Origin of the sequence: Enterobacter sp. 04-C-12-SI-ECC (assembly GCF_047530715.1) — a bacterium.
GTDB lineage: Bacteria > Pseudomonadota > Gammaproteobacteria > Enterobacterales > Enterobacteriaceae > Enterobacter > Enterobacter bugandensis.
This window is the reverse complement of sequence record NZ_JBLKDI010000003.1, coordinates 335697-392559: the sequence shown is the minus strand read 5'-3', so window position 1 is coordinate 392559 and position 56863 is coordinate 335697. Positions and strand designations below refer to the sequence as shown.

Annotated in this window: 54 protein-coding genes (2 of these 54 only partly in view); 33 read left to right on the top strand and 21 right to left on the bottom strand. The window is 56.6% G+C overall.

Features of this window, described 5'->3' with window-relative positions; genetic code table 11:
* A protein-coding gene (gene dmsD / locus ACMWL8_RS07885; protein WP_045261443.1) for a Tat proofreading chaperone DmsD crosses the window boundary here: on the top strand, positions 1-307 show its 3' end. Its footprint begins 308 nt before the window's first position; the window shows 307 of its 615 coding nt (coding positions 309-615); the start codon falls outside the window, past its left edge; its stop codon occupies positions 305-307.
* 35 nt (positions 308-342) lie between these two features.
* Here the strand turns inward: dmsD and ACMWL8_RS07880 are convergent, their stop codons facing one another.
* Positions 343-2073 (bottom strand): SulP family inorganic anion transporter, encoded by a 1731-nt coding sequence (locus ACMWL8_RS07880; RefSeq protein WP_045261444.1) that lies wholly within the window; start codon positions 2071-2073, stop codon positions 343-345.
* A 233-nt stretch (positions 2074-2306) separates the two neighbouring features.
* Positions 2307-3143, bottom strand: a complete 837-nt coding sequence (locus ACMWL8_RS07875; protein ID WP_045261445.1) for a MipA/OmpV family protein — start codon at positions 3141-3143, stop codon at positions 2307-2309.
* Positions 3144-3346: 203 nt separating this feature from the next.
* Here ACMWL8_RS07875 and ACMWL8_RS07870 point away from each other — a divergent pair, with 203 nt between their 5' ends.
* The 3 genes from ACMWL8_RS07870 (at position 3347) to ACMWL8_RS07860 (ending at position 6026) form a co-directional block, all read left to right on the top strand.
* The gene (locus tag ACMWL8_RS07870) at positions 3347-4024 is read left to right on the top strand and encodes a response regulator (protein ID WP_028012995.1); all 678 of its coding nucleotides are present in this window, start codon (positions 3347-3349) and stop codon (positions 4022-4024) included.
* Positions 4024-5412, top strand: coding sequence for a sensor histidine kinase (locus tag ACMWL8_RS07865; protein WP_045261446.1), 1389 nt, complete (start codon positions 4024-4026; stop codon positions 5410-5412). The genes ACMWL8_RS07870 and ACMWL8_RS07865 overlap by 1 nt, the downstream gene beginning before the upstream one ends.
* Positions 5413-5549: 137 nt before the next feature.
* The gene (locus tag ACMWL8_RS07860; RefSeq protein ID WP_045261447.1) at positions 5550-6026 is read left to right on the top strand and encodes an RrF2 family transcriptional regulator; all 477 of its coding nucleotides are present in this window, start codon (positions 5550-5552) and stop codon (positions 6024-6026) included.
* Positions 6027-6088: 62 nt separating this feature from the next.
* Here ACMWL8_RS07860 and oqxB read toward each other — a convergent pair whose 3' ends face one another.
* Positions 6089-9241 carry a multidrug efflux RND transporter permease subunit OqxB gene (gene oqxB, locus ACMWL8_RS07855; protein WP_045261448.1) on the bottom strand — a complete coding sequence of 1051 codons (3153 nt, stop codon included), beginning with the start codon at positions 9239-9241 and terminating at the stop codon, positions 6089-6091.
* Between the two features lie 24 nt (positions 9242-9265).
* Positions 9266-10441, bottom strand: a complete 1176-nt coding sequence (locus ACMWL8_RS07850) for an efflux RND transporter periplasmic adaptor subunit (protein ID WP_045261449.1) — start codon at positions 10439-10441, stop codon at positions 9266-9268.
* A 333-nt stretch (positions 10442-10774) separates the two neighbouring features.
* On the opposite strand from ACMWL8_RS07850, the gene ACMWL8_RS07845 reads away from it, so the two are divergent.
* On the top strand, positions 10775-11128 hold the full coding sequence (locus ACMWL8_RS07845; RefSeq protein WP_028012990.1) for a helix-turn-helix domain-containing protein: 354 nt from the start codon (positions 10775-10777) through the stop codon (positions 11126-11128).
* A gap of 69 nt (positions 11129-11197) precedes the next feature.
* On the top strand, positions 11198-11476 hold the full coding sequence (locus tag ACMWL8_RS07840; RefSeq protein WP_288764392.1) for a YebG family protein: 279 nt from the start codon (positions 11198-11200) through the stop codon (positions 11474-11476).
* A 74-nt stretch (positions 11477-11550) separates the two neighbouring features.
* On the opposite strand, the gene catA is transcribed toward ACMWL8_RS07840, so the two are convergent.
* Complete coding sequence (gene catA, locus ACMWL8_RS07835) at positions 11551-12216, bottom strand: type A chloramphenicol O-acetyltransferase (RefSeq protein WP_028012988.1); 666 nt, start codon at positions 12214-12216, stop codon at positions 11551-11553.
* A gap of 251 nt (positions 12217-12467) precedes the next feature.
* On the opposite strand from catA, the gene ACMWL8_RS07830 reads away from it, so the two are divergent.
* The 7 genes from ACMWL8_RS07830 to clcB all read left to right on the top strand — a co-directional run bounded on the left by ACMWL8_RS07830 (position 12468) and on the right by clcB (position 19107).
* Positions 12468-13091, top strand: a complete 624-nt coding sequence (locus ACMWL8_RS07830) for a glutathione S-transferase family protein (protein ID WP_045261450.1) — start codon at positions 12468-12470, stop codon at positions 13089-13091.
* Positions 13092-13246: 155 nt separating this feature from the next.
* A complete protein-coding gene (locus ACMWL8_RS07825) occupies positions 13247-13984 on the top strand; it encodes a YoaK family protein (protein ID WP_028012986.1) in 738 nt (245 codons plus the stop codon).
* A gap of 277 nt (positions 13985-14261) precedes the next feature.
* Positions 14262-14972, top strand: coding sequence for an osmoprotectant ABC transporter permease OsmY (gene osmY, locus ACMWL8_RS07820; protein WP_045261451.1), 711 nt, complete (start codon positions 14262-14264; stop codon positions 14970-14972).
* Positions 14973-14990: 18 nt separating this feature from the next.
* Positions 14991-15890 (top strand): osmoprotectant ABC transporter substrate-binding protein OsmX, encoded by a 900-nt coding sequence (gene osmX / locus ACMWL8_RS07815; protein ID WP_045261452.1) that lies wholly within the window; start codon positions 14991-14993, stop codon positions 15888-15890.
* Positions 15891-15898: 8 nt separating this feature from the next.
* Positions 15899-16546 carry an osmoprotectant ABC transporter permease OsmW gene (gene osmW / locus ACMWL8_RS07810; RefSeq protein WP_028012983.1) on the top strand — a complete coding sequence of 216 codons (648 nt, stop codon included), beginning with the start codon at positions 15899-15901 and terminating at the stop codon, positions 16544-16546.
* A complete protein-coding gene (gene osmV / locus ACMWL8_RS07805) occupies positions 16546-17694 on the top strand; it encodes an osmoprotectant ABC transporter ATP-binding protein OsmV (RefSeq protein WP_028012982.1) in 1149 nt (382 codons plus the stop codon). The genes osmW and osmV overlap by 1 nt, the downstream gene beginning before the upstream one ends.
* Positions 17695-17796: 102 nt before the next feature.
* Positions 17797-19107: a voltage-gated ClC-type chloride channel ClcB gene (clcB, locus tag ACMWL8_RS07800; RefSeq protein ID WP_045261453.1), complete on the top strand. Its 1311-nt coding sequence runs from the start codon at positions 17797-17799 to the stop codon at positions 19105-19107.
* Here clcB and bioD read toward each other — a convergent pair.
* The 3 genes from bioD to ACMWL8_RS07785 all read right to left on the bottom strand — a co-directional run bounded on the left by bioD (position 19042) and on the right by ACMWL8_RS07785 (position 22114).
* Complete coding sequence (bioD, locus tag ACMWL8_RS07795) at positions 19042-19737, bottom strand: dethiobiotin synthase (RefSeq protein ID WP_028012980.1); 696 nt, start codon at positions 19735-19737, stop codon at positions 19042-19044. The two genes, clcB and bioD, sit on opposite strands and share 66 nt — an antisense overlap.
* Before the next feature lie 130 nt (positions 19738-19867).
* Positions 19868-21088, bottom strand: a complete 1221-nt coding sequence (gene mlc, locus ACMWL8_RS07790; RefSeq protein ID WP_041910244.1) for a sugar metabolism global transcriptional regulator Mlc — start codon at positions 21086-21088, stop codon at positions 19868-19870.
* Between the two features lie 129 nt (positions 21089-21217).
* Positions 21218-22114: a LysR family transcriptional regulator gene (locus ACMWL8_RS07785; RefSeq protein ID WP_028012978.1), complete on the bottom strand. Its 897-nt coding sequence runs from the start codon at positions 22112-22114 to the stop codon at positions 21218-21220.
* Between the two features lie 121 nt (positions 22115-22235).
* Here ACMWL8_RS07785 and ACMWL8_RS07780 point away from each other — a divergent pair, with 121 nt between their 5' ends.
* On the top strand, positions 22236-23489 hold the full coding sequence (locus ACMWL8_RS07780) for an MFS transporter (protein ID WP_045261454.1): 1254 nt from the start codon (positions 22236-22238) through the stop codon (positions 23487-23489).
* A 63-nt stretch (positions 23490-23552) separates the two neighbouring features.
* Here the strand turns inward: ACMWL8_RS07780 and ACMWL8_RS07775 are convergent, their stop codons facing one another.
* Positions 23553-24944: an APC family permease gene (locus ACMWL8_RS07775; RefSeq protein ID WP_045261455.1), complete on the bottom strand. Its 1392-nt coding sequence runs from the start codon at positions 24942-24944 to the stop codon at positions 23553-23555.
* Between the two features lie 356 nt (positions 24945-25300).
* Entirely contained in the window at positions 25301-26719 is a 1419-nt protein-coding gene (locus tag ACMWL8_RS07770; protein WP_024909135.1) for a glutamine synthetase family protein, read from the bottom strand.
* 214 nt (positions 26720-26933) lie between these two features.
* Here ACMWL8_RS07770 and puuD point away from each other — a divergent pair, with 214 nt between their 5' ends.
* From puuD to ACMWL8_RS07725, 9 genes are all read left to right on the top strand, one after another.
* Entirely contained in the window at positions 26934-27698 is a 765-nt protein-coding gene (gene puuD / locus ACMWL8_RS07765; RefSeq protein ID WP_028012974.1) for a gamma-glutamyl-gamma-aminobutyrate hydrolase, read from the top strand.
* Positions 27699-27723: 25 nt separating this feature from the next.
* Positions 27724-28281: an HTH-type transcriptional regulator PuuR gene (gene puuR, locus ACMWL8_RS07760; RefSeq protein ID WP_013096835.1), complete on the top strand. Its 558-nt coding sequence runs from the start codon at positions 27724-27726 to the stop codon at positions 28279-28281.
* 157 nt (positions 28282-28438) lie between these two features.
* A complete protein-coding gene (puuC, locus tag ACMWL8_RS07755) occupies positions 28439-29932 on the top strand; it encodes an aldehyde dehydrogenase PuuC (protein WP_045261456.1) in 1494 nt (497 codons plus the stop codon).
* Complete coding sequence (locus tag ACMWL8_RS07750) at positions 29929-31209, top strand: NAD(P)/FAD-dependent oxidoreductase (protein WP_045261457.1); 1281 nt, start codon at positions 29929-29931, stop codon at positions 31207-31209. The genes puuC and ACMWL8_RS07750 overlap by 4 nt, the downstream gene beginning before the upstream one ends.
* Before the next feature lie 25 nt (positions 31210-31234).
* Positions 31235-32506, top strand: a complete 1272-nt coding sequence (puuE, locus tag ACMWL8_RS07745) for a 4-aminobutyrate transaminase (protein WP_045261458.1) — start codon at positions 31235-31237, stop codon at positions 32504-32506.
* Positions 32507-32656: 150 nt separating this feature from the next.
* On the top strand, positions 32657-34144 hold the full coding sequence (locus ACMWL8_RS07740; RefSeq protein WP_045261459.1) for a carboxypeptidase M32: 1488 nt from the start codon (positions 32657-32659) through the stop codon (positions 34142-34144).
* A 148-nt stretch (positions 34145-34292) separates the two neighbouring features.
* Positions 34293-34667 carry an acid resistance repetitive basic protein Asr gene (gene asr / locus ACMWL8_RS07735; RefSeq protein WP_032642591.1) on the top strand — a complete coding sequence of 125 codons (375 nt, stop codon included), beginning with the start codon at positions 34293-34295 and terminating at the stop codon, positions 34665-34667.
* 93 nt (positions 34668-34760) lie between these two features.
* Positions 34761-34844, top strand: a complete 84-nt coding sequence (locus tag ACMWL8_RS07730; RefSeq protein WP_023617729.1) for a hypothetical protein — start codon at positions 34761-34763, stop codon at positions 34842-34844.
* Between the two features lie 102 nt (positions 34845-34946).
* Positions 34947-35768: a trypsin-like serine peptidase gene (locus tag ACMWL8_RS07725; RefSeq protein WP_028012967.1), complete on the top strand. Its 822-nt coding sequence runs from the start codon at positions 34947-34949 to the stop codon at positions 35766-35768.
* Positions 35769-35806: 38 nt separating this feature from the next.
* On the opposite strand, the gene mdtI is transcribed toward ACMWL8_RS07725, so the two are convergent.
* Both mdtI and mdtJ read right to left on the bottom strand, forming a co-directional pair.
* The gene (gene mdtI, locus ACMWL8_RS07720; RefSeq protein WP_028012966.1) at positions 35807-36136 is read right to left on the bottom strand and encodes a multidrug/spermidine efflux SMR transporter subunit MdtI; all 330 of its coding nucleotides are present in this window, start codon (positions 36134-36136) and stop codon (positions 35807-35809) included.
* A complete protein-coding gene (mdtJ, locus tag ACMWL8_RS07715) occupies positions 36123-36485 on the bottom strand; it encodes a multidrug/spermidine efflux SMR transporter subunit MdtJ (RefSeq protein ID WP_028012965.1) in 363 nt (120 codons plus the stop codon). The genes mdtI and mdtJ overlap by 14 nt, the downstream gene beginning before the upstream one ends.
* A 422-nt stretch (positions 36486-36907) precedes the next feature.
* Between mdtJ and ACMWL8_RS07710 the strand changes: the two genes are divergently transcribed.
* Positions 36908-37942 carry an AI-2E family transporter gene (locus tag ACMWL8_RS07710; protein ID WP_041910260.1) on the top strand — a complete coding sequence of 345 codons (1035 nt, stop codon included), beginning with the start codon at positions 36908-36910 and terminating at the stop codon, positions 37940-37942.
* A 3-nt stretch (positions 37943-37945) separates the two neighbouring features.
* Here the strand turns inward: ACMWL8_RS07710 and ACMWL8_RS07705 are convergent, their stop codons facing one another.
* Positions 37946-38893, bottom strand: a complete 948-nt coding sequence (locus ACMWL8_RS07705) for a zinc-dependent alcohol dehydrogenase family protein (protein ID WP_045261811.1) — start codon at positions 38891-38893, stop codon at positions 37946-37948.
* A 28-nt stretch (positions 38894-38921) separates the two neighbouring features.
* A complete protein-coding gene (locus ACMWL8_RS07700) occupies positions 38922-39947 on the bottom strand; it encodes an LLM class flavin-dependent oxidoreductase (RefSeq protein WP_028012962.1) in 1026 nt (341 codons plus the stop codon).
* Between the two features lie 177 nt (positions 39948-40124).
* On the opposite strand from ACMWL8_RS07700, the gene yajD reads away from it, so the two are divergent.
* Positions 40125-40472, top strand: a complete 348-nt coding sequence (gene yajD / locus ACMWL8_RS07695; RefSeq protein ID WP_003857471.1) for an HNH nuclease YajD — start codon at positions 40125-40127, stop codon at positions 40470-40472.
* A 28-nt stretch (positions 40473-40500) separates the two neighbouring features.
* Here yajD and ACMWL8_RS07690 read toward each other — a convergent pair whose 3' ends face one another.
* Entirely contained in the window at positions 40501-41286 is a 786-nt protein-coding gene (locus tag ACMWL8_RS07690) for a MipA/OmpV family protein (RefSeq protein WP_028012961.1), read from the bottom strand.
* A gap of 124 nt (positions 41287-41410) precedes the next feature.
* Here ACMWL8_RS07690 and ACMWL8_RS07685 point away from each other — a divergent pair, with 124 nt between their 5' ends.
* The 4 genes from ACMWL8_RS07685 to ACMWL8_RS07670 all read left to right on the top strand — a co-directional run bounded on the left by ACMWL8_RS07685 (position 41411) and on the right by ACMWL8_RS07670 (position 47594).
* Entirely contained in the window at positions 41411-42106 is a 696-nt protein-coding gene (locus ACMWL8_RS07685; protein WP_045261460.1) for a response regulator, read from the top strand.
* On the top strand, positions 42103-43299 hold the full coding sequence (locus ACMWL8_RS07680; protein WP_045261461.1) for a sensor histidine kinase: 1197 nt from the start codon (positions 42103-42105) through the stop codon (positions 43297-43299). Before ACMWL8_RS07685 ends, ACMWL8_RS07680 begins: the two co-directional genes overlap by 4 nt.
* A 78-nt stretch (positions 43300-43377) precedes the next feature.
* Positions 43378-44526 (top strand): efflux RND transporter periplasmic adaptor subunit, encoded by a 1149-nt coding sequence (locus ACMWL8_RS07675; RefSeq protein ID WP_045261462.1) that lies wholly within the window; start codon positions 43378-43380, stop codon positions 44524-44526.
* Complete coding sequence (locus ACMWL8_RS07670; protein WP_045261463.1) at positions 44523-47594, top strand: efflux RND transporter permease subunit; 3072 nt, start codon at positions 44523-44525, stop codon at positions 47592-47594. The genes ACMWL8_RS07675 and ACMWL8_RS07670 overlap by 4 nt, the downstream gene beginning before the upstream one ends.
* A 195-nt stretch (positions 47595-47789) precedes the next feature.
* Here the strand turns inward: ACMWL8_RS07670 and ACMWL8_RS07665 are convergent, their stop codons facing one another.
* Positions 47790-48674 (bottom strand): LysR family transcriptional regulator, encoded by an 885-nt coding sequence (locus tag ACMWL8_RS07665; protein WP_045261464.1) that lies wholly within the window; start codon positions 48672-48674, stop codon positions 47790-47792.
* A 136-nt stretch (positions 48675-48810) separates the two neighbouring features.
* On the opposite strand from ACMWL8_RS07665, the gene ACMWL8_RS07660 reads away from it, so the two are divergent.
* Positions 48811-49791, top strand: coding sequence for an NAD(P)H-dependent flavin oxidoreductase (locus ACMWL8_RS07660; RefSeq protein WP_045261465.1), 981 nt, complete (start codon positions 48811-48813; stop codon positions 49789-49791).
* 83 nt (positions 49792-49874) lie between these two features.
* Here the strand turns inward: ACMWL8_RS07660 and umuC are convergent, their stop codons facing one another.
* On the bottom strand, positions 49875-51137 hold the full coding sequence (umuC, locus tag ACMWL8_RS07655) for a translesion error-prone DNA polymerase V subunit UmuC (RefSeq protein WP_045261466.1): 1263 nt from the start codon (positions 51135-51137) through the stop codon (positions 49875-49877).
* A complete protein-coding gene (gene umuD / locus ACMWL8_RS07650) occupies positions 51121-51555 on the bottom strand; it encodes a translesion error-prone DNA polymerase V autoproteolytic subunit (RefSeq protein WP_028012955.1) in 435 nt (144 codons plus the stop codon). Before umuD ends, umuC begins: the two co-directional genes overlap by 17 nt.
* A 309-nt stretch (positions 51556-51864) precedes the next feature.
* On the opposite strand from umuD, the gene ACMWL8_RS07645 reads away from it, so the two are divergent.
* Positions 51865-52065: a hypothetical protein gene (locus ACMWL8_RS07645; protein ID WP_045261467.1), complete on the top strand. Its 201-nt coding sequence runs from the start codon at positions 51865-51867 to the stop codon at positions 52063-52065.
* A 46-nt stretch (positions 52066-52111) separates the two neighbouring features.
* Here the strand turns inward: ACMWL8_RS07645 and ACMWL8_RS07640 are convergent, their stop codons facing one another.
* Positions 52112-52978: an aldo/keto reductase family oxidoreductase gene (locus tag ACMWL8_RS07640; protein ID WP_028012953.1), complete on the bottom strand. Its 867-nt coding sequence runs from the start codon at positions 52976-52978 to the stop codon at positions 52112-52114.
* A 143-nt stretch (positions 52979-53121) separates the two neighbouring features.
* Between ACMWL8_RS07640 and tcp the strand changes: the two genes are divergently transcribed.
* A complete protein-coding gene (gene tcp / locus ACMWL8_RS07635) occupies positions 53122-54783 on the top strand; it encodes a methyl-accepting chemotaxis citrate transducer (protein WP_028012952.1) in 1662 nt (553 codons plus the stop codon).
* Positions 54784-54810: 27 nt separating this feature from the next.
* On the opposite strand, the gene smrA is transcribed toward tcp, so the two are convergent.
* Both smrA and ACMWL8_RS07625 read right to left on the bottom strand, forming a co-directional pair.
* On the bottom strand, positions 54811-55374 hold the full coding sequence (gene smrA, locus ACMWL8_RS07630) for a DNA endonuclease SmrA (protein WP_045261469.1): 564 nt from the start codon (positions 55372-55374) through the stop codon (positions 54811-54813).
* A gap of 355 nt (positions 55375-55729) precedes the next feature.
* Positions 55730-56641 (bottom strand): LysR family transcriptional regulator, encoded by a 912-nt coding sequence (locus ACMWL8_RS07625; RefSeq protein ID WP_045261470.1) that lies wholly within the window; start codon positions 56639-56641, stop codon positions 55730-55732.
* A gap of 175 nt (positions 56642-56816) precedes the next feature.
* On the opposite strand from ACMWL8_RS07625, the gene ACMWL8_RS07620 reads away from it, so the two are divergent.
* Positions 56817-56863, top strand: partial view of a M20 family metallo-hydrolase gene (locus tag ACMWL8_RS07620; protein WP_045261471.1) — the start only. It continues 1264 nt past the right edge of the window; 47 of the gene's 1311 nt are visible here — the first part of the coding sequence; it begins with the start codon at positions 56817-56819; its stop codon lies off the right edge, out of view.

The window sequence follows — 56863 nt, the reverse complement described above, 5'->3', positions numbered from 1 at the left end:
CCTCGCGCTGCGCCAGTGGATGCGGGAAAACAATATCGCGTTTCAGATGCAGCAAAATGAACCGGAAGATCATTTCGGCACCCTGCTGCTGCTGGCGGCATGGCTGGCCGAGAATGGCCGCAAATCGGAGTGCGATCGGCTTCTGGCGTGGCATCTGCTGCCGTGGAGCACCCGCTTTCTGTCGGTGTTTGTCGACAACGCCGGGCATCCGTTCTATATCGCGCTCGGCAGGCTTGCGCAGCTGACACTGGCGGACTGGCGATCGGCGTTGGTTGTTCCGGTTGCGGAAAAGACGCTGTACCGCTAAGGGATATGGCTTGCTCGCGGGTGGCGAGCAAGCCTTTAACCAGGGTTTGGTTGTGCATTACCACCTGATTCACTCACACTCTCTTTGCTTTGAATGAACCGGAGTGCCAAATAGAGGTCTGGCGCCAGAATCATGTCATCATCATTCATTGTTGGCCGACTTTCTTTAAACCAACGTGTTAATTCCGTTTTCCTGCCCGCAAGGATTAACATAATCTGTCGGGCTTTCAGGTCACGCTTTAACTCATTAATGGTTGCCAGGACACTGATATCTGAATAGGTGAAGCAAGCCACGGCATCAATAACCACCCATTTAGGTTGTACTGCTGCACCATCAACCAGGTTCAATACCCGACGTTTAAAATAAGCCACATTAAAATAGGTCAACGGTGAGTTAAATCGATACATCAGCACGCCCGGGACCATTTTAATATCGGTTGTATTCCCTAATGAGTGGATCATTCCATTTTCGTCAGTCCCGAGTAAGTGCTCAGAGGGACGAAATACCGTACGCAGGAACTGTAACAGGCCAAGCAACACCGCAAGGCCGATCCCCTGGATTACACCGATGATTAAAACACAGCCAAACGTAAAGAAGGCCAGGCGAAATGCCTGTTTATTTCTTCGCCTCAGGTTCCATAACCCACGTAAATCAATTAATGACCACGATGCATACATTAGAACAATACCTAATGCAGATACCGGAATAAATTGTAATGGCTGCGTGAAAAATACCACCACTAAACCTATCAGTAAGGCTGCGACTATGGAAACCAGCTGACTTTTCCCCCCAACGGAATCATTAACCGCGGTCCGGGAATCGGCTCCACTGATGGCAAATCCCTGAGATAGCCCAGACATAATGTTCGCAATACCCAGTGCCCGGAACTCTGCATCAGCATTAATTTCATAGCCATTTTTCGCGGCGAAACTGCGGGCGGTCAGCATCAGACTGACAAAACTCACTAAAGCCAGGTTCAGCGCCGGGATCACTAATTCTCGCATCGGACCGGGCTGGAACGCACCCCAGTTAACGACGGGTAAACCAGGCTGGAAGCCATCCCCCCCAATCGTGGCAATACCATACTGTTGCGCAGATGTTCCCCATACCAGTATCGTTGTTATCACAATGGCAATCAGAGGTGCTGGCCAGTTGCTGCGATACGTTTTGATAACCATTAAAATAATTAACGTTAAAAGTGATATCCCTATTGTTAATACATGGCTGTCTAAAAGTCGGCCTGGCAAGGCCAGTATTTTCTCAATAACCTGCGCTTCATCGAGCTTGATCCCCAAAACCTTGCCTAATTGCCCGACAATAATCGTCACGGCTACGCCATTAAGCAACCCTGTAAGAATGGGATGAGAAAGGAGATCGGCAAGTGCACCCAGATGGAATTTACTGGCAAGCAGGCACCACCCGCCCATCATCAATGTCATGACGATCGTCAGTTGCCAGTGCAGTTCAGGATTGCCTGCAGAAAGAGGAAACACGACGGCTGCAATCACGGCGCAGGTCGTTGCATCAGGGCCAACAATAAGCTGACGTGAAGAACCAAACAGTGCATAAGCTATCATCGGTAAAACGCAGGAATAGAGCCCCACTATTGCCCCAACACCCGCCAATTCAGCATAAGCAATAGCAACGGGTAGCGCTACAGCCGCAACGGATAATCCAGCTTTAACATCATGTTTTAGCCAGCTTTTATCGTAGGCTAACAAATTTTGTAACCCTGGCATGTACTTTAACAATAATTTTCCGAGCACTTTATTCTCCGGACAGGGATTATAGCCACGTAATATTGGCACACTTCTCAGTGAGGTTATGGTTTCCAAATGCTCCGGAGTCAGGTCGATGCCTCTCAGTTTTTGATAAAGCGTCAGTCAACTCATTATTCTGACTGCTGTTAAACATCATTTAAAAACTACCGCCCCATCATCTTTCCGGGGCGGTTCAAATTCGTCGCTATTGTGCGCTCATATTTATAAGCAACCTGCAATCAGAAACTGTACGTCACCTTCAGGCTTCCCGTTGGCGACGTTTTACGTTGCACGATCGGGCTATCACCCGCATCCCCCGTCAGCTGCGTTACGCCCGCGGAGGTGAGAACGCTCCAGCGCGAGGTGAGCCTGTAGGTCCAGTCAAGGTTCATCGACCAGGCGTAAATTCCCGCTCCGGCGTCATGTCGGGCAAATCCCGAAGCGCCGGACTGGGCAGCATTAACCCCATAGTACGTTTGCATGTACTTGCCGGAACCCCAGCTGCCCGTCAGCCCCAGCGTCACCGCATTTTTCGACGATGTGTAGAGCGGGCTGGAAATGCCGAAATGCACCGCCTCACCGTTGTCTCTCTCAGAAACCGGGATCTCAGCCTGCAGCTGCAGATTGAGCCAGTCGGTCACCTTATACCCCAGCCCCGGCACCACGATAGCGGAACCTTTGATATCGCCCATCCCCCGCAGATAGTCGCTGCCGGAGCTGATCGAATCACTGCTCACGTCTTTATCTTTACGGCCTGTTCGGTAGCTCACTGCGGCGTTGTAATCCAGGTTGCCAATGTTGTTTCCGTAACCGATACCCCGCGTGGTGCTGATAAAGAAACCATTTGCCATGGAATAATCTACTACCTGAGCTGCCGAGACCCGGCTTTTATCCGAACCCGAGTAGCGTGGCGCGACGTCCACGCCTCCCCCCAGGGTTAAGACATTGCCCTGTTTCTGCTCTGCCGCCAGTACCGGGGTAGCCAGTAACGCCAGAATAACGCCCGGCACGATGTTTTTAAGTCTGCGGCTCGGAAGTAAATAGGGGAAAGAATGACGCAGTTCGATGTTACTCATTGAAGAAGTCCTTTGGATTCAAATGATTGCAATGCAAGCGGTTTACACGCCAGAGCACTCATTCTGAATACTCACCCTGAGGTTCTTATGAGCCGAAAATGAAGAAAGGCTGAAGCGCGTGCGGGCGCTGTCAACCGGACGGATTTCCTGCTACCGTTTTTTTCTTAAGTTGTTCTTCATTCACTGTTGATACAGTTACCAATGTGAAAATCTTACTAATCGAAGACGACCTGGATCTCGGCAATGGCGTACGTATCGCCCTTTCAGATCAAGGATTTGATGTCATATGGGTTCGCCGTAAAGAGGATGCGCTGCATCAGCTTGAGGTCGGCGTGCCGGAACTTATTCTGCTCGACCTGGGGCTGCCCGACGGCGACGGCATGAGCCTGATGACGCGTTTGCGCCAGCAGCTTAAGGGGATCCCCGTCATTATCCTGACGGCGCGAGGCACCCTGCAGGATCGCCTGTGCGGGCTGGATGCTGGCGCAGACGACTATCTTGTCAAACCCTTCGTTCTCGCCGAACTGCTGGCGCGAGTCAGAGCCCTTGCGCGACGCAGCTACGGTTTTGAAAATGAAGCGATAGAAATCAGGAGCTTATCGCTTCATATCCCGACGCGTCGCGTAACGGTGAACGCGCGTCACGTTGAGTTGACGGCCAGTGAATATGCGCTGCTTGAAACGTTGATGCTGCGCGCTGACCGGGTGATCACGCGGCGGTTCCTGGAAGAGAGGATATTTGGCGCGAAGGAAAATCTCAGCAATGCCCTCGACGTGCATATGGGGAATTTGCGGCGAAAAATTGGTGACGGCTATGTACGAACGGTGCGAGGCGTCGGGTATGTCATTGATACCGTCGCAATCCAGAAGGTGACAGATTAATGCGAAATGTCTGGCACCAACTGAGGCGCCCAACGCTGGTACGGCGAATTATCATCGCCCAGATGCTGCTGCTTACCCTGCTGTGGTGTCTTTTTTTAACCTTTATTTTATTGGAAGACCTGCGTAGCCCTCCGATACTCACGGGAAGTAAGACTTACGAAACCATTTTTACTCTGGTTGATCTCAGTGACGAGCGCCCGCAGGATCGTAATGATGTCCTGGAAGCATTCAGCAAAGCGTTGCGGGAAGGCTATGGCGGCGGTGAAGATCCGGAGCTGTCGATTAACCTGCTCGTTCGCGAAAACAACGAGGTTATTTTTTCTTCTGATGGTGCACCTACGGGGGTAAAAAACACCAGACTGGGCGAAATGCAGCGCGTTCAGAGTGAAGGTCACGCCTGGACGAGCCGCACGCTTAAATCCCCCCACTCCGACGTGGAGGTTACCCTTTTCACCCCTGCCGGAAGCTGGAACTTCTTTATCTACCTGAACTCGCGGGGCTACTACATTATGCCGCTGCTGGTATGCATTCCTTTTCTTCTGTTTCCTGCGTGGCTGTCAATCCGCATTGCGATGCGCCCCTGGAGCAAGGTGGTTAATGAGATCTCATTACGTTCGCCTGACGATCTCTCCCCTTTAAAGGCTGTTCCCGGGCATAAGGAACTCCGCCAGATGGTGGACGCGATAAATGATTTTCTTGCCAGAGTGCGGGAAAGCGCTGAACGCGAACGGGTTTTCATTGCGGACGCCGCGCACGAGCTGCGTACGCCGCTGGCCGCGATGCGCATCAACGTGGAGGCGCTGCAGTCCTGGGTGAGCAGCGAGAGCCAGCGGCAGCTGCTTGCAGGGATTGTGCGCAGCAATAGCCGGGCGGCCCGTCTTGTCAACCAGCTGCTGCTGATGATGCATAGTGAAGCGCGCATTGACACCGCGATGGAGCCCGTGCCGCTAACCTCGCTCATACAAGAGCGGATGGCTGCGCTGGAGCCGCTAGCGTCCGGGCGCAAGATTGATCTGGAATTCTTCGCTGAGGATGAGATTTGGATCGCTGGCGTCAGGGAGCGTCTGATGTCGCTTATAGACAATCTCATTGAAAACGCCGTGAAGTACAGTCCTGAGGGCGGGCGGATTCAGGTAGAGGTACGCTCAGCAGATAAATCAGCCCAGCTACGCGTCTCCGATCGGGGGCCGGGTATCCCGGTTGAATTGCGCGAGCGCGTATTCGACCGGTTTTTCCGCGACCCCAATCAGCTGCAAAGCGGGAGCGGACTGGGGCTTGCCATTGTCAAAGCCGTTGCACAGCAGCACGGCAGCAGCGTAAACCTGAGTACTTCCGCAGAAGGTGGCCTGCTGGTGACGGTTGACTTCCCGAACCGCACGTATAGCTAAACCGGAACAGGGTGTTTGATCGCAAATGCCGCAGATTGCTTCAAAAAAATTACCGTATTTGTTATATTGTTGTTTATTGCTTATTCACCTCTGCGGTGCCAAAAAGAACAAGATTCACCGCAACCCAGGAAAGAGAAATGTTAGATTACCGCTTCCCGACAGCTTTGCAGATGGTTCTCAGCGTAGCGATGGCGGAGCAACTAGGTGAACGTTCGACGAGTGCGATTCTGGCCTACGGCCTGGAAGCCAACCCGAGCTTTATCCGCAAATTGATGGTTCCACTCACGCGTGACGGCATTATCGTCTCAACGCTTGGCCGCAACGGCTCAATTCATCTTGGACGTCCGCCGGAAGAGATTACCCTGCGCGATATCTACCTTTCAGTCACCGAAGATAAAAAACTCTGGGCGTCGCGCCCGGACGTGCCGGCCCGCTGCGTGGTCAGCGCGAACGCCTGCTGGTACTTCAAATCTATTTCCGAAGAAGCAGAGCAGGCCTCGCTCGCGGTATTAGCGCGCCACACCGTGGCAAGCGCGCTGGACGAGGTCAAAAAAGCCGATACCAGCGGGTGCGATCCTTTACCTGAACTGATTGCCCAGTACAAAAAAGCCTAGTAATTTACGCAAAAAAAAACCGCCCTCATAGTGAGTGCGGTTTTTTGTTATCTGCGATATCCCTACGCAGGCAGAACCTCTCTTTCCTCTTTGCCGCGCGTCACGAACTTACGCAGCGTCACGTAAAAGACCGGCGTCAGGAACAGACCAAACAGCGTCACGCCCAGCATCCCGGAGAAGACCGTAATCCCGGTGACGCCGCGCACTTCTGCGCCCGCGCCGTGGCCGAGGATCAGCGGAATGGTCCCGGCGATAAAGGCGATGGATGTCATCACAATCGGACGTAAACGCAGGCGGCACGCTTCCAGCGCTGCTTCCATGATGCCTTTACCCTGAATTTCCAGCTCGCGGGCAAACTCCACGATAAGAATCGCGTTTTTACAGGCCAGCCCCATCAGCACCACCAGCCCCACCTGCACGAAGACGTTGTTATCGCCCCCGGTCAGCCAGACGCCAAACAGCGCGGAAAGCATGGTCATCGGAACGATGAGGATCACCGCCAGCGGCAGCGTCCAGCTTTCATACAGCGCCGCCAGCACCAGGAACGCCAGCAGTACCGCGACCGGGAAGACGATCAGCGCCGTATTGCCCTGCGTGGCCTGCTGGAAGCTCAGATCCGTCCATTCAATGTTCATTCCGTTCGGCAGGATCTGCTTAGACATCGCGTCCAGCTGCGTCATCGCCTGCGCGGACGAGAGCACGCGCGGGTCGGCATCGCCAATCAGATCCGCCGCCGGGTAGCCATTGTAGCGGATTACCGGATCCGGTCCGTAGGTGGTCGTGATTTTCACCATACTGCCAATCGGCACCATTTCGCCCTGGCTATTCCGTGTGCGTAAATTCGCAATATCTTCCACGCTGTCGCGGAACTGCCCGTCTGCCTGCGCCATCACGCGCCAGGTGCGCCCGAACTGGTTGAAGTCGTTCACGTACGACGAGCCCAGATAGGTTTGCAGCGTACCGAACAGATCGGTCAGCGACACGCCCTGCGCTTTCGCCTTATCGCGGTCAACCTGCACGTCGAGCTGCGGAACGTTAGCCTGATAGGTTGAGATCGGGAAGTGCATTCCCGGCGTCTGCATAATCGCACCGGACATGGTGTTCACCGCGTTTTGCAGCGCGCCATAGCCCAGACCCGCGCGATCCTGAATATACAGCGAGTAGCCAGACCCCTGACCCAGCCCCAGAATCGGCGGCGGCAGAATGGAGAAACCAAAGCCCTGCTGGATTTGCGCGATTTTCGCGTTAATTTCCGCGTTAATTTCCGCCGCGGAATGTTTACGCTGGTCGAACGGCTTCAGGCCAAAAAACACCGTCCCGGTATTCGGCGTGTTGGTAAACTGCAGCGCGTTCAGCCCCGGGAAAGCCACCGCGTAGTCCACGCCTTCGGTATTCATGCCGATTTCGCTCATTTTGCGGATCACCGCGTCGGTGCGCGCCAGCGACGAGCCTTCCGGCATCTTCACGCCGCCAATCAGGTAGAGCTTATCCTGTGTCGGAATAAACCCGCCGGGTACCGCTTTAAACATGACGCCCGCGGCACACAGCAGCAGCAGATACACCACAAACACCGCGCCGCGTCGGCCAAGCGTTTTGCCCACCAGCCCCTGATAGCCGTTAGAGCTACGATGGAAAAAGCGGTTAAACGGACGGAAAATCCAGCCGAACAGGCGATCGATAAGCCGGGTCGGGAAGTCTTTCGGCGCGCCGTGCGGTTTTAACAGCAGCGCGGCCAGCGCCGGAGAGAGCGTTAGCGAGTTGATGGCGGAGATCACCGTGGAAATCGCTATCGTCACCGCAAACTGCTTGTAGAACTGACCGGTTACGCCGGAGAGGAACGCCATCGGCACGAACACCGCGCACAGCACCAGCGCAATCGCGATAATGGGCCCGGAAACTTCACGCATCGCCTGATGCGCCGCCGCAAGCGGCGCAAGCCCCTCTTCAATGTTTCGCTCGACGTTTTCCACCACCACGATGGCATCGTCCACCACGATACCAATCGCCAGCACCAGCCCGAATAAACTCAGGGTGTTAAGCGAAAAGCCCAGCAGATAGAGAATGCTGAACGTCCCCACCACCGACACCGGCACCGCGATCAGCGGAATGATCGACGCGCGCCAGGTTTGCAGGAACAGGATCACCACCAGTACAACCAGCACCACCGCTTCCAGCAGGGTTTGCACCACCGCACGGATGGAGTCGCGCACGAAAACCGTCGGATCGTAAGGTGCCGCCCACTTCATATCTTCCGGGAAACGGGTAGACAGCTCGTCCATTTTGGCGCGCACCGCGTTAGACAAATCGATGGCGTTCGCCCCCGGTGACTGGAAGATACCAATCCCGACCGCGTCTTTATTGTTAAGCTGGGAACGCAGCGCATAGCTGCCGGAACCCATTTCGATACGCGCCACGTCGCGCAGGCGGACGACCGAACCGTCCTCCGACGTTTTCAGGACAATGTTGCCAAACTCTTCTTCGGTATGCAGACGACCCTGGGCGTTAATGGAGATCAGGAAATCGCTCTCTTTCGGCAGCGGCTCGGCGCCAAGCTGGCCCGCGGAGACCTGCACGTTCTGCTCCTGCATTGCCGTGACCACGTCCGAGGCGGTCAGCCCGCGGGCCGCGACCTTGTTCGGATCCAGCCAGATGCGCATCGCGTATTCACCGGAGCCGAAAATCTGAATCTGGCCGACGCCGGGCAGACGCGCCAGCTCGTCCTTCACCTTCAGCGTGGCGTAGTTGCGCATATACAGTGAATCGTACTTACCGTTGGGCGAGAACAGATGCACCACCAGCGTCAGCGTTGGCGACTGCTTCTGCGTCGTGATGCCCAGGCGCCGCACGTCTTCCGGCAGACGCGCCTCAGCCTGTGCTACGCGGTTTTGCACCTGCACCTGCGCCTGATCCGGATCGGTACCCGGACGGAACGTGACGGTAGTAACCAGCACGCCGTCCGAGCCGGCAACGGATTTCATGTACATCATGTTCTCGACGCCGTTGATCGCCTCTTCCAGCGGCGTCGCCACGGTCTCGGCAATCACTTTCGGGTTGGCGCCCGGATACTCCGCGCGCACCTGCACGCTTGGCGGTACGACGTCAGGATATTCACTCACCGGCAGAAGCGGGATGGCGATTAATCCTGTGATAAAAATCAGAATCGACAGTACGGCAGCGAAAATCGGCCTGTCGATGAAAAAGCGGGAAAAGTCCATGGGAAGGATTCTCAGGTCAAGTGATCAGTTGAGGGCGGTGCTGGCGGTCATGGCGACGGTTTTCGCGTTCACCGGCATACCCGGCATGAACACTTTCTGTAGACCGTCAACGATGACCTTATCGCCAGGTTTCAGCCCCTGCTGCACGATGCGTAAACCGTCGGCCAGACGCCCCGGCGTAATATCGCGACGCTGCGCTTTACCCTCTTTATCCACGATATAGACATACTTGCGATCCTGGTCAGTCAGTACCGCTTTGTCGTCAATAAGCATGGCCTGGAATTCCGCGCTGCCCGGCAGGCGCACGCGGGCAAAGAGTCCCGGCGTGAACTGACGCTGCGCGTTATCCAGCAGCGCGCGCATGCGGATCGTACCGGTACTCGGCGTGAGCTGATTATCAAGGAAATCCACTTTACCCTGATGGGGGTAACCCTCCTCGCCGGCAAGGCCGATCTCAACCGGTAGCGCCGTATGGTGGCTGGACGCCCCCTGCCCGTTGCGGGCGAGATTTTGATAGTGAAGATAGGTTGACTCATCCACGTCAAAGTAGACGTAAACCGTCTTCTGCGAGACCAGGGTGGTGAGCACGCTGGCGCTGTCGCCCGCGGAGACCAGATTGCCGCTGGTGATTAACGCCCGGCTGGCGCGACCATCAATAGGAGCCGTCACTTTGGTGAAGTCGAGATTCAGCTGCGCGGCGTCTACCGCAGCCTGGGCTGCGCGAATATCGGCCTGCGCCTGAATGGCGGCCGAACGGCGCTGCTCCCACTCTTCACGGGATACCAGGTTGGTATTAATGAGTTTATCGGTACGGTTAGCCTCGCTTCGCGCCAGGCCGGCCTGCGTTTTGGCTCTCTCCAGCGTCGCCTGCGCCTGCTCCAGCGCGGCGCGATAGGTTCGGTCATCAATCGTGAACAGCACCTCACCCTTTTTCACCTCCTGGCCGTCGGTGAAATTCACTTTGTCGATGTAGCCAGAGACACGGGGACGAAGCTGCACGCTTTCCACGGCTTCAATCCGGCCGTTAAAGCTATCCCACTGGCTAATGGATTTCACAACCACGTCTGCAGCATTAACGGCGGGCGCGGGCGGCGCGGCGTTTTGCGCGACGCTGTCATCACATCCGACGAGCAGCACGGAGAGCATCATCGCTCCCAGCGCATTCAGATGATAGTTTCCCCAGGTTTTTTGCAGGCTCATTATTTTTATTCCGGTAATTGTAGCCGCCGGGCAAGACGCAGCGGGAGGTGCCGCGCCACTTCCTTTGTCCGGGCTGGCTTAAGGCCATTTGTGTCGTTCATCGCCACAAAACTGTAACAGTTTCGAATACACTATCGCGGCGATTGTAGGAATGCGCCTAACTAAGTGCAAGAATAATTGTTGCACTTTATGTGCTATTTGAGGCGGCGTTAAAAGGCCCGTTTCGGGCAAGGATTTAAATGCAACAATAAAACTTGCAATTATCGAGAAACCAGGCCACCTTAAAATGCAACAGATAAAGATACCTTTCTATCGCTGCGTGGGGGAAACCTGATGAACACTGGCGCATTTATGCATGATTTACTCGACTGGATTGATAACAACCTCGACAGTCGCCTGGACATTGAGACCGTCTCCAGGCGCTCCGGCTACTCGAAATGGCACCTCCAGCGCCTGTTTAAAGAGCACACGGGCTATCCCCTCGCCGGCTATATTCGCGCGCAAAAGCTGCAAAAATCGGTTGAGCGCTTAGCCCACAGCGATGAGCCCATCCTGAACGTGGCAATCGCGCTCGGGTTTGACTCTCAACAGTCGTTCAACCGCAGCTTTAAGCGCCAATTCGGTCAGGCACCTGGCGCATGGCGACGCAGTATCGGCGGCCGTGAAACGCAGCCGATGCACCAGTAGCTCACTTTTTACTGCAACATCATCCCGAAGCTGTTATACTGTATATAAATACAGTATGAGAGGTGCGTGATGGCTGTTGAAATAAAATATGTTGTCGTAAGAAAAGGTGAAGAGAAAATGACATTTGCCAGTAAGAAAGAGGCTGACGCTCACGACAAGCTGCTCGATATGGCAGACGCGTTCACCGACTGGCTGTTGCAAAGCGGAATGCAGATGGATGAAACGCAGGCTGAAAATCTTGGTCTGTATCTCGCCGAGCAGAAAGAGACCGTGCAGCATATTCTGCGCACCAGCAAGCTCCCTGCTCTCGATGCCCCTGCGGCTGACAGTAAAAAATCAGAGCGGTAAAAGCTGCCTGATTGCCACATCGTCACCGAGCCTGACGCCGCAAGCAGCATGCTGCTTGCGGCTTTTTATTAACGTCACGCGCCGGATTGCGGCAAGGCATCAATCATCTCTTGTAGTTCATTGTACAATCTAGCCACATGGAAACCATCGCACACGGAATGATGAACCTGAACGGCAAGGGGCAATAATACTTTGCCATCTTGTTCATAGTATTTTCCAAGCGTAAACATAGGGGCAAAAAAGTTCTTCATGTGCGCAACGTTGACGTTAAAGCTGGTAAAACTCACCCAGGGAATACCCGATATGAAAAAAATATTTTCCCGGGATTCTTCTTTAGGCCAATAAGAAAAATTATTACCGTAGCGCGCAATGTCTTCAGTATAGGTGTTCTGGAAGTGCTGAATATTGCCATCGTAATGGCTCCATAATGATGAAAAGGTCTCTGTTTCATTATGGAAAATGGTATAGTTTGGATGAATTTCGTTCCATATAATAAGCTCATTGTCTTTCATAGCCATACGGAACTCAGGATGACTGTTGACGATCTTAGAAATGAGAAAAATAATAGTCGGGTAAAATTTCCAGCCGACCGCTTTGATATGTTTTAACAGCGCAGTAATATCGATTAAAACCGTCTGGTTAAACGTCGACTGAGCGAACCCCTGAAAAATCTCAAAATGTTCCTTCCTTGCCCAACGAGATAAGTCAACGGACGTATATTCAGGGGTTATTTTTTCCATTTCTAAACCTTTAATGAGCAAGCATATCTCTGATGTTAGCCTAAATTTTTTCCATGCATTAAGCAAGCAGGCGCCTCTGGAGAAAACGGCGCGGAATAACCGCCATTACGCACCCTGAAGACGTAACGTTTCCGCTTAAAACGCGCTGACCTGCCCGTACAGAGCACTCCTCACTCAATATTATCCCTCCCTCTTCGCGCAAAGGGTGTATTGTTTTTAAATGATTAATCCCCCTGAAGAGAAGCGGCGTCATGATTAACATCCTCGGTAAAACCACCTCCATCAACGTTCGTAAAGTGCTCTGGACCTGTGAAGAAGCGGGCATCCCTTACCTGCAGGAAGACTACGGCAGCGGTTTTGCCTCAACAGAAACGGATGACTTCCGCGCGCTGAACCCCAACGCCATGGTGCCGGTGCTGATGGATGACGATTTCGTGCTGTGGGAGTCCAACGCCATCTGCCGCTATCTGGTGCGCAAGGCCGGACGTCACGATCTGCTGCCTGCAGAGCCGCAGGCCTGCGCCAACGTTGAGCGCTGGATGGACTGGCAGGCAACTGAATTCAATAACGCCTGGCGCTATGTCTTCCCGGCACTGGGCCGAAAAAATCCGGACTTTAACGACCCTGCGCGCATTGCGGCGGGAATAAAAGAGTGGAACCATTGCATCAACATTCTGGAAAACCAGCTGCAGCGCACCGGGGCCTTTGCGGCAGGCGAGACGTTTACCCTTGCCGACGTGGTGCTTGGGCTGTCGGTGAATCGGTGGAAGATGACGCCGTTTGACAAGCCCGACGTGCCGGCGATTGAGGCCTGGTATGAGCGCCTCAACCAGCGCCCGGCGTTTTTGCGTCACGGCAATAACGGCATGATATAAATTATTTACGCCCCCACCTTGAGCAAGGATATTTTATTTAATTACTAAACCCTGATTGGCGTCAGAGGGAATAATAATTAAGCCATATCCTGGACAGCCCGTTGCACCGCTTTGCTAGCCTGACTATTCAGGCAAAGCTCAACCCGGAGGTATTCTTGCTGATTAGACTCAAGAAAGAACGAACGCATAAGGAGGATCGTCGGCTTGCCCTCTGGCTGGCGACCTCGGCAGGTTTGCTTAACGCCATCGCCCTTGGGGCATTTGGCTTTTTCCCCTCTCACATGACCGGCAATACCTCACAATTATCCAGCGAAGTCTCCTCCACCGATCTGAGCGATATGATTTTCTTTGGCTCGATTATTCTCTCTTTTGTCACCGGCGCCATCCTTGCTCGTCTTATTGTACTCTGGGGCATTATCCACAATATCAGGCTGGTTTTTTGCCAAATCCTTTTCGTCGAGGGGGTACTATTGACCGGCATCTCTCTCTACGAGATGTATTTCCACGCCCTCACGAGCAACCGCGAGATTATTATTTTTCTGTGCGGCCTGATGGGCATTCATAATTCAACCTCCACGCAGCTCTCCGGAGGGCGGGTGAGATCGACGCACATTACCGGCACGCTAACGGATGCAGGCATATCACTGGCCTCCGTGCTGGTGGCGATGCTTCGCAGGGATTACTCGAAGGATACCGCGGCACAAAAAAGTCAGCTGAAAACTCACTTAACCACTATTTTCTCGTTTATGAGCGGAGGGATTGCTGGGCTGCTGCTGTTCAGATGGATTGGATTTAACGCCATGCTGGCGCTTGGGCTGATGCTCGCGATTGTTGCCATTTTTTCTATCATTAGCATCTCGGTTCGCGTTCGCCGGGTTCGTGCCTCTATCTAAATAACCAACGACTCTCGGCGTAAGGGCGCCCTTTGATATGTGACACTGTCACTATTGAAAATTCGCTTTAGGACTATTCTGCCCGGCACGCAACCAGCCCTTACGCCATAAGGCTTTAATTAAGGTTGTCACTAATTTCATAGGGTTACTGATTTTCCCCCTTCGCTGGAACCCTTCCCAAACGCTTGCTATAGGTCAATTACCCCTGCCGAAACATGGCATAACAACAGGCAACCGGTGGTTGCTATAACGCATGCGCACAGGGAGACACACCGCAATGCACCCATTACTCAAACGCTCGCTGCTGTTTGTCGGCGCCATTCTCGTGGTCCTAGCCCTCCTCGTCTGGGGAATCGGGCTTGAGACAATCAAGGCGCGCCAGGTTGACCTGGTCTACCTCGGGCAACAGCACATGATTCTGGTTTTCTCGTCGATGTTTTTTGCCCTGCTGGTGGGCATTCCGGCCGGTATTCTGCTGAGCCGTCCGGCCGCGCGGGGCGTCGCCGAATACGTGATGCAAATCTTTAATGTCGGCAACACCCTGCCGCCGCTGGCCGTGCTGGCGCTGGCGATGGTGGTGATTGGTATCGGCGATACGCCCGCCATCATCGCCCTGTTCCTCGCCTCGCTGCTGCCGATTGTGCGCAATACCTACGCCGGGCTGTGCTCCGTCCCGTCGTCGCTGCTGGAAGCGGCAAACGGGATTGGGATGACCAAATGGCAGCGCCTGCGCCAGGTTGAGCTGCCCAACGCCTGGCCGGTTATGCTCTCGGGGATCCGCATCGCCACCGCCATTAACGTCGGTACCGCGCCGCTGGCGTTCCTGATTGGCGCCAGCAGCTACGGCGAGCTGATTTTCCCGGGCATTTACCTGAACGATTTCCCGACCCTGATCCTCGGCGCGGCGGCCACCGCCCTGTTCGCCCTGATCCTCGACACCCTGCTGGCGGCGCTGGGTCGCGTGATGAGTCCCCATCTCGCTCGATAACAATAACAAGGAGCTTTTATGAGACTGATATCCAGCCTGGCGGCGCTGTGTGCCGCGGCGCTGTTAACCGGCCAGGCGATGGCAGCCCCGCTGATTCTGGCGACCAAGAGCTTTACCGAGCAGCACATTCTCTCGGCGATGACCGTACAGTACCTGCAAAAGAAAGGTTTTCAGGTTCAGCCAAAAACCAATATCGCCACGGTGATCTCCCGCAACGCGATGATCAACAAGCAGATTGATATGACCTGGGAGTACACCGGCACGTCGCTGATCATCTTCAACCACATCAACAAGCGCATGTCGCCGCAGGAGTCTTACGAGACGGTGAAACGCCTGGACGCGAAGCACGGTCTGGTCTGGCTCAAGCCCGCCGACATGAACAACACCTACGCTTTCGCCATGCAGCGCAAGCGCGCCGAGGCGGAACATATCAATACCATGTCGGAGATGGTGGCGAAAATTGAACAGGTTCGCAAAACCAACCCGGACAAAAACTGGCTGCTGGGCTTAGACCTTGAATTTGCCGGGCGCAGCGACGGCATGAAGCCGCTGCAGGAGGCCTATAAGATGGATCTGGACCGTCCGCAAATCCGCCAGATGGACCCGGGTCTGGTCTATAACGCCGTGCGCGACGGCTTCGTCGACGCCGGGCTGGTTTATACCACCGACGGGCGCGTGAAGGGCTTTGATCTCAAAGTGCTGGAAGATGATAAAGGCTTCTTCCCGAGCTACGCGGTCACCCCGGTGGTGCGCAAGGACACCCTGGAGGCCAATCCCGGTCTGGAAGAGGCGCTCAATACCCTCTCGGCCCAGCTCAACAACGACGTTATCACCGAGCTGAACAAGAAGGTGGATATTGACCATCAGTCACCGCAGCAGGTCGCCCGCGATTTCCTGCGTAGCAAACAGCTGCTGTAGGAGGCGCTATGGATACCGTTCACTACATTCTGGACAACTGGGACTATCTGTTAACCCTGACGCTGCAGCATCTTTGGCTGGTGGCGCTGGCCGTGGGCTTAGCGATTATCATCGGCGTCCCGCTGGGCATTCTGATTGTCCGCCACAAGTGGCTGGCGACGCCGGTGCTGGGGATTGCCACCATCGTGTTGACCATCCCGTCCATTGCCCTGTTTGGCCTGATGATCCCGCTGTTTTCGCTGATCGGTCAGGGGATTGGCGCCCTGCCCGCAATCACGGCGGTATTTCTCTACTCGCTGCTGCCGATTGTGCGTAACACCCACACGGCGCTCGACAGCCTGCCGCCGGGCCTGCGCGAAGCCGGACGCGGCATCGGCATGACGTTCTGGCAGCGCCTTCGCTGGGTCGAAATCCCGATGGCGCTGCCGGTGATTTTCGGCGGGATCCGCACCGCCGTGGTGATGAATATCGGCGTCATGGCAATTGCCGCCGTGATTGGCGCGGGCGGACTTGGCCTGCTGCTGCTTAACGGCATCGGCGGAAGTGATATTCGTATGTTGATTGCGGGCGCGCTGATGATCTGTCTTTTAGCGATTGTGCTCGACTGGCTGCTGCACCGTCTGCAGGTGGTTCTGACTCCAAAGGGGATTCGATAATGATAAAACTGGAAAACCTCACCAAACAATTTTCACAGAAGCACGGCCAGACCTTTAAGGCCGTCGATAACGTCAACCTGAACGTGCCAGAAGGGGAAATGTGCGTCCTGCTCGGCCCGTCTGGCTGCGGAAAGACCACCACCCTGAAGATGATTAACCGCCTCATCACCCCAAGCAGCGGAAACATCCTGATTAACGGCGAGGACACCAACGGGATGGACACCGTCACCCTGCGCCGCAACATCGGCTATGTGATCCAGCAGATTGGCCTGTTCCCGAACATGACCATTGAAGAGAACATCACCGTCGTGCCGCGCATGCTGGGCTGGGATAAAGCGCGCTGCAAAGCCCGCGCCGAAGAGCTGATGGATATGGTGGCAATGGATCCGCACAAGTTCCTCCACCGTTATCCGCGCGAGATGTCCGGCGGCCAGCAGCAGCGTATTGGCGTCATTCGCGCCCTGGCGGCGGATCCTCCGGTACTGCTGATGGATGAACCCTTCGGCGCGGTGGACCCGATCAACCGTGAGGTGATCCAGAACCAGTTCCTCGAGATGCAGCGCAAGCTGAAAAAAACCGTCATGCTGGTGAGCCACGATATCGACGAAGCCCTGAAGCTCGGGGACCGCATCGCGGTCTTCCGTCAGGGGAAAATCGTCCAGTGCGCCAGCCCGGACGAGCTGCTGGCGAAACCGGCGAACGAGTTTGTCGGCTCGTTTGTCGGTCAGGACCGCACGCTGAAACGCCTGCTGCTGGTCTCGGCGGGAGATGTCACCGACCAGCAGCCGACCATTACGGTACGGGGTTCGACTCCGCTTCCGGAAGCCTTTGCAACCATGGATGATAACGATATTCGCGCGATTACCGTGGTTGACGAGCACGGCAAGCCGCTGGGCTTTGTGAAGCGTCGCGAAGCGCGTAACGCCAGCGGGACCTGCGCCGACATCCTTCATCCGTTCCGCATGACCGGCAAGGCCGAAGACAACCTGCGCGTGGTGCTGTCACGCCTTTATGAGAGCAACACCAGCTGGATGCCGATCGTGGATGAGGACGGGCGCTACAATGGCGAGATTTCGCAGGACTATATTGCCGAGTATCTGAGTTCAGGGCGTACGCGCCGGGCGCTGAATATTCATAGCGACAGTTAATTTTTCCAGCCGGGCATCGCCCGGCTTTTTCGCACGCATACCTTTTGCTAACCCCACGATTTCCCGCCACAATATTGTATCGTCCCCGTTTACTCGCGACCCATGCAACGTCTTCATACGTACCCCGACATCCGCGCGATGTTTCGCCGACTGCTGATTGCCACCGTCACCGGCGTGCTGGCCGCGCTGGCCGTTGCGGTGTTCCGCCACAGCATGTACCTGCTGGAGTGGCTGCTTCTGAGCAACGACAGCGGCAGCCTGGTGAATGCCGCCGCGTCGCTCTCCCCCTGGAGGCGCGCGCTGACGCCCGCGCTGGGCGGGCTGGCTGCCGGGCTGTTGCTCTGGGGATGGCAGCGCCTGACCGCCCAGCGTCCCCACGCGCCGACCGATTATATGGAAGCGCTGGAGACCGGCGACGGTCAGTTTGATTACGGCGCGAGCCTCGTTAAATCTCTTGCTTCGCTGCTGGTCGTTGCCAGCGGAAGCGCCATCGGCCGCGAAGGGGCCATGATCCTGCTTGCCGCCCTCGCCGCCTCCTTTTTTGCCCGGCGCTTTACGCCCAAATCGGAATGGAAGCTTTGGATCGCCTGTGGCGCCGCTGCCGGGATGGCCAGCGCCTACCATGCTCCGTTAGCCGGAAGCCTGTTCATTGCAGAGATTCTGTTTGGCACGCTGATGCTGGCCTCGCTCGGCCCCGTGGTGATTGCGGCGGTGGTGGCGCTTCTTACGACGCAGCTTCTGGCACCGGGTGCCGGTACGCTCTACGAGGTCCATCTGAGCGGCATACTCACCGCGGCCGATTATGCCCTGCTGGTCGCGATGGGGCTGTTGGCGGGTCTTTGCGGACCGCTCCTGATGTGGCTGATGGCGTTCAGCCACGGGCTGTTCCTGCGCCTCAGGCTTTCGCCGCCGTTGCAGCTGGCGCTCGGCGGCTTGATTGTCGGGCTGCTGTCTCTTTTGACGCCGAAGGTTTGGGGGAACGGCTACAGCGTGGTTCAGGCTTTTCTGCTCGCCCCGCCGCTGCTGTCGGTGATTGCCGGCGTGTTCATCTGTAAACTGCTGGCGGTGCTGGCAAGCAGCGGTTCGGGTGCGCCGGGCGGGGTATTTACGCCCACGCTGTTTGTCGGTATGGCTACGGGGATGCTGTTCGCGCAGCTTTTTGCGCTGTGGCTGCCGGGTTCTGAGACGGCCATGTTGCTGGGGCTGACCGGGATGGCAACGCTGCTCGCTGCGACCACGCATGCGCCCATTATGTCGGCGCTGATGGTCTGTGAAATGACCGGGCAGTATTTTTTACTGCCCGGTTTACTGGTCGCCTGCGTGATAGCGTCCGTACTGTCGCGGACGTTACGCCACGACTCGATCTACGGTCAACACGCCACCGAGGGCAGAGAGATCGATGTACTGCGCTAGCTCGCGCTGCTCGGCGCGAGGCAGATAAGGCAGCTCGCCCACCAGCGGGCCAGGCAGTTTGGTGCTCAGTACGTCGATGATCTCCGCGTAGTGCGCGAGGCCTGGATTAATACGGTTTGCCACCCAGCCAGCCAGCGGCAGGCCGTCATTGGCAATCGCCTGCGCCGTCAGCAGCGCGTGGTTGATACACCCTTCCTGGATCCCCACTACCATCACTACCGGCAGCTGCTCCTGTACGACCCATTCAGACAGCGGGCGCAGGTCATTCATCAGGCTGCGCCAGCCGCCCGTGCCTTCCACCACCACGTGATCGACCTGCTCGCTCAGGTTCGCCAGGCCGTCGGATAACAGGGAATAATTGATCGGGCCGCTGTGCGCCACGCTGCTTTCATCTTCGCTTAACGCGATGGGATTGACCGCGTGGTAAGGCAGTTCCAGCGACGAGACGCTTTGCAGCACCAGGGCGTCTTTATTTCGCAATCCCTCTGGCGTCTCTTTACTCCCTTTTGCGACCGGTTTGTACCCAGCGACGCGTTTACCGCTTGCTGTCAGAGCCTGCAGCAATGCGCGGGATACAACGGTCTTGCCGACAGAGGTATCTGTACCAGTAACAAAGAAACGCTTAAGCATGACTCACTCCACCTCTTGGGTATGCTTCGAAAATATCAACCAGGTAAATAATTCAGTGGAGGAAGTCTACGGGATGCGTGCGCTACCCGGCTTGAGATAGCGCAATTTTTCTTACATCTGCGGAAAAGAGTTAACCCTGTAACAGGCGGATAAGCAGCGAGCCGTTGTACATGGCATCTTTGACCAGCGCCGCCCCGGCCATCGTGCCCTGGTTGGAAAACTGGGTACTTTCTACCGCAATATTTCTGCTGTAGGCGGGAAGCGACTGCTGCTGAATACAGGCCGTAATCGCCGGAAAAAGTATCTCCGCCGCCTGGCTGAGCGGTGAGCCGATCAGGATTTTTTGCGGATTGAAGAGGTTCACCATAATCGCCAAAATGCGGCCTACGTTATTACCCACCCCGGTAATAATGTCCTTCGCCAGTAGATCCCCCTGACGCGCGGCGGCGCAGAGGGAATCCACCGTTAAGGGTTGGCCGTGAAGCGAAGAGCTCATGGACTGACTGAGCCTGACCTGCGCCAGTTCGAGCACGCTTTCCACGCTGGCGATCGTCTCCAGACAGCCATGGTTCCCGCAGTAGCAACGCTTGCCGTACGGGTCGACCTGGGTATGGCCAATTTCCACCAGGCTGCTGCTCCCGGCGTGGAGAAGACGTCCGTCGGTGATCACCCCCGCCCCGACGTTATGGTCGATGACCACCTGAATGACATCCCGCGCACCGCGCGACGCGCCAAACAGCGCTTCCGCCATCGTCCAGGCGCTGATGTCGTGCTGAATATAGACCGGGACGCCGGTATGGTTTTCCAGCACTTCGCCCAGCGGCATCTCTTTAACATCGTCGTAAAACGGCATGCGGTGAACAATACCATTTTCGGTATCAATAATGCCGGGCATGGTGATGGCAATCGCCGTTAAGCGTTCAAGCCGCTGCTGATGGCGAATAAAGAAGCGATCGATATGGGAGACAATCGCATCGAGAAGCGGTTCCTCGGCGTTGAGCGGCAGCTCAAGCCGGTCTTCCACCACCAGCTTGCTGCTGAGATCGCGCAGCGCAAGGAAGATCTCTCCGCGGCTGATGCGCAGCGAGAGGTAGTGCCAGGCTTCCGTCTCGACCACCAGGCCGACCGCCGGACGACCACGGCTGCCCGGCTCCTGAATTTCCGTCTCCTGGACCAGGTGCGCTTCCAGCATCTCGCGGACAATCTTGGTGATACTGGCGGGTGCCAGCTGTGCCAGGCGCGACAGATCGATACGCGAAACCGGACCAAGCTGATCAATCAGGCGATACACCGCGCCAGCGTTGGTCTGCTTAATCTGATCAATATGCCCTGGCTGACTATCAGCAACCACCTCGTACTCCCTTATTTTCGAGCTTCGAAATAAACTGTTGGCTATGGTGAAGCACTTCCATGGGTGTCGTCAAATATTTACTTAGCCTTGTGATTTACCGCACATTTTTACCCGTTTTCCAGGGAAATATCAGACCGCGGAAGCCTGGATTAACCGCTGTTTGAAGCGCTGGGCAGCATGACTCTGTTCGCGATGTTTTGACCACACCAGCCACATCTCCGAAACGGCATCCTCCTCGGCGATAGCAACCCAGCGCATCTCACGCAGCTGTACCCGCTTAAAGGAGGCCGGGAGTATCGACACGCCCAGCCCGGCGGCGACCAGGCCGATAATGGTCATCGCCTCTCCCACTTCCTGGGTAATGACCGGCGCCAGATCGTAGCGGCGCATTAGCCCCAGAATATCGTCATACAGGCCCGTCCCGACCTGCGGGTCAAAAAAGACAAACGGCTCTTTTGCCAGCTCCGCCAGCGAAACCGCCGGACGCGACGCCAGCGGGTGATCGTTCGGGATCATGGCCATCAGCGGTTCGCGCAGGATAACCTCCCACGCCAGCGTGTCCGGCAGCTGGGTATTACGCATCAGCCCCAGATCGAGCGCACCTTCGTTCAGCGGCGCAATCTGCTCGCGGGTATTAATTTCGCGCGTCTGAATATGCACGTCCGGAAAATGACGGCGGAATGACGAAAGCGTCTGCGAGACGGCGCTGATAAACGGCGCGGACGAGGTAAACCCGATCCGCAGCTCCCCGGCTTCCCCAAGATAGAGCCGTTCCGCCCGGGCAGCGGCGTCGTCGACCATGCTCAGAATTTGTCGGCTGTCGATCAGAAACTGCTTACCCGCTGCCGTCAGGCTCACGCTGCGGTTGGTGCGGGCCAGAAGACGCGCCCCGACCTGCTGTTCGAGGATTTGAATCTGCTGGCTTAAAGGCGGCTGAGAAATGTTCAGCCGTGCCGCCGCGCGGCCAAAATGCAGCTCTTCGGCGACGGCGACAAAGTAGCGAAGATGACGCAGCTCGATATTCATATTTTTAAAGTATCATTTGAGATTATTAATATATTAGACAGAATATTTACATTTTCCTACCCTGAACGTGTGGTCATACCCGTCACCAGAAATCACGGGGATGTTTAAGCAAGGAAACTGTGTGAGTCGTACATCTACCATTGATATCGAGCCGGCCAGAGATATTAATGATTTGCCTGTAGCATCGCAGCCGGTTCAGTTCATCAAACGTGGTACCCCCCAGTTTATGCGCGTCACGCTGGCGCTCTTTTCCGCCGGTCTGGCAACGTTTGCCCTGCTCTACTGCGTTCAGCCGATCCTGCCCGTTCTCTCCCACGAGTTTGGCGTATCTCCTGCCAGCAGCAGCGTTTCGCTTTCCATTTCAACCGGGATGCTGGCAATTGGCCTGCTTTTTACCGGCCCGCTCTCCGACGCCGTTGGCCGTAAACAGGTGATGGTAACCGCCCTGATGCTGGCCTCGGTCTGTACGTTACTCTCGACCATGATGACCAGCTGGCACGGCATTTTGATGATGCGCGCGCTGATCGGGCTCTCGCTCAGCGGCGTGGCGGCGGTCGGGATGACCTATCTCAGCGAGGAGATCCACCCGAGCTTTGTTGCCTTTTCGATGGGGCTGTACATCAGCGGGAACTCGATTGGCGGCATGAGCGGGCGTCTGCTGAGCGGGGTATTCACGGACTTTTTTAGCTGGCGCATTGCGCTGGCGGTGATCGGCTGTTTTGCGCTGGCATCGGCCCTGATGTTCTGGAAAATCCTGCCGGAATCGCGCCATTTTCGCCCGACGTCTCTGCGCCCGAAAACGCTGTTTATCAACTTCCGCCTGCACTGGCGTGACAAAGGTTTACCGAGACTGTTTCTGATGGGATTCCTGCTGATGGGTTCCTTCGTGACGCTGTTTAACTATATTGGCTACCGGCTGATGCTCTCGCCGTGGCATCTGAATCAGGCTGTTGTGGGTTTGCTTTCCGTGGCCTATCTCACCGGTACGTGGAGTTCGCCGAAAGCCGGGGCGATGACGGCACGCTTTGGCCGCGGGCCGGTGATGCTGGTGTTTACCGCGGTGATGCTGCTCGGCCTGCTGCTGACGCTCTTCTCCTCCCTGTGGCTTATCTTTGCCGGGATGCTGCTCTTCTCCGCAGGGTTCTTCGCCGCTCACTCCGTCGCCAGCAGCTGGATTGGCCCGCGCGCGCGTCGCGCCAAAGGCCAGGCATCGTCGCTGTATCTGTTTAGCTATTATCTGGGGTCCAGCATCGCCGGGACGCTGGGCGGTGTGTTCTGGCATCACTACGGCTGGAACGGCGTGGGCGGGTTTATCGCGCTGATGCTCTGTGCCGCACTGCTGGTGGGCGCAAGCCTTCATAAACGCCTGAGATAATCATCCTGCGGGCTGATGCCCGATCCAGATAAACGGCACCAGCTTACTGGTGCCGTTTCACGTTCAGGAATCCCAGGCCTGCTCTATCTTACCGGCTTCAAACTGCGGAGGCGGTTTTCGGAAGCGGCTCGTGAGCCAGGTCAGGTAAAGGACACCCAGTGCCGCCCAGATGAGGCCAAGCGTCAGGGACGTCGCTTCGAGGTTGATCCACAGCACGCCGACCGTTGCGGCACCAATGAGTGGCAGCAGGAAATAGTGGAGCCGATCTTTCCACGTTTTGTTCAGCCCCTTACGCCGCCAGAAATGGTTGTACACCGAGAGATTAACAAACGTAAACGCCACCAGCGCGCCAAAGTTGATCAGCGCCGTCGCGGTTACGAGATCAAAGTACAGGGCCGACAGCGCCACTATCCCTACCATAATGACGTTCAGGGCCGGAGTCCGCCATTTCGGATGCACGTAGCCAAACACCCGCTCCGGAAAGACGTTGTCACGCCCCATCACATACAATAAGCGTGAGACGCTGGCGTGCGAGGCCAGGCCTGAAGCGAGCGTATTCACAAACGTGGTGCACAGAAACACCGACTGGAAGAGCTTGCCGCCCACGTACAGCGCAATTTCCGGCAGCGCGGCGTCCGGGTTCTTGAAACGCGCGATCGTCGGGAAAAAGAGCTGCATGAAAAACGAGGCAACAATAAATATCAGCCCGCCATACAGTGCGGTCAGGAAAATGGCTTTGGGAATAACCCGCGCCGCGTTTGGCGTCTCTTCCGACAGCGTGGTGACCGCGTCAAAGCCAAGGAAAGAGAAGCAGACGATAGTCGCGCCGGTAATAATCGGAATCAGGTGCGCGTTCTCACTGATAAACGGCTGGAGCGACCAGACGGTGCCGACCCCCTCACCCTTGTGCAAGCCATGCACTACGAGTATGACAAACACCACCATGATGGCGACCTGCACCAGCACAAACAGGGTGTTAAAGTTGGCGACCAGGTTAACGCTTTTCAGGTTCGCCAGCGTCAGGATCGTCACAAACCCCACCACCCAGACCCAGGGCGGGACTTCAGGGAACAACGCGGAAAGGTAGATCTTCGCCAGCAGCACGTTGATCATCGGCAGGAAGAGATAGTCCAGCAGCGATGACCAGCCAACCATAAAGCCTAAGTGAGGGCCGATCGATTTCTGCGTGTAGGTATAAGCAGAGCCCGCTTCCGGGAACTGTCGCACCAGTTTACCGTAGCTGATGGCGGTAAACATGACGCCCGCCAGCGCCAGGAGATACGAGGCGGGCACGTGGCCATTGCTAATACCGGACACAATGCCGAAGGTATCAAACACGGTCATGGGAGTGAGGTAAGCCAGCCCCATCATGACCACCTGCCAGAGCTTGAGGGAACTGCGCAGCCGGGTTCTTCCGGCCATGCGCGGCGAATCAAGAGAGGTGTTAGTCGCCATAAACCATCCCCCCCATGCTTACCGTGGTTTGCAATCGCGCTGACCGTAACGCAAACCTGCTTAGCAAAGGGGGAAGTTGTAAAGAACATACGCGATCGTACCAGCGCAGCGTCTCTCGCTCGCACTCACAGCAGGCGCCTGACTGGCCCCCTTCGCCCTGCGGATAGTTGAACATCTGCATCATTTCCTACCTCGTCACACAGTGTCGTTAAGAAAGTCCCTGTGCCGCCTGCGCTCCATAACGCGACTCCCGGGAGATAGCTGGCGTGCCAGCGAACGTTTCGGCCAGGCTCCGCGCAGGCCGTTTGGTGATACGTATGCGATGAAACAAAGCGGCCCCTAACCGGGGCTCGTCATCAGGCGTTTTTCAGCATCCACTCAATTTCTGTTTCGGTAATCAGGCGTTCAAACTGCAGTAATTCATCATTTTTGCAGGCGTGATAGACGTGGCAGAAACGTTCGCCCAGCCGCTCGCGAAGATGATCGTTTTGCATAAATTCCCACAGCGCATCGCTCTGACGAATCGGGAACGGCAGTCCGTCCTGCTCCAGACCATTGCCTTCCACTTCTTCCTGCAGGGGTAAATCGTTATCCAGCCCGTGTAGAATGCCGGCAAAAATCGCCGCCATCACCAGATACGGGTTCGCGTCTGCTCCCGCCACCCGGTACTCGACCCGATGGTTATGGCGATCGCCGCAGGGGATACGCAGGGCGACGGTGCGATTGTTGTGTCCCCATGACGCCTGCGTCGGCACGTACATTCCCGGCTGGAAGCGGCGGTAGGAGTTGACGTTCGGCGCCAGCAGCGCCATGGACGCAGGCATCAGATCGATCATCCCGGCCAGCGCGCGTTTCAGCAGCGCGGAATCCTCGCCGCTGGCGTCTGCGAGCACGTTTTCGCCTCGGTTGTTTTGCATGCTGATGTGGATATGCATCCCGCTGCCCGCATGCTCTTCATACGGCTTTGCCATAAACGTGGCGTGCATCTTATGTTTTTCCGCCATCTGCCTGACGAGACGTTTTAGCGCCAGCGCATCATCGCAGGCGTCGAGCACGTTTTCCGTATGGTGCAGGTTAATCTCAAACTGGCCCGGGGAGGCCTCAGCCACGGCCCCGTCGGCGGGGATCAGCTGCAGCTGCGCCAGTTCGTCAATGTCGTTCAGCACGTCAGCAAAATGGTTCAGGTTATCAACCGAGTAGACCTGACTCTGCGTGTTACGTACGTCGGTGCCCGGCGCGCAGGGTGGCTGCAGATAGCCGTCGGCATCGCGCTTACGGTCAAGTAAATAGAACTCCAGCTCTACCGCTACCACGGGGAACAGACCGCGCTGGCGCAGCTGCTGCCAGAGTCGGTTGAGTACGTTCCGCGGCTCAACGTCAAAGGGAGCGCCATCTTCATCGACCATGGTGAGCTGCACCTGACCAATGTATTCCGGGTCGGCGGCGGACGGCGTCAGGGTACCCGGCACCGGCACGCAGATACAGTCCGGCTCGCCGAGCTCCTGCCCCAGGCCCGCCTCTTCCACGACGTTACCTAAAATGTCCATGGCGAAAACCGATGCCGGGAAATAGCAGCCTTTTTCAAGCTTGCTCAGTCCGGCAACCGGGATGCGTTTGCCGCGAAAACAGCCGTTCAGGTCGGTCAGGAGGACATCAATAAACTGGGTGTCAGGATACTTTTCTAAATAGCGCTTCACTTCCTGCGTAAAGGCGCTGCCCCGCCTCTCATCCGTGTGCTGCACAAAGTTCTCAACTTCTACGATATTGGTTTCCATGATTTACCACCGTTTTTGGGATTTGCGTTCGCTGCTCTGGACTGTCAAATATAATGCCCACCCTATCGAATCTGTATGCAAACAAATTGTTTGTCAAATGTTAAATTAAGTTTGCAAAAGGCAGATCCCGTTGCTAGATTGAGAAAATATTGAACGAAAAGGCCGTTTCACAGGCGAGAATGGCCTAAATTTAGTCCACTTTGTGAGGGCGATCATGGAAAATATAATGAACAAGCCAGTTATTGGCGTAGTGATGTGCAGAAACAGGCTTAAGGGTCATGAGACCCAGACCCTGCAAGAAAAGTACCTGAATGCCATTATTAACGCGGGGGGCTTACCGATTGCCTTACCCCATGCGCTGGCAGAGCCAGAGCTACTTACCGCTCTGCTGCCAACCCTGGACGGGATTTACCTGCCGGGCAGCCCAAGTAACGTGCAGCCGCACCTTTATGGTGAAAACGGCGATGAGCCTGACGCCGATCCCGGGCGAGATCTTCTGAGTATGGCGCTGATTGCCGCCGCGCTCGAAAGGCGCATCCCCATTTTCGCCATCTGCCGGGGGCTGCAGGAACTGGTTGTTGCGACGGGAGGAACGCTGTATCGCCGCCTGTTCGAGCAGAACGACCTGCTTGAACACCGGGAAGATCCTGAACTGCCGGTTGAGCTACAATACGCCCCTTCTCATGAGGTTCAGGTTCAGGAGGGAGGACTGCTGTCTCAATTAATACCAGGCTGTAACACATTTTGGGTAAACTCGTTACACGGGCAAGGTGCACGAACGTTAGGACCACGGCTTCGCGTGGAGGCCCGCTCGACGGACGGGCTGGTGGAAGCGGTCAGCGTTCATGACCACCCTTTTGCCCTCGGCGTGCAATGGCACCCCGAATGGAACAGCAGCGAGTACGCCCTCTCACGTATGTTGTTTGATGGTTTTATCACCGCCTGTCAAAGCCACATTGCCGAGAAGCAACGGCTTTGACCACTACCGTAAAGGAAATGCAACTATGAGCGATGACGGACTGGCGCCAGGGAAACGTCTGTCTGAGATCCGCCAGCAATTGGGTCTCTCGCAGCGGCGTGCCGCCGAACTGTCTGGGTTAACACACAGTGCCATCAGCACCATTGAGCAGGACAAAGTGAGTCCTGCCATCAGTACGCTGCAAAAGCTGCTGAAAGTCTATGGGCTGTCGCTCTCGGAATTCTTTTCGGAACCGGAAAAACCTGATGAACCGCAGGTGGTTATTAATCAGGAAGACCTTATCGAAATAGGCAGTCAGGGGGTTTCGATGAAGCTGGTTCATAACGGAAATCCGAACCGTACGCTGGCGATGATTTTTGAAACTTACCAGCCTGGAACCACGACCGGAGAGAGGATCAAACATCAGGGTGAGGAGATCGGTACGATACTGGAAGGTGAAATAGTGCTGACAATTAATGGCCAGCCTTATCACCTGGTTGCAGGGCAGAGCTATGCCATCAATACCGGCATACCGCACAGCTTCAGCAATACCTCGGCAGGCATCTGCCGCATTATCAGTGCCCACACCCCCACCACGTTCTAATTACCACTCAGTCCCGGCGTAAGCGCGCTTACGCCGGGACAAATAAAAACGATCAATGTCGGCATTCAACGGGTTAATTCCCGGGATGCCCCACGGCTTCGTATTGCCTGAAACGGCCATGCCTTTATTTATCTGATTGCGAAAGAAAGGAGTGAATATGCATTTTCAGCACCTGACTTACTGGCAGGATAAAGCAAAAAACAGCGCCATTGAGACCCGGTTATTTATTAACGGTGCCTATTGTGACGCCGCCGATAATGCCACATTTGAAACCGTCAATCCCGCTACCCAACAGACGCTGGCGAACGTGGCCCGGGGCAAGCAGGCGGACGTGAACCACGCGGTTCAGGCCGCACGTGAGGTATTTGAGCGCGGCGACTGGTCACAGGCGTCTCCGGCGCAGCGCAAGGCCGTGCTGAATAAGCTCGCCGATTTAATGGAGCGCCACGGCGAAGAGCTGGCCTTACTGGAAACGCTGGACACCGGTAAACCCATCCGCCACAGCCTGCGCGACGATATTCCCGGCGCGGCTCGCGCCATTCGCTGGTACGCCGAAGCGGCGGATAAAGTCTACGGCGAAGTGGCGCCTACGGGTCCGGGCGAGCTGGCGATGATCGTGCGCGAGCCGATCGGGGTTGTCGCGGCCATCGTCCCCTGGAACTTCCCGCTGCTGCTGGCCTGCTGGAAGCTGGGCCCGGCGCTGATCGCGGGCAATAGCGTGGTATTAAAACCGTCGGAGAAATCACCGCTCACCGCCCTGCGCCTGGCCGGGCTGGCGAAGGAGGCGGGCCTGCCGGACGGCGTGCTGAATGTGATAAGCGGTTACGGCCACGAAGCGGGCCAGGCGCTGGCACTGCATCCGGAGGTCGAAGTGCTGACGTTTACCGGCTCTACCCGTACCGGCAAGCAGCTGTTGAAGGACGCGGGAGAAAGCAACATGAAGCGCGTCTGGCTGGAGGCAGGCGGCAAGAGCGCCAACATTATCTTTGCCGACTGTCCGGACATGGACAAGGCCGTGAGCGCGACCGCCGCCGGGATTTTTTACAACCAGGGGCAAGTCTGTATCGCCGGTACCCGCCTGCTGCTCGAAGACAGTATCGCCGATGACTTCCTGGCAAGGCTGAAAGCGCAGGCCCGTCACTGGCAGCCGGGCGATCCGCTCGACCCGGACAGCACGATGGGCATGCTCATCGACGCTGCGCACGCCGATACCGTCCACACGTTTATTCGCGAGGGAGCCCGGAAAGGTACGCTGCTGCTGGACGGGCGGGAACAATCATGGCCTTCCGCAGTCGGTCCCACCATTTTTGTCGACATCGACCCTGCCTCCCCGCTGTGCCGGGAAGAGATTTTCGGGCCGGTGCTGGTCGTCACCCGTTTTAAAACCGAAGAGGAAGCCTTAACGCTGGCCAACGACAGTGAATACGGGCTTGGCGCGGCGGTATGGACCCGCGATCTCTCCCGCGCGCACCGCATGAGCCGCCGCCTGAAAGCCGGCTCGGTCTTCGTCAATAACTACAACGACGGTGATATGACCGTCCCCTTTGGCGGCTATAAGCAGAGCGGCAACGGTCGCGATAAGTCCCTGCACGCGCTGGAAAAATTTACCGAACTGAAAACCATCTGGATTGCCCTGGAGCCTCAATCATGACCGAACATACCACCAGCTACTACGCGGCCAGCGCGAATGCTTATGAACCTTTCCCGACGCTTAACGAGTCGATCAGCTGTGACGTGTGCGTGGTGGGCGGCGGCTATACCGGCCTCTCCTCCGCGCTGCATCTCGCCGAAATGGGCTACGACGTGGTGCTCCTTGAAGGGGCGCGCATCGGTTTCGGCGCCAGCGGACGCAACGGCGGCCAGCTGGTTAACTCCTACAGCCGCGATATCGACGTGATCGAGAAAAACTACGGGCCCGATGCCGCCAAAGTGCTCGGGAGCATGATGTTTGAAGGCGGGGAAATTATTCGGGAGCGTATCCAGCGCTATCAGATCCAGTGCGACTATCGTCCCGGCGGGCTGTTTGTGGCACTAAATCATAAGCAGCTGGAGACGCTGGAGGAGCAAAAGTCCAACTGGGAACGCTACGGCAACACGCAGCTGGAGTTGCTGGACGCCAGCGCCATCCGCCGGGAAGTCGACAGCGACCGCTATACCGGCGCGCTGCTGGACCGCAGCGGGGGGCACATTCATCCGCTGAACCTGGCGATCGGCGAAGCGGACGCCATTCGCCTGAACGGTGGGCGTGTATATGAACAGTCTCCGGTGACCGCCATTCAGCACACCAGCCCGGCAGTAGTAAGCACGCAGCATGGCCAGGTCACGGCCCGCTACGTGATCGTCGCCGGGAATGCCTATCTGGGCGATAAGATAGAACCGGAGCTGGCAAAACGCAGCATGCCCTGCGGCACCCAGGTGGTGACCACCGCTCCGCTGCCGGAAGAGGTCGCCCGCACGCTGATCCCCAATAACTACTGCGTGGAAGATTGCAATTATCTGCTGGATTACTACCGCCTCACCGCCGACAACCGCCTGCTGTACGGCGGTGGCGTCGTCTATGGCGCGCGCGATCCGGACGATGTCGAGCGTCTGGTGATGCCAAAGCTGCTGAAAACTTTCCCTCAGCTGGCAGGCGTCAAAATCGATTACCGCTGGACGGGCAACTTCCTGCTGACCCTGTCGCGGATGCCGCAGTTTGGCCGTCTGGACAAAAACATCTATTACATGCAGGGCTACAGCGGCCACGGCGTGACCTGCACCCACCTGGCCGGACGGCTGATCTCGGAACTGTTGCGCGGTGACGCTGAGCGCTTTGATGCGTTTGCCAATCTCCCGCACTACCCCTTCCCGGGCGGCCGTAGCCTGCGGATTCCATTCACGGCGATGGGCGCGGCGTACTACAGCCTGCGCGATCGTCTTGGCGTATGATCGTTTCGACAAAAGGGTATCTGACATGAGTAACCAGGAATTTCATCAGCGCAGACTTTCTGCCACCCCGCGCGGCGTAGGCGTAATGTGTAATTTCTTTGCCCGCACGGCGGAGAATGCCACGCTTACCGACGTGGAAGGCAGCGACTATATTGATTTCGCCGCCGGGATCGCGGTGCTGAATACCGGCCATCGTCATCCTGAACTGGTGGCCGCAGTGGAAAAACAGCTTCACCAGTTCACCCACACGGCCTACCAGATTGTGCCGTATGAAAGCTATGTTTCATTAGCTGAGAAACTTAACGAGCTGGCCCCGGTGCAGAGCCCGGCCAAAACGGCGTTCTTCACCACGGGCGCGGAAGCGGTGGAAAACGCCATTAAAATCGCCCGGGCCCACACCGGCAGACCGGGCGTGATTGCCTTCGGCGGAGGCTTCCACGGCCGAACCTATATGACCATGGCCTTAACCGGCAAGGTCGCGCCTTATAAGCTGGGATTTGGCCCCTTCCCGGGGTCGGTTTATCACGTGCCGTATCCCTCCGAGCTGCACGGCATCACGACGCAGGATGCCATCACGGCGATAGAACGCCTGTTCAAAGCGGATATTGAGGCGAAACAGGTGGCGGCGATTATTTTTGAACCCATTCAGGGTGAAGGCGGATTCAACGTCGCCCCGCCAGAGCTGGTGGCCGCCATCCGCCGAATCTGTGATGAGCACGGGATCGTGATGATTGCCGACGAAGTGCAGAGCGGCTTCGCCCGTACGGGTAAACTGTTTGCCATGGAACACTACGTGGACAAGCCCGACCTGATGACGATGGCGAAAAGCCTGGCAGGCGGAATGCCGCTGTCTGGCGTGGTGGGTCGCGCCGAAATCATGGACGCGCCGGCGCCCGGCGGTCTGGGGGGGACCTATGCAGGCAACCCGCTTGCGGTGGCCGCCGCGCACGCGGTGCTGAATATTATCGACAACGAGTCACTGTGCGCCCGCGCCTGCCATCTGGGGGATCGACTGAAAGCCACGCTGGAGGAGATTCAGGGCACCTTCCCTGCGCTCGTGGCGATAAGGGGAAGAGGATCGATGATTGCGGCGGAGTTTTTTGATCCCGAGAGCCGTGAGCCTTCGGCCGCCATCGCGCAGGCGATCCAGCAAAAGGCGCTCGCCCAGGGCCTGCTGTTATTGATCTGCGGCCAGTACGGCAACGTGATCCGCTTCCTTTATCCGCTGACCATTCCGGATGCCCAGTTCAACCAGGCACTGGCGATCCTGCAACAGGTTATGCGCGATAAGTCCTGAGTGCCCACCGAAAACCGTCTCCCGGCATTCCGGAGACGGTTTCAACGGAGGAGATCGGCATAGATTTCCTCCGTGTGGGAAATGTTGGGGAATTTGCTCGGTTTCATTGTATGCTCCCTGAAACACATCCCTGGCATGAGGAAATAAGAATTGCAAAAAACATCCGCCTATCAGTCACTTGTGAAAACCTTCCAGCGCCTCTCCCGCTTCTCGCATCTCTCCTCCATCGCCAGCTGGGACATGTTCACCATGATGCCGCCCGGCGGCAGCGCCGCGCGCGGTGAAGCGCTGGCAGAGATGAGCGTCCTGCAACATCAGATCCTGACCGATAAAAAAGTCGGCGACCTGTTAGCGGCCGCAGCAGGGGAAGATCTGAATGACGTCGAACAGGCCAACCTGCGTGAAATGACGCGACAGTATCAGCAGGCTACCCTGCTGCCGGAATCGCTGGTGGAAGCCAAATCTCTCGCGGGCAGCAGGTGCGAGCACGCCTGGCGTACGCAGCGTCCCGCCAACGACTGGCAGGGCTTTTCCGCCAACCTGAAAGAAGTGGTGAAACTCAGCCGTGAAGAAGCCCGCCTGCGCGCAGAAGCCAAAGGCTGTACGCCGTACGACGCGCTGCTGGATATTTTTGAACCGGACATGACCAGCGCGCGCCTGGACGTGCTGTTTGGTGATATGAAAACCTGGCTGCCGGACCTGCTGGCAAGCGCGGTAGAGAAACAGGCTCAGCGGTCGTTCGTTCCGCCGCAGGGCCCCTTCCCGACGGCAACCCAGCGCGAACTGGGTCTGGAAGCCATGAAGATGCTCGGCTTCGATTTTAACGGCGGTCGCCTCGACGTAAGTGCGCACCCGTTCTGCGGCGGCGTACCGGAAGACGTGCGCATTACCACACGCTATGATGAGGACGAGCTGCTCAGCGCGCTGTTTGGCGTGATCCACGAAACCGGACACGCGCGCTACGAACAAAACCTGCCGCGCGCGTGGGCAGGCCAGCCTATTGCCCTGGCCCGCTCAACCGCGATCCACGAATCCCAGAGCCTGTTCTTTGAGATGCAGTTGGGACGCAGCGAAGCCTTCCTTAAGCACCTCCTCCCTGCCGTTCACGCCCGCTTTGGCAGTCAGGCGGCGTTTAGCGAAGAGAACTTTATCGCCTGGAACCAGCGCGTGAAGCCAGGCTATATCCGCGTCGATGCCGACGAAGTGAGCTACCCGGCACACGTGGTGCTGCGCTATGAGATTGAGCGCGCGCTGATCAACGGCGAGATCGAGGTGGACGATATCCCCGCCCTGTGGGATGAGAAAATGCAGGCCTGGCTCGGATTATCCACCAAAGATAACTACCGCAACGGCTGCATGCAGGATATCCACTGGACCGACGGCGGGTTTGGTTACTTCCCGTCGTACACGCTGGGCGCGATGTATGCCGCGCAGCTGTTCCATGCTGCAAAGACCGCGCTTCCGGGACTGGCGTCCTCCATCGCTGAAGGGGATTTTTCCGCCCTCTTTGAGTGGCTGCGTCAGAACATCTGGCAGCACGGTAGCCGCTTTAGCACGTCGCAGTTAATCACCCAGGCGACGGGGGAAGATCTGAATATCCGCTACTTCCGCGAACACCTGACCTCACGCTACCTGTAATGATAAGGCCGGGGTTCTTCCCCGGCCTTGTACATATGGTTACACGCCGATACCAATCACTCACGGAAACCCCGAATTTACAGGGATATAGTTATTTCAACGGCCCCGCAGTGGGGTTAAATGAAAAACCAAATTCGAGGGTATGAACATGAAAAAAGTATTAGCTCTGGTTGTTGCCGCTGCTATGGGTCTGTCTTCTGCTGCGTTTGCTGCTGAAACCACTGCTGCACCAGCTGCTGCGGCGCCTGCTGCAACGACCACCGCGGCGCCAGCAAAAACCGTACATCACAAGAAACACCACAAAGCCGCTAAACCGGCTGCAGAGCAAAAAGCGCAGGCAGCTAAAAAGCACCACAAAAAAGCCGCTAAACCAGCCGTAGAGCAGAAAGCCCAGGCTGCGAAAAAGCACCACAAGAAAGCCGCTAAACCAGCCGTAGAGCAGAAAGCCCAGGCTGCGAAAAAGCATCACAAAAAAGCAGTAAAACACGAAGCTGCTAAACCAGCTGCACAGCCAGCTGCGTAAGCGTACAAGCTTAACCGTGCCCTGCGGGGCACGTTGGTAAACCGGCGCTGAACCGGAAAAGGTTCTGCGCCGTTTTTTTTATCCGGAGGGCGTATGCTGCGACGCTATCGGTTTGAGCTGATTCTTATCCTGCTTATTTTATGCGCGCTCATCGCCAGCCGCTTTTATCTTTCCTGACTGTAGCACGCTGATTTTACTCCCACTTTAGCGCCGTCCCGTCTATAGTATTTTCATAGGGTTCACTTTTAATAATCATAATTACCCCCACCAGAGTGTGATATGCGTAAATCTGTTGTGTTGTTGCTGGGAACGTTTGGCCTTTTTTCTGGATTTTCACAGGCGGATGATGGCGGTGATAACGCCATTAGCGCGAAAGAGCTAAAGACGCTTTTTTTCGGTCATGACGATCGTACTCGCGTCACCGATCCTACCCAGGCTCCCTGGGACGCTATAGGCCAACTGGAAACCGCCAGCGGCAACCTGTGTACCGCGACGTTAATCACCCCGCAATTAGCGCTGACGGCGGGCCACTGCCTGTTGACGCCACCCAACGGTAAGCCAGACAAAGCGGTTGTCTTACGATTTGTGTCGCAAAAAGGGATCTGGCGCTATGAAATCCACGGCATTGAAGGTCGGGTTGATGCTTCTCTTGGGAAGCGTCTTAAACCGGATGGAGACGGCTGGATTGTGCCGCCCGCGGCAGCCTCGTGGGATTTTGGCCTGATTATTTTGCGCTACCCGCCTTCGGGCATTACGCCGCTGCCGTTATTTGACGGCGATAAAGCGGCGCTCACCGCCGCGCTGAAAGCTGCCGACCGCAAGGTAACGCAGTCAGGCTACCCGGTCGATCATCTGGATGCGCTTTACACCCACACGGACTGTATCGTGACGGGCTGGGCGCAGACCAGCGTGCTTTCCCATCAGTGCGATACGTTGCCGGGCGACAGCGGTTCACCGCTGATGCTGAAAACCGATAACGGCTGGCAGTTGATTGGGGTTCAAAGCTCCGCCCCGGCGGCGAAAGACCGCTGGCGAGCCGATAACCGGGCCTTATCCGTCACCGGTTTTCGCGATAAGCTGGAAGCGCTGGCTAAAGAGTAAGCCAGCGCGGCTGTCTGTGAATCAGGGTTACCGATTGATCAGGCGAGTTTTATCATGATCATGCCCGCCAGCAGCAAGATCAGTCCTATCCAGCCTTTATTATTTAAACGCTGCCCGAAAAGCACCCACCCTGCGGCCAGGGTGGCGGCGATACCAAAACCGCCCCACAGCGCATAGGCCACGGACAGATCGATACCTTTGACCGCCTGTGACAGGGCGCTGAACGCCCCCAGCACTGCGGCAATCGACATCAGGCCATAAACCTTACGGCGAAAACCGTCAGAGAATTTCAGCAGAACGTTCGCCAGAATTTCCAGCACGATGGCGAAGCCCAGCCAGGCCGCATGAACCCATTCAAACTGTTGCATGGTTCTGCTCCTTCTGCTGTTTTGTCGGTTTACGGGTACCTGATTTAATCAGCACGATACCCGCGACCAGCGTCGTTAACCCGGCGACCTTCATTGTTGTTAATGTTTCGTCGAATATCAGAACGCTGAACAGCGTAATCAATAAAATACCGATCCCTTCCCACAGCGCATAGGCCACACCCAGCGCAATTTTCTTCACCGCAAATGAGAGGAAAATATAGGAAAGGGATATCATCACCAGCATTAAAATAAAACCGGTATTGCCCTCGCTGACGCTTGCCCATTTCATTGACAGCGTGCCGGTAATTTCAGCGAGGATAGCCAGGGCTAATAAGATCCAGTAAAACATGTTTTTCTCCTGCTTGAGAATATAATCCATCGTGGCCCGCCGCATGCAGCAAACCAAAAAAATATGAAATTAAATCAGACAGCTAAGCGCGTAGCGCCAGCTCAGGCAGAAGATGTGACTATAGTGCGGTGCGCCAGTGTTGCTCACCAGCAATCAGGCAGAAGGAGGTAGAAAATAGAGCAGCGTTGTTTGAAGAATAGGTCCTGAACAAATTGTCCATAAAATTACAATTATCCGCGTTGTTGCTTCTCGTCTTTGCGGATGAAAATTGTCCTCGGTAGTTGAACACGCCAAATTTGTACCATAACTGAAGATTTTACTCAAAGTCTTTTCAATTCTTTACCCATCCCGTTTGATTTTGGTTAGTTTATTGCAGGACGTTTACCCTCTATTATAAATAAAAATCTTTTTTTGGAGTCACCATGGCTAAACCCATTATTACCCTCAACGGGTTAAAAATTGTCATCATGCTGGGCATGCTGGTGATCATACTCACGGGCGTTCGTTTTGCCGCCGACATCATTGTGCCCTTTATTCTGGCCCTGTTTGTTGCGGTGATCCTTAACCCACTGGTCCGGCGCATGACGCGGCTGCGCATCCCGCGCGTGCTGGCAATTACCCTGCTAATTAGCGTCATTATTTTCGCCATGGTGTTACTGGTTGCGTATCTGGGTACCTCGCTGAACGAACTGGCGCGAACGCTGCCGAAATACCGTTCCTCGCTGGCGATACCGCTGCTGCAGCTTGAGCCCTGGCTTCAGCGCGCGGGAATAGAAGTCTCGGTTGAGGAGCTTCTTAAATATATCGACCCTAATGCGGCCATGACCATCGTCACAGGCCTGCTGACGCAGCTTTCCAATGCCATGACCTCCATTTTCCTGCTGTTTTTAACGGTGGTGTTCATGCTGCTGGAGGTGCCACAGCTGCCCGCAAAGTTACAGCAAATCATGGTTCGTCCGGTTGAAGGAATGGGCGCTATTCAGCGCGCGCTGGACAGCGTTTCACGCTATCTGGTACTGAAAACCGTCATCAGCCTGGTCACCGGGGTGGTGGTCTGGGGAATGCTGGTGGCGCTGGACGTCCGCTTTGCGTTCGTCTGGGGGTTACTGGCATTTGCGCTCAACTACATTCCTAACATCGGCTCCGTGCTGGCGGCAATCCCCCCTATTCTTCAGGTGCTGGTGTTCAGTGGATTTTATGATGCGCTGATTCTGCTGGCCGGCTATCTGGCGATTAACCTGGTGTTCGGGAATATTCTTGAACCACGAATGATGGGGCGCGGGCTGGGGCTTTCGACGCTGGTGGTCTTTTTGTCCCTGATTTTCTGGGGCTGGCTGCTCGGTCCCGTAGGCATGCTGCTCTCCGTTCCGCTGACCATCATCGTGAAGATTGGTCTGGAACAGACGGCGGGTGGGCAAAGCATCGCCGTGCTGCTGAGCGATATGAGCCATCAATAGCCGTCATTCCGCCATCGACATGAGGGGCTTGTTTGCCCTTCCTCCTTCACGGTAAGCCCTGAGCGCCCTCTGCCAGTCCGTCAGAGGGTACACCGTTCCGGGGCTGTACGCGCTGGCGCGCATCCGGGGCCAGATTTGATCGAACTCCGCGCGCCACGCCTCTGCGCTGAGCCCATCCAGATAGTTACGAATATGGAACCACGCCACGCGCGGCAGGGGCCGTTGCTGGCGGAAGGTCTGCCCGGAGAGCAGCCCGTAGCAGACAAATATGCCCTGCTCCGGCAGCACGCTCAGGATCGCTTCCGCCAGCGCCCCGCCGGTTGCATCGTAAACGACGTCGGCACGCGCGGCAACGGAGAGAATCCGCTGCATGTCATGCTGTGCGACAGGAACGATCCCCATCGCCGCCAGCCGTTCAGCGTGAGCGGGCGAACGATGAATACCGTACACCGCCTCTGCCCCCGCCAGACGCGCCCACTGCCCGAGCAGAATGGCGCAATCCGAACCGGCGGCCGTGAGCAGCACCCGCTTTCCCCGCGGTGGATAGTGGCTCAACATCATCTGCGCCGCCAGCGGGTTGATATAGGCCCGCGCGGCCAGGCGTGAATCGACATCATCCGGCACGGGTATCGCATACTCTGCCGGGCAATCCGCATAGCGCTGCCAGGTGCCCTGCCCGCGCAGCGGCAGAACGCGTTTACCCTGCAGATATGCAAAAGACGCGGGTGCCTGAATGACAACGCCGACGCCTTCATACCCCGCGACGGCGGGCAGCGGGGTTCTGTGGCGGTAAGCGCCGGTAATGGGAATGAGATCGGACGCGTTCACCGGCGCATACAGCATTTGCACGCGGAGGTATCCCGGCGCAAGCGCGCCCGGCGGCGCGGTTTCAGGTTGCAGAACAGATTCTGGCTCGCCAAAACGGCGATACCAGAGGGCCAGATTTTCCATTACGATCTCACGGCTGACGGCGGAATACTTAATCGCGCCAGCCCATTGCCGGTGCGACATGTTTGAGAATGGACTCAATCACGTGCGCATTGTAATCCACACCGAGCTGGTTCGGTACGGTCAGTAATAACGTATCAGCCTCGGCAATCGCCTCGTCCTTCTTCAGCTGTTCAATCAGCCTGTCAGGCTCTGCGGCATAGCTGCGCCCAAAGATCGCGCGCGTTTTTTCATCAAGATACCCCACGCTATCGCTGTCGTTGCGGCTGGCGCCGAAGTACATCCGGTCGCGGTCGTCCATCAGGACAAAAATACTACGGCTGACCGAGACGCGTGGCTGCCGCGTATGCCCTGCCTCTTTCCAGGCCTGACGATAGGCGCGGATCTGTTTTGCCTGCTGAATATGGAACGGCTCACCGGTTTCATCGTCTTTCAGGGTTGAGCTTTGCAGGTTCATTCCGAGCTTAGCGGCCCATACCGCCGTCGCATTTGAACCGGCGCCCCACCAGATACGCTCCCGCAGCCCTTCAGAATACGGTTCCAGGCGCAGCAGCCCAGGCGGATTGGGGAACATCGGCTGTGGATTCGGCTTTGCAAACCCTTCGCCGCGCAGCACCTCAAGCAGCACCTCGGTATGACGGCGCGCCATGTCCGCTTCGTTTTCCCCTTCCTGCGGGACATAGCCGAAATGACGCCAGCCATCAATGACCTGCTCCGGGGAGCCGCGGCTGATGCCAAGCTGCAAACGGCCGCCGGAGATCAGATCTGCCGCGCCCGCATCCTCGGCCATATACATCGGGTTTTCATAGCGCATATCAATCACGCCCGTACCGATTTCAATGGTTTTCGTTTTCGCGCCTATTGCCGCCAGCAGAGGGAACGGCGAGCTAAGCTGACGGGCGAAGTGGTGCACGCGGAAATAGGCGCCGTCCGCGCCCAGCTCTTCAGCGGCCACGGCCAGGTCGATGGACTGCAGCAGCGTGTCTGCCGCCGAGCGCGTGCCGGACTGCGGAGAAGGCGTCCAGTGACCAAACGATAAAAACCCGATCTTTTTCATAACCCTGTGTCCTGATAATGCGTTGCGTTCTGTCCACTTTACGCATTACCCGGTAAGAATAAATGCCGTTTATTTAACGGAATGCATCAAATAAATTGACGGAATAGAGGGGTTCGTCATTCCGCTCCATAATGGATATAATATTCCCCACTTTTTTCATGGCAGGTAAAACCGGCAATGGCTCTGATCCCTAAAAACTACGCGCGACTGGAAAGCGGCTATCGCGAGAAAGCATTAAAAATCTATCCCTGGGTCTGCGGACGCTGCTCGCGGGAGTTCGTCTATTCCAACCTGCGTGAATTGACGGTTCACCATATCGATCATGACCATACTAACAACCCGGAAGATGGCAGCAACTGGGAGCTGTTGTGCCTGTTTTGCCACGATCACGAGCATTCGAAATACACCGAAGCGGATCAGTACGGCACCACCGTGGTCGCCGGTGAAGACGCGCAAAAAGACGTGGGTGTCGCCACGTTTAACCCGTTTGCCGATTTAAAAGCGATGATGGATAAGAAGAAATAATCTTCTCGTCCGCTCGTGCTCCGCAATTTTAAAATGTCCAGGTGATAGCGGCGGTTGCAGACCCCTCATTGCGCCGCATCACTATTGGGCTTTCATTCGCATGGTCGCCAAGCCAGGTATAGTCCGCGCTCAGGACCGTTCCCCAGTGAGCATCGAACTGATGGCTCCAGGTCAGGCTGGTGTCGACGCCATAAAATCCCCCCGGCGCTGAATAGCGGCGATAGCCGGTGCGGCGGCTCTGCTGCTCGCTGACCCCATACCAGGTATTCAGATAACGGCTGTCGCCAAACAGAGCCGCAGACTGAAGGGCGATCGTGTCCTCGCTGTTTTGTAGGGGAATCAACGTAACGGACGCCTGATAACTTACGCCCTGGCTGTCCGTTAACGGTAGCGTCGCCTTACCCTCAACGCTTAGCCAGGACGCAGCCTGCCAGCCGGCGGCCAGGCCGGTATTCAGGGTGGCATCAATGTCCCCCATCCCCTTCAGATTGTTTGCGCCCTCACGCCAGCCAGAATTTTTCTCTGCCCTCCCGAGGTCGTAACCCAGCGTATGTTCCAGGTACCAACCGCTGTCGTTTTGCAGGTCATATCCCACTCCTTTTTGTGCATCAATAAAGAAAGCACCCTTGCGCCCCTGCAGCAAAGGAACCACCTGCCACACCTGCTTGTCTGAGCCTGAATAACGGGGGGCATAGTGACCGCCCAGCCCGACGGTTAAAGAGCCGGAAGCGGCGTCATCATCCGCCTGCACACCTGAGGCAACGGCCATCAGAAGCGGAACGGTCATATACAGGCCTTTTTTTATCGCTATCATACTGTTCTCCACGCAGACGCTGGCGTCTGCTGATTCAGGGTCTGCCACACAATGTTGGCGCAGTATGGTTTGGCTAAATCAATGAATCGTCGGGATAGTGTTAAGAAACGGTCAAGGTGAACGGATGTTGTCCAGAAGAGTGCTGATTATTGAAGATGACGCCGATGCGGCTGGCGTGCTTGAAGCCTATTTACGTCGTGAAAATTACGATGTCACCATTACCGGAGACGGTCTTTCCGGGCTGGATATGGCGCAGCGGTGGAAACCCGACCTCATCCTGCTGGACGTGATGCTGCCCGGGCTTAACGGCACCGAAGTGCTGGCCGGACTGCGCCGTAAAAGCGATGTACCGGTGATCATGGTCACCGCCATGGGCGACACCCCCGATCGCATTGGTGCCCTGCGGTACGGTGCCGATGATTATGTTGTGAAACCCTATCATCCGGGAGAAGTCGTGGCTCGCGTACAGGCGGTGCTGCGACGCAGCAGTAAAAAAGAGACAGACGACGAGATCCTTCGCTGGCAAACGCTGGAGGTGGATGTGGCCGCCATTGTGGCGAGCGTGGATAACGGCTGCGACGCGCCCGTGATGCTCGATCTTACGCCAACGGAATTCTCGCTTCTGGCAACGCTGCTGCGCTCTCCCGCACGCCCCTTTTCCCGTCAGTACCTGCTGGAACACTGTCTGCCGGAAAGCGAGGCGCTGGAGCGCGTGGTGGACACCCATATTTATAACCTGCGTAAAAAACTCGAAGCGGCGGGTATTTCCGGCGTGTTGATTAACGTTCGCGGCGTGGGATACAGGTTCAGACAACCATGATAAAAAACCGGCACTCCTCTCTCTGGCGCTGGATTTGCGCGCGTATCCTGGCACTGGCCATCGGCAGCGTGATCGTCATTGCCACCTGCATGTGGCTACGTTATGCGGTACAGAACTACTGGATAATGGGCAGAATGCCAGCGGCGGTCCGGCAGGAATTCCTGACGCTCAGCCAGAACCCACAGGCCGATCCGGCCCGCTTCCACAGCATTGTGGATACCTGGTGGGGGCTGAGTTATTCCACGCCATCCATCGCCTCTGCGGACTGGGTTACGGTGGCCCTGCTGGTGCTGGTGATGATCCCGTTTATTGTGGTGATGGGGTTAAAACACGCCCGACCGCTGGCGCTGCAGTTCAGCCGTCTTCGCGATGCCGCCAAAGATGTCGCCGACGGGCAGTTTGGCCGTCAGGCTGAACTGGTCAAGGATGCGCCAGCGGAAATGGTCAGCTTTGCAAACGACTTTAACTCCATGACGGGGCAACTCGCCCGCTATGAAAAAGAGCTCCGCGCCTCGCACGTCGCGATGGCGCACGAGCTGCGTTCGCCCCTGACGGCCGCCATTGGTCGTCTGCAGGGCATGTTGGACGGTGTGTTTGATGCCAGCCCGGTGCAGCTGGGAATGGTGATGAAACAGCTTCAGCATCTTAATCGCCTGACCGATGAGCTTCACCTTCTCTCGTTAGCGGACGCGGGAAATCTGGTGCTGGAAGAGCAGGCCTTTTCTCTGGATGAGCTTATTCAGGAGCGGGCGGCCTGGATCATGCCGCAGGCCGAAGCGCATCATTTTACGATTACGCTGCGTAACCCGCGTACGTTCCCGTTCAGAGGCGATGCGTTCCGCATGGGGCAGGTATTTACTATCCTTATGGAAAATGCACTACGCTACGGGCGCGAAGGCGGCCATCTTGAGGTGGCGCTGCACTACGCCAGCGGGCATTACGCCATTGAATTTCACGATGACGGACCGGGCGTATCCCTCCAGTTCTTACCGGACATGTTTAAGCGCTTTAGCCGTGAGGAGCAGTCCCGCGCGCGGCATTCCGGCGGCAGCGGCCTCGGTTTGTCTATCGCCCGGGCGATTTGTCAGGCCCATGGGGGCACGATCGAGGCCTCATTACCGGAAACGGGCGGCCTTGCTGTGCGTATTTTGTTACCCTGGCAGCCGTCCGGTAATGAAAATATCCACTCTTGATAAACCCTTGACAGAACATCGAATCTTTCTCGACGTAGCGCGCATTTAATAACGCCCTCATCTTTATGGAGCGGCGTTATGTCAGACGAATTTGTTCTCTCCCTCCGCCACTGCCTGCACCATATGTACGGCGTGGCGCGTACTCTTTCCTGGGTAAATTTTCTCCCTCTGGTCCTGCTCGCGCTGGTGATTTTTCCGCTCACCGGCTGCGGTGACAAACAGGAAAATAAGCCTGCCCCAGTGCGTAAGGTGCGCTACGTCGTCGTACGTACAGCCCAAACCCTCCCCGCGCTGGAAAGGACCGGTGAGATCCATGCCCGCGATGAAACGACGCTGAGCTTTCAAACCGGGGGGCGAATACTGACGCGCAGCGTTGATATTGGCGATCGGGTTAATGCCGGACAGCTGCTGGCCACACTTGAAAATACCACCGGACAAAATCAGCTCGACAGCGCAACGGCCGACTATGAAGGGGCCACAGCCTCAGCGCAGGTTGCCGCGCTTAACGTCAGCCGAATGCAAAAGCTCATGCCGACGGGCGCAATAGCCCGCACGCAACTCGACAGCGCCCGCGCGGACTGGCTTGTCGCCCGCGCGCGATTAAAAAGCAGCGAGGCCGCGTGGCGTAACGCCCGCGAAAGCCTTGGCTGGACGCGCCTTATCGCTCCACAAACCGGCACGATCACCGAGGTGAGCGCCTCTGCGGGCCAGGTTGTCAGCGCGGGACAGACGGTGCTTACGCTGGCAACCGGCGAAGCCCGCGACGTAGCGTTTGATATCGCCACGCCCGATGCGATACCGCCGCTGGATAAGGCGGAATTGCGGGTTTCCCTGCTCAGCGACCCGTCGGTACAGGCATCTGCCGTGCTGCGGGATATCACCCCGCAGGCCGATCCTCAGACCCGCACCTGGCGCGTCAGAGCCACCCTGATAAACCCGCCAGCGGCGATAGCGCTGGGTGCCAGCGTCACCGTCACCCTGCCCTCGACTGGCCCGCGAGGTTACGTCATTCCCGCATCGGCTCTGAGCCGAACAGGAGATAGACCGGCGGTGTTTGTGATTAACCCGCATTCGCAGGCGCAGCTGCGTGCGGTGGTGCCTGCCTGCTATACGGCCTCCTCGGTGATTATCGCCTCCGGCCTTGAGCCAGGCGACCGGGTGATTACGGCTGGCGTGAGCAAACTCCGTTCCGGAGAGCCGGTGGTACCCGGGGAGGTTCAGCCATGAACACGAAACCGCAAGCGAAATTTAACCTGTCCGCATGGGCGCTTAACCATCAGCAGATGGTCAGTTTCTTCATGCTGCTGATCGTGGCGATGGGCGTGTTCTGCTATGAAAAACTGCCGCGTAATGAAGATCCGGTTTTTACCATTAAAACGGCGGTCGTCTCCGCGCAGTGGCCGGGCGCGTCCGTAACGGACACCACCCGTCTGCTGACCGATACGCTTGAAAAAAAGCTGCAGGAAACGCCCTGGCTTGATTATCTCGAAAGTGAAACCCGTGCCGGGAGCGTGGTTATCCATGTGAATCTCCGTGACAATACCCCGCAGCAAATGGTGCAGGACATCTGGTATCAGATCCGCAAAAAAATGCAGGACATCGCGCCGTCTTTACCGGAAGGCGTTCAAGGCCCTGCCGTGAACGACGAATTTGACGATACGTTCGGCACGATTTACGGCTTTATTCCCGACGGCTACACCTTACGGGAAGTGCGGGATCGCGTTGAGACAATACGTCGTGAGCTCGCCTCCTTGCCAGATATCGGCAAAACCACCCTGCTGGGCGAACATCAGGATCAGATGGTTCTCGCCTTTTCTCCGGCCCGTCTGGCGGGTATGGGACTGGATATTCAGGCGGTCGCCGATGCGCTGCGGGCGCAAAACGCGGTTGTCCCAGCTGGCGTTATGCGTACCGGGCAGGAGAACATCGCGATCAAGGTCAGCGGGGCGCTCACGTCCGAAGAGAGTTTACGCGCCGTCACGCTGCACATTAACAATCGCTATATTCCGCTGACCGATATCGCCACCGTCACCCGGGAAGCCGCCGAGCCGCCGGCCCCCGCGTACCGGGTAAACGGCAAACCGGCCATCGGGCTGGCGGTGTCAATGGCGCCAACGGGCAACATGCTGCGTTTTGGCGCCGCGCTGAACGCCAGAATGACAGTCCTCAGCGCCGGGCTGCCGCACGGTATTGAGATGGTGAAAGTTGCCGATCAGTCGGAGGTGGTCAGTGACGCGGTAAGTGGTTTTGTCCGGGTGCTTATTGAAGCTGTTGTTATCGTGCTGGCGGTTTCATTTGTCTCGCTGGGTTTGCGGGCGGGGCTGGTGGTGGCTGCGGCCATTCCGCTGGTGCTCGCCATGACGTTTGCCGGCATGATGCTCGCCGGCATCGGGCTTCAGCGTATCTCGCTTGGGGCGCTGATCATTGCGCTGGGTCTGCTGGTGGATGACGCCATGATCGCCGTCGAAACGATGGTCTCCCGACTGGAAGCCGGGGATTCCCGTCGGCATGCGGCCACCCATGCATTCAAAACGACGGCCTTCCCGATGCTCACCGGAACCCTGGTGATGATTGCCGGGTTTATTCCCGTTGGTTTTGCGGCCTCCAGCGCCGGTGAATATTGTTTTTCCCTGTTTGCGGTAGTGCTGATTGCCCTGCTCTGCTCCTGGGCTGTCGCGATCCTGTTTTCGCCGCTGACGGGCACGTGGCTGCTGCCGGAGAAGGTCAGACATCGCGCGGCAGGCCCTGGAAGGATCGCGCGCGGGTACGGGCGGCTTTTAGGGCTGGCGCTACGTCACCGGCTCGCCACCGTGCTGATTGCGCTTTCCGCGCTGGGGCTGTCCGTGTACGGCACGAGGTTTATGCAGGGTGAGTTCTTCCCCGCGTCGGACCGGCCTGAGCTGCTGGTCAGCCTGACGCTTCCGGCCAACGCGTCGCAGCCCGAAACGTTAAGAGAGGTGGAAAAGCTGGAACACGCGCTGGCCGGCAACAGCAATGTCGAGCGCTACTCGACGTACGTCGGGTCAGGAGCCATCCGTTTTTACCTGCCGATGGACGTGCTGCTGGAAAATGAAAACATCGCCCAGATTGTGGTGGTGGCGAAGGATCTTCAGGCGCGGGATCGTCTGCATGGGCAGTTGAACAGGCTGCTGGCGGCGCAGTTTAGCGACATCATCACGCGCGTGTCGCCCCTGGAGCTTGGGCCGCCCGTCGGCTGGCCAATCAAATACCGGGTGAGCGGGCCTGATTACCTGCAGGTCCGGGTGCTTGCGAACCGTCTGGCCGACGCGATTGGCCAATCGCCGCTGTCGCGCGAGGTTAACCAGACGGCCGGAGAGCCGGAGAGGATCATTACTCTGAAGGTGAATCAGACGGCGGCCAGGGCGGCAGGAATATCGTCAGAAGCTCTCGCCCGCACCTTGAATACCCTCTGGTCCGGCAGCGTTGTCACCTCGGTCAGGGATAACGATCGCCTTGTCGACGTGGTACTGCGGGCCACGGACAATGAACGTCACAGCACCGCCACTCTCTCCTCGCTGACCGTTCAGGGGAATGACGGTAAAAAAATTCCGCTCAGCGCCGTCGCGACGCTGGACTGGAGCGTGGACGATCCGGTCATCTGGCGTCGACAGCGGTTGCCTTTTATTACGGTGCAAACTGACCTCGCGCCGGGGCTGAGGGCCGAAGCGGTATCGGCGGCGCTGCGTCCGGCGATCGACACGCTGCGCGCGGAGCTGCCTGCCGGTTACAGCATAGAAGAAGGCGGCGCGGTTGCCGAATCAGATAAGGGGAACAGCTCCGTTTTTAGCGTTCTTCCGGTGACGCTTGTCATCATGTTGATGCTGCTGATGCTTCAGTTGCGCCGATATTCCCGGATGCTGCTGGCGCTTCTGATGGCCCCGTTTGGTTTACCGGGGATCGTGCTGGCTATGCTGCCCGGCGGCACGCCGATGGGATTTGTCGCGCTGCTGGGCGTCATCGCCCTGGCGGGGATGATCGTGCGTAACGCGGTGATACTGATTAGCGAGGTAGACAGTAATCTTGCTCAGGGGATGGCAAACGATGCCGCGATTGTGGCGGCCGCGGAGCATCGGGCCAGACCCATCTGTCTCACCGCCTGCGCCGCCATTCTGGGCATGATCCCGATCTCTCATCAGGTATTCTGGGGGCCAATGGCCTATGCGATTATCGGCGGGCTGCTGGTCGCGACGCTGGTAACGCTGACCGTATTACCCGCGTCGTTTAGCCTGCTGTTACAGTGGGGGACTCAGCGCAAAGCCGCAGAAGAAAGGTGAGCTGAGGCTCAATCGTTCCCCGGTAGATTACACAGCAGTCAGCGCAAAACGGTTCCTCAGGATCCGGGGGATCTCATCCTCCGTCAGCTGCTGCGGCTAAACTGCGCAAACGAACCCACGCCTCGCCTGCTGAATGCCATGGAACAGACTGGCGCGCGGTGTCATGAACTGGCGGGCTCCTCTCCGGTGGCGGTTTTACACTAAACTTTCCAGCCACTCGGTAAAGGCCCGCACCTTGCGGGAGAGATGGCGGTGTGGATAGAGAAGCGACAATTTACGATCCGGGGAGCGATGCTCCGGTAACACTTCAACCAGTTGGCCGCGGTCAATATAGGGCTGCAGAAAAAGATTCATCCCCTGTATTAACCCTAACCCGGCCAGGCCCGCCGCGATGTAGGCTTCGGAGTTATCCACGACCAGCTTGCCGGGCAACGTTATTTCCGCAATGCCTTCTGGCGTAGTAAACGTCCAGGGTTGAATTTTTCTGCTGTTGTTATTGATCCAGTTGATGGCCTGATGTTTGTATAAATCATCCAGCGTTTCTGGCGTACCGTGTTTTGCCAGCCAGGCCGGGCTGGCACAGGTCGTGATTTTTATGTTCCCGATTTTGCGCGCGACATAGTCACCATCGTCCAGCTCCCCCACTCGCAGCACACAGTCCAGGCCATCGCGCAGCATATCCCGACGGCGGTCAGAGCTGCTCAGTATGATGTCGATTTCAGGATGCTGCCGATAAAAATCCGGCAGGTTGGGTATGACCCTCAGCGCCGCAAAAGCGATGGGCATATCCACCCGCAACTGACCGTGTATTGCCCGGCCAGTGCCAAACGACTCCAGTAAATCGTCCGCCTGCGCCAGCAGGGGTTTACTTCGGCGATAAAACGCCTCTCCGTCCGGCGTCAGGCTAATCCGCCGCGTTGTTCTCTGCAGCAAACGCGTGCCGCTGTGCTGCTCCAGATGCTGTAACGCTTTGGTGACCGCCGGACGGTGGATCTGCAGATTTTCCGCCGCCTGGGTCAGGCTGCCCGACTCGACAATTTCAATGAAAACTCTAATTGATTCAAAGAGATTTAGTTGCATTGGTTGTCTCTTTTGCCGTCACAGGAATGTCAGGATTGTTACTTATTTTATAACAGTGATGAATCTTTTTGGCTATTTTTCCTAACAATCTTCCGCCCTACACTCTCCTCCATTCAAACGTGAGGAATGTTCTGCTATGAAAAATAACCGTATCTGTCAGATCCTGGGTATCGAAAAGCCTGTTATTCAGGGACCGTTATCCTGGCTTACTGATGCCCGTTTAGTGGCCGCGGTCAGCAATGCAGGAGGACTCGGCGTGCTCGGCCCCAACGCAGGGTTAACCGCCGATACCGCGGTCTCCACGCCGGAAGAAACCGCCGAAAAAATGCGGGAAGAAATTCGCAAAACCAAACGGCTGACCGAAAAACCCTTCGGCGTGAACCTGATCCCCACCGCCGTTAATGACGTCTGGACCGGGCCAATTCTTAAGGTGATAAAAGAGGAAGGCGTCAGGGCCGTGGTGTATACGGGCTATGGTGAAGGCAGCATTATTCCTGCGCTGTTCAGTGAATTAAAAGAGGCGGGTATTGCCATTATCTACCGCGACATTAATCCCACCCCGGAAAACACCCGTCTCGCGGAAGACGCAGGGGCTGACATTATCGTCGCCACCGGTTTTGACGAGGGCGGGACGCTGCCCGCAACGGCGCTGGGTACTTTTTCCATCGTGCCGCTGATTGCCGATGCCGTGAAGCATGTTCCGGTGATGGCGGCGGGCGGTATTACCGATCGCCGCACCGCCAGAGCGGCGCATGCGTTAGGTGCGGAAGGCGTGTTTGCCGGTTCGGTCTTTATCAGTACCGTAGAAAGCCGCGTGCCGCAGGAGGTCAAAGAGAAAATTGTTGCCGCCAACGGCCTGGACCTGCTGCTTTTCCGCACCGTCCCTCACTACTATCGTTCTCTCCCCGGCAAGCTGGCGGAAAAACTGGCGGCGATGGATAAAGCTGGCGCAAGCAATGAAGCGCTGGGCAAGGCGATGGGAGGATTGCGGGGCCTGCGCCTGGGCATGCTGGAAAATAACACCGATGAAGGTTATATCGCGCTCGGCACGGGGATCGGGAATATCCGCAGCGTGAGAAGCGTGGTCGAGGTTGTCGATGCGTTAACGGTTGAGTAAGCCCTTAACCCTGATGCTATGGACGCAGCACAGGAGCGGCGTCCGTAAACCGTCTTCGGCTCTTTGTCACACATAGCCGCCTTTTACCTCGCCACCGGTAAATCCGCGTAGCGCGTCGTATAGGCCGGTGACAGCATCTCCCGCTTCATCGCCCAGGCTTTCTCAATCCCCTGCCCGGCAAACCATATTTTCCCTTTGCCGGAATGATTTAAGCTGTCGATCGTCGCCATCAGCGCCGCGCTGTTGGCGCTCGGGCGGTTATCGTCAAACAAATTCAGCTGGGCAACGCCGCTGCTGAAAAAGTCTGCCAGCATCACCCCCGCTTTCATATAGCGATATCCGTCAAGCCAGATACGCCCCAGCGCCTCAGTGGCGGCACGGATGATATCGCGCGAATCATTGGTGGGCGTCATCAGGGTGACGGAAGCCTGGTTGCCGTAATAAATTTCGTTGTCGGCATGCGGGCTGGTGCGCACAAACACGCTGATAAAGCGGCAATACTGATGCTCGCCACGCAGTTTTTCCGCAGCACGTTCTGCATAGGCGCAAATGGCCTGATGCATCTCCTCGTACTGCGTAATACGGTGTCCAAACGAACGACTACAGATAATTTGCTGCTTCGTGGGAGTAAACTCTTCCAGATCGAGGCAGGGCTCACCTCGAAGCTCGCGCGCCGTGCGCTCCATTACCACGTTAAAATGTTTGCGGATGACCCAGGATGACGCTTCCGCCAGCTCCAGCGCCGTGGTTATCCCCATCGCGTTAAGTTTTTTCGTGATGCGTCGTCCTACGCCCCACACCTCCTCCACCGGAACCTTTGCCAGCAGCTTACGCTGCCGTCCACGATCCGAGAGATCGACCACGCCACCGGTGGCTGACCACCGCTTCGCCGCATAGTTGGCCAGCTTCGCCAGCGTTTTAGTCGGCGCAATCCCGACGCCCACACTTAAGCCTGTGTTTTTAAAGACCTGCGTACGCATCTGATGACCGAATGCTTCCAGCGAGATGCAGTTGCTGACACCCGAAACGTTCACAAATGCTTCATCGATGGAGTAGATCTCAATGGCCGGCGCGAGATCGGTCAGCGTCTGCATCACCCGGCTGCTGAGATCGGCATACAGCGCATAGTTGGAGCTAAAGACGTAAACCCGCGACGGATACCCCTTCTCTTTGAATTTAAAATAGGGCTCCCCCATTTTTATGCCGAACTGCTTTGCCTCCCGCGACAGCGAAATAATACAGCCGTCGTTATTGGACACCACCACGATGGGCTTACCCACCAGATCGGGGCGAAACACCCTCTCGCAGGAGGCATAGAAGCTATTCACATCAACCAGCGCGAACATGTTTATGCGTTTTGAGCGTATGAGTGACGACACCGAAGATTTGCAGCTCCTCTTCGGACTGAAAGGCGATCGGCTGATAGCGGGCATTACGCGGCAGCAGCCGCAGAACCGGGCGGGTCTGTAGCTCTTTCACCGTAAACTCGCCGCCGACCGACGCCACAACAATGTCCCCGTGTTCGGCATTTAACGAGCGGTCTACCACCAGCAGATCGCCGTCGCTAATCCCTGCGCCGATCATGGAGTCCCCGCTCACTTTGATAAAGTAGGTCGCACTGGGGTGCCTGACCGCCAGCCGGTTAAGATCGAGACGATCCTCCACATAATCCTGCGCAGGGCTTGGAAAGCCACAGGCAACACGCTCAAGATATAAAGGTAATTCAATAAGTTGCTTTGGATGATAAGAAAAGAGAGTGTCCATAAATGCCTTTCCCGCTAGATACTGTATATAAACACAGTATTACGGATTACGGCACAGGATCAAGGTCATTTCCGACAAAGACCGCAAACGCGTTGAAGTTTGAGCGGATTTAATTTAGCAACCTCTCCTGCTGGCGATCGCAGACGGGCCAACCAAAAGTCATAAAAAAGTCAACAACCAACACTTTAAAATCACTTCATGTGAAAAAAGATCATTAAATCACTATAGAAACACTATTAATTGACTTAAACATCAGAATAACGCATATTTTAGGGCACGAATTATCAAGATTTTTGGAGGACGTTTTCTATGCCAGCCCGTGACTATCCCGACAAGCGAGTTGCCCGCGGTTTAGCAAAGGAGGCCGATCTCAGGATGTTGAGCGCCCGCATTGAGCCTGACCTGATGGAATACATCAGAATCACCGCCTTTGAGACGCGAAAAAGCAAGCAGGAAATTGTGGCAGAAGCGTTAGCGCTTCACAGACAAAAAAGTCAATACGGAGTCTGAGCAGGCAAAGCCTGGAAGTGTCCTTCCGGCTTTGCCCATGCTGTGATTAACCCATCAGCGCATTCAGTTTTTCAAGTGCTTCAGGCGGCAATTGCACCTCTCCCGCCGCGAGGTTTTGCCGCAGATGCGCCACGGATGACGTGCCGGGGATCAGCAGGATGTTCGGCGACCGTTGCAGTAGCCATGCCAGCGCAACCTGCATCGCCGTTGCGCCCAGGGAATCCGCGACGGCCTGCAGGCCGGTGGACTGCAGTGGCGTGAAGCCTCCCAACGGGAAGAACGGCACATACGCAATCCCCTGCTGCGCCAGTAAATCCACCAGCGCATCGTCGCCGCGGTTCACAATGTTGTACATGTTCTGCACGCAGACGACCTGCACCATCTTCCGCGCTTCCGCCACCTGCGTGGCCGTGACGTTGCTCAGACCAATGTGGCGTACCAGCCCCTGCTGCTGTAATTCTGCGAGGGTGGAAAGCGGTTCAGCAATCGATCCTTCTGCCGGGCCGTGTGCGCTAAACATGATCCGCAGGTTCACCACGTCCAGCACGTCCAGCTTCAGGTTGCGCAGGTTGTCATGCACCGCCTGGGTCAGCTCCTGCGCGGAAAAGGCCGGCAGCCAGGCCCCTTTGTCATCGCGACGGGCACCGATCTTGGTGACGAGGGTAAGATCGTCCCGGTAAGGATGAAGCGCCTCGCGGATCAGCTGGTTCGTCACATGCGGGCCGTAAAAATCGCTGGTATCGATATGATTCACACCCGCCGCCACGGCTTCGCGCAGCACGTCCAGCGCGGCCTGTTTATCCTTCGGCGGGCCAAATACGCCCGGCCCGGCAAGCTGCATTGCCCCGTAGCCCAGTCGTTTCACCGTTCGCGTTCCGAGCGCGTACGTCCCGCTTTTATCAATGCTGCTCATGTTAACCTTCCTCATAAAATGATCCGGATTTACAACAGGTTCCTGACCGAAGCCCTAAGTTAAGCGCGAGTTAAATTAAAGTTTAAATTCTATACGACGATAGTATGGGTGTACCTCTGCATCTTTTCTAACGGACGACCGCTATGCTGAAAAATCTGCACGTGATTACCGGAATTATCTTTGCCCTCACCATATTCTGTCTGCTGCAAGTTGTCACGGGAGGGTTGTTCTACTCTGCCGTCAGCAACGATCGCCATAACTTCCAGAACTCCGGCGTGCTTAATGCCCAGCAGGAAAGCCTGAGCGACAGCGTGAACACGCTGGTGAAAACGCGCGTTACCGTCACCCGCGTGGCAATCCGCTACCTGAAGAACCAGCGCGACCCGGCATCCCTTGCTGCGATTAACAAACTGCTCGGCACCGCAGGCGACTCGCTGGCTAAAGCTGAAGCCTATAACAAAGAATGGCAGAAAATGCCGCAGGTTAACGGCCAGAATGCGGCGTTAACCGACGAGATGCAGAAGTCATGGAATCAGATGCACGAGGTGATGCGTTTGTCGATTGAGTATCTGCGTGCCGACAACTACCAGGCCTATGGCGATCTGGACGCACAGCAGGCCCAGGACGACATGGAAGCGGTCTATAACCGCTGGCGCGCCGAGAACAACACGCTGCTGAAGGCGGCAACCGAAGAGAACCAAAGCAGCTTCACGCAGATGCAGTGGACGCTGGCAGCCATTTTCCTGGCCGTTATCGCCGTGCTGGTGGTGATCTGGCAGGGTTTACAGCACCTGCTGTTAAAACCGCTCAACGCCATCATGAACCATATTCGCGCCATTGCGGGAGGCGATCTGACGCAGGATATCACCCTCTCTGGCCGCAATGAGATGGGTCAGCTGGCGGCTGGCCTGCACGAGATGCAGCAGTCGCTGGTGACGACCGTCAGCGCCGTACGCGGCAGCACCGACTCCATCTACACCGGCGCGGGTGAAATTGCCGCAGGGAGCAACGATCTCTCCGCCCGCACCGAAGAGCAGGCCTCCTCGCTCGAAGAGACTGCCGCCAGCATGGAAGAGCTGACCGCAACGGTTAAACAGAACTCCGATAACGCCCGTCAGGCGACGCTGCTGGCGAAGAATGCCTCTGAAACAGCGGCTCGCGGCGGCCACGTCGTGGATAACGTGGTGCGCACCATGAACGAAATTGCCGACAGTTCGCAGCAAATCGCTCATATTACCGGCGTGATTGACAGCATTGCATTCCAGACCAACATTCTGGCGCTTAACGCCGCGGTGGAAGCCGCACGCGCAGGCGAGCAAGGCCGCGGGTTTGCGGTTGTTGCCGGTGAAGTTCGTACGCTGGCCAGCCGCAGCGCGCAGGCGGCGAAAGAGATCAAAGGGCTTATTGAGAACTCCGTCAGCCGGGTAAACACCGGTTCTGAGCAGGTCAGTGAAGCGGGCGCGACTATGAAGGAGATTGTCGCCGCCGTCACCCGCGTCACCGATATCATGGGCGAGATTTCGTCCGCATCGGATGAACAGAGCCGCGGAATTGAGCAGGTGAGCCTGGCCGTGTCGCAGATGGACAGCGTGACGCAGCAAAACGCCGCGCTGGTGCAGCAGTCGGCCACGGCGGCAGCGGCGCTGGAAGATCAGTCCGAACAGCTGCGTCAGGCCGTGGCCGCGTTTCGTCTGAACGGTAAAGCAAACGCCACCGCCCCGCGCCCGGCCAACGTTAAAACGCCGCAGCTGCTGCGTCCGGCAACGGCTAATGCCACCCCCGACAGTAACTGGGAAACCTTCTAAGCCTCAGGCGGGCGAAGATATCGCCCGCTAACGGCTGCGCTTGGCGTGCCGTTCCCAGTTCTCCTGCTTCGCGTCGTCGGATTTTCGCAGGGAAACATAGCAAGCCCCGCTGCCGCCGTGATGCGGCAGCGCCACGCAGAACGCCTGCACTTCCTTGAACTCGGTTAACCAGCGTGCCAGATAGCTACGCACCACATTAGGATGCGAATTTTGCTCGCGCCCTTTCCCGTGGATGATGATGAGGTTACGTAATCCGTCACGACTGGCCTGGCGAATAAAGGAATACAGCATCTGGCGGCAGCGTTCAGCGGGCTGACGCAACAGATTTAAGCTGGCCTGTCGGGAGTATTTACCCGAACGCAGCTTATCAATAACGCCCTGCTGGACGCCTTCGCGCTGGAACGCCAGCGGCTCGTCAAGTGGCAATAGCTCAAGGAAACCCAGGGTCAGAAAGTTGTCGAGCTGTTCGGTATCGATGTCCTGGCGAGCCCGGGTATTACGGCTTTGCTGCCAGTGGATATCGGTGCAGCGTTTCAGGGGCTGGACATCCTCCATGGCGTCAAGAAAAAGGGATTTGTCGTCAGGGTTCATGGAAATCCTCCGGCTACATCTGGGCTTGTACTATACCTGCGCCAGACAGGTGTCTCAATAACCCTTAGTAGATGAGGCACGAGATAAATATTAACCCGATGAATATATATAGGCATTATAAAATGTACTTAAACCTGACTTAACTAAAACCCCAGCAACGGTAAAATAGGTGATTTGCGTTAAATTTTCGTGAAATCAGTCATTCACCTTCCTTTCATTTTTCGGGAAAGGTGTTATAACTAAATTTACCTGCCTCATGGATATAATACCCAGGACTTGCGAAAGGACGCACTGCTGTGTGTACTATAGGGTCTGTCTGATGTCGGGCAGACTCTGTTTTTTTATTATGCGACACTCACCCTGAAATTATTTTTCTCGCTTCCCTTCTGAATTGCGTAATTAATGATTCGGCAAGCGGAGTTTGACGAGAATCCCGGCGCTGAATTAAATAATATGCGGCTTTTGGAAGCGACTCGGCAACCGGCAAAATGACCAGACGGTGCGCCAGCAGCGGATCACAGCCTAACTCCTGCGGAAGGATACTTAAAAAATCACTTTGCGCAACAAGGCTAATGCAGGAAGAAAAGGTTTCGCACACTACGCCAATCCGCGGTATTTGCGAGCGGTGGCTAAATAGATCTTCTAATTGCTTATAATAACTCCCCCGCGGCGTTGGCATTGTCCAGTTATAATGCAACAGATCGTTAATGGATGTTGCCCCTGTCGCCGGATGCCCTTCCCGGCAAAATACCGCAAACGGTTTTTCGAAGAGTTTTTCAAACGTAAACTCATGGTCGTAAGGCCCCTGATAATAGGTGTTGATGGTGAAGTCCAGTTCGCCCTGGCGTAATTCATTGATCATCGACACCAGCTGCCCTTCCATAATTCGCACTTTAACCTGCGGGTGCTGGGCGTGAAAACGGGTGATGACGGCGGGCATCAGGCTGCGTGACACGCTGGCCCCCATCCCGATATTGATCTGCCCGGCCAGATCCCCCTGCCGCTGGCGAATATCATCCTGCGCCGCACGCAGCTCTTCCAGAATCAGCCTGGCGCGCTGGTAAAACCCTTCCCCGCACTCGGTCAGCGCAACGCCTTTACTCCGGCGAACAAAAAGCTGCGCCGCCATGCCCTCCTCCAGCTCTTTGATGGATTTGGTCAGCGCCGGCTGCGAGAGATTCAGCGTCCGGCTGGCACCGCGAATGCTGCCCTGACGCGCCACTTCAACAAACGCCCGGATTTGATGAAATTTAATCTGAAATGACATAGCCCAACCGATAACTGTTGTTTATCAGAGTAAAGAAACTGTCATCTACTTTAATGGAAAGGGATGTGCGAGGGTAATTCCTGAACGGTTAAAACTGTGAAAAAACGGTTAGTGATAAGTAAAAACTATCACAGCGTGAAGCAGTTCACATTTTTTAATGATGACAGGAACAGATATGGACACACTGGCGCAGTACATCCAGACATTAGCCCCCCAGCTGAT

Coding starts and splice junctions, on each gene's coding strand:
- ACMWL8_RS07875 (WP_045261445.1), bottom strand. CDS start 3,143: ATGAGTAACATCGAACTGCGTCATTCTTTCCCCTATTTACTTCCGAGC.
- ACMWL8_RS07865 (WP_045261446.1), top strand. CDS start 4,024: ATGCGAAATGTCTGGCACCAACTGAGGCGCCCAACGCTGGTACGGCGA.
- ACMWL8_RS07860 (WP_045261447.1), top strand. CDS start 5,550: ATGTTAGATTACCGCTTCCCGACAGCTTTGCAGATGGTTCTCAGCGTA.
- oqxB (WP_045261448.1), bottom strand. CDS start 9,241: ATGGACTTTTCCCGCTTTTTCATCGACAGGCCGATTTTCGCTGCCGTA.
- ACMWL8_RS07850 (WP_045261449.1), bottom strand. CDS start 10,441: ATGAGCCTGCAAAAAACCTGGGGAAACTATCATCTGAATGCGCTGGGA.
- ACMWL8_RS07845 (WP_028012990.1), top strand. CDS start 10,775: ATGAACACTGGCGCATTTATGCATGATTTACTCGACTGGATTGATAAC.
- ACMWL8_RS07840 (WP_288764392.1), top strand. CDS start 11,198: ATGGCTGTTGAAATAAAATATGTTGTCGTAAGAAAAGGTGAAGAGAAA.
- catA (WP_028012988.1), bottom strand. CDS start 12,216: ATGGAAAAAATAACCCCTGAATATACGTCCGTTGACTTATCTCGTTGG.
- ACMWL8_RS07830 (WP_045261450.1), top strand. CDS start 12,468: ATGATTAACATCCTCGGTAAAACCACCTCCATCAACGTTCGTAAAGTG.
- osmY (WP_045261451.1), top strand. CDS start 14,262: ATGCACCCATTACTCAAACGCTCGCTGCTGTTTGTCGGCGCCATTCTC.
- osmX (WP_045261452.1), top strand. CDS start 14,991: ATGAGACTGATATCCAGCCTGGCGGCGCTGTGTGCCGCGGCGCTGTTA.
- osmW (WP_028012983.1), top strand. CDS start 15,899: ATGGATACCGTTCACTACATTCTGGACAACTGGGACTATCTGTTAACC.
- osmV (WP_028012982.1), top strand. CDS start 16,546: ATGATAAAACTGGAAAACCTCACCAAACAATTTTCACAGAAGCACGGC.
- clcB (WP_045261453.1), top strand. CDS start 17,797: ATGCAACGTCTTCATACGTACCCCGACATCCGCGCGATGTTTCGCCGA.
- bioD (WP_028012980.1), bottom strand. CDS start 19,737: ATGCTTAAGCGTTTCTTTGTTACTGGTACAGATACCTCTGTCGGCAAG.
- ACMWL8_RS07785 (WP_028012978.1), bottom strand. CDS start 22,114: ATGAATATCGAGCTGCGTCATCTTCGCTACTTTGTCGCCGTCGCCGAA.
- ACMWL8_RS07775 (WP_045261455.1), bottom strand. CDS start 24,944: ATGGCGACTAACACCTCTCTTGATTCGCCGCGCATGGCCGGAAGAACC.
- ACMWL8_RS07770 (WP_024909135.1), bottom strand. CDS start 26,719: ATGGAAACCAATATCGTAGAAGTTGAGAACTTTGTGCAGCACACGGAT.
- puuD (WP_028012974.1), top strand. CDS start 26,934: ATGGAAAATATAATGAACAAGCCAGTTATTGGCGTAGTGATGTGCAGA.
- puuR (WP_013096835.1), top strand. CDS start 27,724: ATGAGCGATGACGGACTGGCGCCAGGGAAACGTCTGTCTGAGATCCGC.
- puuC (WP_045261456.1), top strand. CDS start 28,439: ATGCATTTTCAGCACCTGACTTACTGGCAGGATAAAGCAAAAAACAGC.
- ACMWL8_RS07750 (WP_045261457.1), top strand. CDS start 29,929: ATGACCGAACATACCACCAGCTACTACGCGGCCAGCGCGAATGCTTAT.
- puuE (WP_045261458.1), top strand. CDS start 31,235: ATGAGTAACCAGGAATTTCATCAGCGCAGACTTTCTGCCACCCCGCGC.
- asr (WP_032642591.1), top strand. CDS start 34,293: ATGAAAAAAGTATTAGCTCTGGTTGTTGCCGCTGCTATGGGTCTGTCT.
- ACMWL8_RS07730 (WP_023617729.1), top strand. CDS start 34,761: ATGCTGCGACGCTATCGGTTTGAGCTGATTCTTATCCTGCTTATTTTA.
- ACMWL8_RS07725 (WP_028012967.1), top strand. CDS start 34,947: ATGCGTAAATCTGTTGTGTTGTTGCTGGGAACGTTTGGCCTTTTTTCT.
- mdtI (WP_028012966.1), bottom strand. CDS start 36,136: ATGCAACAGTTTGAATGGGTTCATGCGGCCTGGCTGGGCTTCGCCATC.
- mdtJ (WP_028012965.1), bottom strand. CDS start 36,485: ATGTTTTACTGGATCTTATTAGCCCTGGCTATCCTCGCTGAAATTACC.
- ACMWL8_RS07710 (WP_041910260.1), top strand. CDS start 36,908: ATGGCTAAACCCATTATTACCCTCAACGGGTTAAAAATTGTCATCATG.
- ACMWL8_RS07705 (WP_045261811.1), bottom strand. CDS start 38,893: ATGGAAAATCTGGCCCTCTGGTATCGCCGTTTTGGCGAGCCAGAATCT.
- ACMWL8_RS07700 (WP_028012962.1), bottom strand. CDS start 39,947: ATGAAAAAGATCGGGTTTTTATCGTTTGGTCACTGGACGCCTTCTCCG.
- yajD (WP_003857471.1), top strand. CDS start 40,125: ATGGCTCTGATCCCTAAAAACTACGCGCGACTGGAAAGCGGCTATCGC.
- ACMWL8_RS07690 (WP_028012961.1), bottom strand. CDS start 41,286: ATGATAGCGATAAAAAAAGGCCTGTATATGACCGTTCCGCTTCTGATG.
- ACMWL8_RS07685 (WP_045261460.1), top strand. CDS start 41,411: ATGTTGTCCAGAAGAGTGCTGATTATTGAAGATGACGCCGATGCGGCT.
- ACMWL8_RS07680 (WP_045261461.1), top strand. CDS start 42,103: ATGATAAAAAACCGGCACTCCTCTCTCTGGCGCTGGATTTGCGCGCGT.
- ACMWL8_RS07675 (WP_045261462.1), top strand. CDS start 43,378: ATGTCAGACGAATTTGTTCTCTCCCTCCGCCACTGCCTGCACCATATG.
- ACMWL8_RS07670 (WP_045261463.1), top strand. CDS start 44,523: ATGAACACGAAACCGCAAGCGAAATTTAACCTGTCCGCATGGGCGCTT.
- ACMWL8_RS07665 (WP_045261464.1), bottom strand. CDS start 48,674: ATGCAACTAAATCTCTTTGAATCAATTAGAGTTTTCATTGAAATTGTC.
- ACMWL8_RS07660 (WP_045261465.1), top strand. CDS start 48,811: ATGAAAAATAACCGTATCTGTCAGATCCTGGGTATCGAAAAGCCTGTT.
- umuC (WP_045261466.1), bottom strand. CDS start 51,137: ATGTTCGCGCTGGTTGATGTGAATAGCTTCTATGCCTCCTGCGAGAGG.
- umuD (WP_028012955.1), bottom strand. CDS start 51,555: ATGGACACTCTCTTTTCTTATCATCCAAAGCAACTTATTGAATTACCT.
- ACMWL8_RS07645 (WP_045261467.1), top strand. CDS start 51,865: ATGCCAGCCCGTGACTATCCCGACAAGCGAGTTGCCCGCGGTTTAGCA.
- ACMWL8_RS07640 (WP_028012953.1), bottom strand. CDS start 52,978: ATGAGCAGCATTGATAAAAGCGGGACGTACGCGCTCGGAACGCGAACG.
- tcp (WP_028012952.1), top strand. CDS start 53,122: ATGCTGAAAAATCTGCACGTGATTACCGGAATTATCTTTGCCCTCACC.
- smrA (WP_045261469.1), bottom strand. CDS start 55,374: ATGAACCCTGACGACAAATCCCTTTTTCTTGACGCCATGGAGGATGTC.
- ACMWL8_RS07625 (WP_045261470.1), bottom strand. CDS start 56,641: ATGTCATTTCAGATTAAATTTCATCAAATCCGGGCGTTTGTTGAAGTG.